Origin of the sequence: Pectobacterium jejuense (assembly GCF_026800125.1) — a bacterium.
Classification (GTDB): Bacteria; Pseudomonadota; Gammaproteobacteria; order Enterobacterales; family Enterobacteriaceae; genus Pectobacterium; species Pectobacterium jejuense.
This window is the reverse complement of sequence record NZ_JAPQKX010000017.1, coordinates 1-57,671: the sequence shown is the minus strand read 5'-3', so window position 1 is coordinate 57,671 and position 57,671 is coordinate 1. Positions and strand designations below refer to the sequence as shown.

General features: G+C 53.6%; 51 protein-coding genes, 7 tRNA genes and 1 other RNA gene (1 of these 59 running past the window's edge). 25 read left to right on the top strand and 34 right to left on the bottom strand.

Annotated elements, in window-relative coordinates:
- Positions 1–714 carry the 3' portion of a DNA polymerase III subunit epsilon gene (dnaQ, locus tag NXT09_RS21405; RefSeq protein ID WP_205549397.1) on the top strand. Its footprint begins 24 nt before the window's first position, so only the last 714 of its 738 coding nucleotides appear in the window; its start codon lies off the left edge, out of view; its stop codon occupies positions 712–714.
- 172 nt (positions 715–886) lie between these two features.
- A tRNA-Asp gene (locus NXT09_RS21400) sits at positions 887–963 on the top strand.
- Positions 964–1,083: 120 nt separating this feature from the next.
- Here the strand turns inward: NXT09_RS21400 and nrdF are convergent.
- From nrdF to NXT09_RS21365, 7 genes are all read right to left on the bottom strand, one after another.
- Positions 1,084–2,046, bottom strand: coding sequence for a class 1b ribonucleoside-diphosphate reductase subunit beta (nrdF, locus tag NXT09_RS21395; protein WP_039281728.1), 963 nt, complete (start codon positions 2,044–2,046; stop codon positions 1,084–1,086).
- A gap of 24 nt (positions 2,047–2,070) precedes the next feature.
- Complete coding sequence (nrdE, locus tag NXT09_RS21390; RefSeq protein WP_268581109.1) at positions 2,071–4,233, bottom strand: class 1b ribonucleoside-diphosphate reductase subunit alpha; 2,163 nt, start codon at positions 4,231–4,233, stop codon at positions 2,071–2,073.
- Positions 4,230–4,637 carry a class Ib ribonucleoside-diphosphate reductase assembly flavoprotein NrdI gene (gene nrdI, locus NXT09_RS21385; RefSeq protein WP_268581102.1) on the bottom strand — a complete coding sequence of 136 codons (408 nt, stop codon included), beginning with the start codon at positions 4,635–4,637 and terminating at the stop codon, positions 4,230–4,232. The genes nrdE and nrdI overlap by 4 nt, the downstream gene beginning before the upstream one ends.
- Before the next feature lie 10 nt (positions 4,638–4,647).
- A complete protein-coding gene (nrdH, locus tag NXT09_RS21380) occupies positions 4,648–4,887 on the bottom strand; it encodes a glutaredoxin-like protein NrdH (RefSeq protein WP_014916295.1) in 240 nt (79 codons plus the stop codon).
- A gap of 691 nt (positions 4,888–5,578) precedes the next feature.
- Positions 5,579–6,373 carry an adenosylmethionine decarboxylase gene (gene speD / locus NXT09_RS21375; RefSeq protein ID WP_219681489.1) on the bottom strand — a complete coding sequence of 265 codons (795 nt, stop codon included), beginning with the start codon at positions 6,371–6,373 and terminating at the stop codon, positions 5,579–5,581.
- Between the two features lie 45 nt (positions 6,374–6,418).
- Entirely contained in the window at positions 6,419–7,282 is an 864-nt protein-coding gene (gene speE / locus NXT09_RS21370) for a polyamine aminopropyltransferase (protein WP_268581101.1), read from the bottom strand.
- Positions 7,283–7,390: 108 nt separating this feature from the next.
- Positions 7,391–7,738, bottom strand: coding sequence for a YacC family pilotin-like protein (locus NXT09_RS21365; RefSeq protein WP_010280797.1), 348 nt, complete (start codon positions 7,736–7,738; stop codon positions 7,391–7,393).
- A gap of 418 nt (positions 7,739–8,156) precedes the next feature.
- On the opposite strand from NXT09_RS21365, the gene NXT09_RS21360 reads away from it, so the two are divergent.
- Together NXT09_RS21360 and NXT09_RS21355 are read left to right on the top strand one after the other, a co-directional pair.
- A complete protein-coding gene (locus tag NXT09_RS21360; RefSeq protein WP_268581100.1) occupies positions 8,157–9,779 on the top strand; it encodes an ABC transporter permease in 1,623 nt (540 codons plus the stop codon).
- Positions 9,780–9,783: 4 nt separating this feature from the next.
- A complete protein-coding gene (locus NXT09_RS21355; RefSeq protein WP_268581099.1) occupies positions 9,784–10,869 on the top strand; it encodes an ABC transporter ATP-binding protein in 1,086 nt (361 codons plus the stop codon).
- Here NXT09_RS21355 and NXT09_RS21350 read toward each other — a convergent pair whose 3' ends face one another.
- On the bottom strand, positions 10,870–11,301 hold the full coding sequence (locus NXT09_RS21350) for a GNAT family N-acetyltransferase (protein WP_268581098.1): 432 nt from the start codon (positions 11,299–11,301) through the stop codon (positions 10,870–10,872).
- A gap of 152 nt (positions 11,302–11,453) precedes the next feature.
- Here NXT09_RS21350 and hpt point away from each other — a divergent pair, with 152 nt between their 5' ends.
- Positions 11,454–11,987, top strand: a complete 534-nt coding sequence (hpt, locus tag NXT09_RS21345; protein WP_172644812.1) for a hypoxanthine phosphoribosyltransferase — start codon at positions 11,454–11,456, stop codon at positions 11,985–11,987.
- Positions 11,988–12,046: 59 nt separating this feature from the next.
- Here hpt and can read toward each other — a convergent pair whose 3' ends face one another.
- On the bottom strand, positions 12,047–12,688 hold the full coding sequence (gene can / locus NXT09_RS21340; protein WP_010280785.1) for a carbonate dehydratase: 642 nt from the start codon (positions 12,686–12,688) through the stop codon (positions 12,047–12,049).
- A 137-nt stretch (positions 12,689–12,825) separates the two neighbouring features.
- Here can and NXT09_RS21335 point away from each other — a divergent pair, with 137 nt between their 5' ends.
- Both NXT09_RS21335 and NXT09_RS21330 read left to right on the top strand, forming a co-directional pair.
- Positions 12,826–13,764, top strand: coding sequence for an ABC transporter ATP-binding protein (locus NXT09_RS21335; RefSeq protein WP_010280781.1), 939 nt, complete (start codon positions 12,826–12,828; stop codon positions 13,762–13,764).
- Positions 13,761–14,531, top strand: coding sequence for an ABC transporter permease (locus tag NXT09_RS21330; RefSeq protein ID WP_182814045.1), 771 nt, complete (start codon positions 13,761–13,763; stop codon positions 14,529–14,531). The genes NXT09_RS21335 and NXT09_RS21330 overlap by 4 nt, the downstream gene beginning before the upstream one ends.
- Positions 14,532–14,728: 197 nt before the next feature.
- Here the strand turns inward: NXT09_RS21330 and panD are convergent, their stop codons facing one another.
- The 9 genes from panD to thpR form a co-directional block, all read right to left on the bottom strand.
- Entirely contained in the window at positions 14,729–15,109 is a 381-nt protein-coding gene (gene panD, locus NXT09_RS21325) for an aspartate 1-decarboxylase (protein WP_039551485.1), read from the bottom strand.
- 17 nt (positions 15,110–15,126) lie between these two features.
- Positions 15,127–15,981: a pantoate--beta-alanine ligase gene (gene panC / locus NXT09_RS21320; protein WP_268581097.1), complete on the bottom strand. Its 855-nt coding sequence runs from the start codon at positions 15,979–15,981 to the stop codon at positions 15,127–15,129.
- Positions 15,982–16,151: 170 nt separating this feature from the next.
- Positions 16,152–16,949, bottom strand: a complete 798-nt coding sequence (panB, locus tag NXT09_RS21315) for a 3-methyl-2-oxobutanoate hydroxymethyltransferase (RefSeq protein WP_268581096.1) — start codon at positions 16,947–16,949, stop codon at positions 16,152–16,154.
- Positions 16,950–17,057: 108 nt separating this feature from the next.
- Positions 17,058–17,588, bottom strand: coding sequence for a 2-amino-4-hydroxy-6-hydroxymethyldihydropteridine diphosphokinase (folK, locus tag NXT09_RS21310; protein ID WP_268581095.1), 531 nt, complete (start codon positions 17,586–17,588; stop codon positions 17,058–17,060).
- Entirely contained in the window at positions 17,585–18,997 is a 1,413-nt protein-coding gene (gene pcnB, locus NXT09_RS21305) for a polynucleotide adenylyltransferase PcnB (RefSeq protein ID WP_268581108.1), read from the bottom strand. The genes folK and pcnB overlap by 4 nt, the downstream gene beginning before the upstream one ends.
- Positions 18,998–19,136: 139 nt before the next feature.
- Positions 19,137–20,069: a tRNA glutamyl-Q(34) synthetase GluQRS gene (gluQRS, locus tag NXT09_RS21300; RefSeq protein WP_268581094.1), complete on the bottom strand. Its 933-nt coding sequence runs from the start codon at positions 20,067–20,069 to the stop codon at positions 19,137–19,139.
- Between the two features lie 128 nt (positions 20,070–20,197).
- Positions 20,198–20,653, bottom strand: a complete 456-nt coding sequence (dksA, locus tag NXT09_RS21295; protein WP_005969032.1) for an RNA polymerase-binding protein DksA — start codon at positions 20,651–20,653, stop codon at positions 20,198–20,200.
- A 268-nt stretch (positions 20,654–20,921) separates the two neighbouring features.
- Positions 20,922–21,626, bottom strand: coding sequence for a DNA/RNA nuclease SfsA (gene sfsA, locus NXT09_RS21290; protein WP_268581093.1), 705 nt, complete (start codon positions 21,624–21,626; stop codon positions 20,922–20,924).
- 35 nt (positions 21,627–21,661) lie between these two features.
- Positions 21,662–22,192, bottom strand: a complete 531-nt coding sequence (gene thpR, locus NXT09_RS21285) for an RNA 2',3'-cyclic phosphodiesterase (RefSeq protein ID WP_268581092.1) — start codon at positions 22,190–22,192, stop codon at positions 21,662–21,664.
- 92 nt (positions 22,193–22,284) lie between these two features.
- Here thpR and hrpB point away from each other — a divergent pair, with 92 nt between their 5' ends.
- From hrpB to fhuB, 5 genes are all read left to right on the top strand, one after another.
- On the top strand, positions 22,285–24,765 hold the full coding sequence (gene hrpB / locus NXT09_RS21280) for an ATP-dependent helicase HrpB (protein WP_268581091.1): 2,481 nt from the start codon (positions 22,285–22,287) through the stop codon (positions 24,763–24,765).
- Between the two features lie 102 nt (positions 24,766–24,867).
- The gene (mrcB, locus tag NXT09_RS21275; RefSeq protein ID WP_268581090.1) at positions 24,868–27,348 is read left to right on the top strand and encodes a bifunctional glycosyl transferase/transpeptidase; all 2,481 of its coding nucleotides are present in this window, start codon (positions 24,868–24,870) and stop codon (positions 27,346–27,348) included.
- A gap of 595 nt (positions 27,349–27,943) precedes the next feature.
- Complete coding sequence (gene fhuC / locus NXT09_RS21270) at positions 27,944–28,741, top strand: Fe3+-hydroxamate ABC transporter ATP-binding protein FhuC (protein ID WP_039486665.1); 798 nt, start codon at positions 27,944–27,946, stop codon at positions 28,739–28,741.
- Positions 28,742–28,757: 16 nt separating this feature from the next.
- Positions 28,758–29,684: a Fe(3+)-hydroxamate ABC transporter substrate-binding protein FhuD gene (gene fhuD / locus NXT09_RS21265; protein ID WP_268581089.1), complete on the top strand. Its 927-nt coding sequence runs from the start codon at positions 28,758–28,760 to the stop codon at positions 29,682–29,684.
- Complete coding sequence (fhuB, locus tag NXT09_RS21260) at positions 29,677–31,707, top strand: Fe(3+)-hydroxamate ABC transporter permease FhuB (RefSeq protein ID WP_268581088.1); 2,031 nt, start codon at positions 29,677–29,679, stop codon at positions 31,705–31,707. The genes fhuD and fhuB overlap by 8 nt, the downstream gene beginning before the upstream one ends.
- Before the next feature lie 42 nt (positions 31,708–31,749).
- Here the strand turns inward: fhuB and NXT09_RS21255 are convergent, their stop codons facing one another.
- Positions 31,750–32,340, bottom strand: coding sequence for a LysE family translocator (locus NXT09_RS21255; protein ID WP_240583565.1), 591 nt, complete (start codon positions 32,338–32,340; stop codon positions 31,750–31,752).
- Positions 32,341–32,475: 135 nt separating this feature from the next.
- On the opposite strand from NXT09_RS21255, the gene NXT09_RS21250 reads away from it, so the two are divergent.
- Positions 32,476–33,936 carry an aminotransferase-like domain-containing protein gene (locus NXT09_RS21250; RefSeq protein WP_268581087.1) on the top strand — a complete coding sequence of 487 codons (1,461 nt, stop codon included), beginning with the start codon at positions 32,476–32,478 and terminating at the stop codon, positions 33,934–33,936.
- Between the two features lie 27 nt (positions 33,937–33,963).
- Here NXT09_RS21250 and NXT09_RS21245 read toward each other — a convergent pair whose 3' ends face one another.
- Both NXT09_RS21245 and hemL read right to left on the bottom strand, forming a co-directional pair.
- On the bottom strand, positions 33,964–34,587 hold the full coding sequence (locus NXT09_RS21245) for a glutathione S-transferase family protein (protein ID WP_268581086.1): 624 nt from the start codon (positions 34,585–34,587) through the stop codon (positions 33,964–33,966).
- Positions 34,588–34,746: 159 nt separating this feature from the next.
- The gene (hemL, locus tag NXT09_RS21240) at positions 34,747–36,027 is read right to left on the bottom strand and encodes a glutamate-1-semialdehyde 2,1-aminomutase (RefSeq protein WP_193397716.1); all 1,281 of its coding nucleotides are present in this window, start codon (positions 36,025–36,027) and stop codon (positions 34,747–34,749) included.
- A gap of 267 nt (positions 36,028–36,294) precedes the next feature.
- Between hemL and erpA the strand changes: the two genes are divergently transcribed.
- A complete protein-coding gene (gene erpA / locus NXT09_RS21235; RefSeq protein WP_005969047.1) occupies positions 36,295–36,642 on the top strand; it encodes an iron-sulfur cluster insertion protein ErpA in 348 nt (115 codons plus the stop codon).
- 331 nt (positions 36,643–36,973) lie between these two features.
- Here erpA and NXT09_RS21230 read toward each other — a convergent pair whose 3' ends face one another.
- The 3 genes from NXT09_RS21230 to mtnN form a co-directional block, all read right to left on the bottom strand.
- Positions 36,974–37,252, bottom strand: coding sequence for a hypothetical protein (locus NXT09_RS21230; RefSeq protein WP_205549354.1), 279 nt, complete (start codon positions 37,250–37,252; stop codon positions 36,974–36,976).
- A 238-nt stretch (positions 37,253–37,490) separates the two neighbouring features.
- Entirely contained in the window at positions 37,491–38,321 is an 831-nt protein-coding gene (btuF, locus tag NXT09_RS21225; RefSeq protein WP_268581085.1) for a vitamin B12 ABC transporter substrate-binding protein BtuF, read from the bottom strand.
- 2 nt (positions 38,322–38,323) lie between these two features.
- Complete coding sequence (gene mtnN / locus NXT09_RS21220) at positions 38,324–39,022, bottom strand: 5'-methylthioadenosine/S-adenosylhomocysteine nucleosidase (protein WP_048257761.1); 699 nt, start codon at positions 39,020–39,022, stop codon at positions 38,324–38,326.
- A 121-nt stretch (positions 39,023–39,143) separates the two neighbouring features.
- Here mtnN and dgt point away from each other — a divergent pair, with 121 nt between their 5' ends.
- The 7 genes from dgt (at position 39,144) to NXT09_RS21185 (ending at position 47,929) form a co-directional block, all read left to right on the top strand.
- Entirely contained in the window at positions 39,144–40,655 is a 1,512-nt protein-coding gene (gene dgt / locus NXT09_RS21215) for a dGTPase (protein ID WP_268581084.1), read from the top strand.
- A 189-nt stretch (positions 40,656–40,844) separates the two neighbouring features.
- Positions 40,845–42,293 (top strand): serine endoprotease DegP, encoded by a 1,449-nt coding sequence (degP, locus tag NXT09_RS21210; RefSeq protein ID WP_268581083.1) that lies wholly within the window; start codon positions 40,845–40,847, stop codon positions 42,291–42,293.
- Between the two features lie 232 nt (positions 42,294–42,525).
- Positions 42,526–43,683, top strand: coding sequence for a CdaR family transcriptional regulator (locus NXT09_RS21205; protein ID WP_039360836.1), 1,158 nt, complete (start codon positions 42,526–42,528; stop codon positions 43,681–43,683).
- Positions 43,684–44,079: 396 nt separating this feature from the next.
- On the top strand, positions 44,080–45,084 hold the full coding sequence (locus NXT09_RS21200; RefSeq protein ID WP_370690984.1) for a sulfate ABC transporter substrate-binding protein: 1,005 nt from the start codon (positions 44,080–44,082) through the stop codon (positions 45,082–45,084).
- A gap of 156 nt (positions 45,085–45,240) precedes the next feature.
- Positions 45,241–46,053 carry a sulfate ABC transporter permease subunit CysT gene (gene cysT, locus NXT09_RS21195; RefSeq protein WP_010280704.1) on the top strand — a complete coding sequence of 271 codons (813 nt, stop codon included), beginning with the start codon at positions 45,241–45,243 and terminating at the stop codon, positions 46,051–46,053.
- 12 nt (positions 46,054–46,065) lie between these two features.
- Complete coding sequence (cysW, locus tag NXT09_RS21190; protein WP_010280501.1) at positions 46,066–46,947, top strand: sulfate ABC transporter permease subunit CysW; 882 nt, start codon at positions 46,066–46,068, stop codon at positions 46,945–46,947.
- A complete protein-coding gene (locus NXT09_RS21185; protein WP_010280499.1) occupies positions 46,937–47,929 on the top strand; it encodes a sulfate/molybdate ABC transporter ATP-binding protein in 993 nt (330 codons plus the stop codon). Before cysW ends, NXT09_RS21185 begins: the two co-directional genes overlap by 11 nt.
- Positions 47,930–48,009: 80 nt before the next feature.
- Here NXT09_RS21185 and NXT09_RS21180 read toward each other — a convergent pair whose 3' ends face one another.
- The 4 genes from NXT09_RS21180 to NXT09_RS21165 form a co-directional block, all read right to left on the bottom strand.
- The gene (locus NXT09_RS21180; protein WP_174876733.1) at positions 48,010–48,444 is read right to left on the bottom strand and encodes a DoxX family protein; all 435 of its coding nucleotides are present in this window, start codon (positions 48,442–48,444) and stop codon (positions 48,010–48,012) included.
- Positions 48,445–48,731: 287 nt separating this feature from the next.
- Complete coding sequence (locus NXT09_RS21175) at positions 48,732–51,005, bottom strand: TonB-dependent receptor (RefSeq protein ID WP_268581082.1); 2,274 nt, start codon at positions 51,003–51,005, stop codon at positions 48,732–48,734.
- A gap of 30 nt (positions 51,006–51,035) precedes the next feature.
- Positions 51,036–52,262 carry an MFS transporter gene (locus NXT09_RS21170; protein WP_268581081.1) on the bottom strand — a complete coding sequence of 409 codons (1,227 nt, stop codon included), beginning with the start codon at positions 52,260–52,262 and terminating at the stop codon, positions 51,036–51,038.
- Positions 52,259–52,642: a hypothetical protein gene (locus NXT09_RS21165; protein WP_268581080.1), complete on the bottom strand. Its 384-nt coding sequence runs from the start codon at positions 52,640–52,642 to the stop codon at positions 52,259–52,261. Before NXT09_RS21165 ends, NXT09_RS21170 begins: the two co-directional genes overlap by 4 nt.
- A gap of 149 nt (positions 52,643–52,791) precedes the next feature.
- Between NXT09_RS21165 and NXT09_RS21160 the strand changes: the two genes are divergently transcribed.
- Positions 52,792–53,745 carry a helix-turn-helix transcriptional regulator gene (locus tag NXT09_RS21160; protein ID WP_268581079.1) on the top strand — a complete coding sequence of 318 codons (954 nt, stop codon included), beginning with the start codon at positions 52,792–52,794 and terminating at the stop codon, positions 53,743–53,745.
- Positions 53,746–53,961: 216 nt separating this feature from the next.
- Here NXT09_RS21160 and NXT09_RS21155 read toward each other — a convergent pair.
- The 5 genes from NXT09_RS21155 to NXT09_RS21135 form a co-directional block, all read right to left on the bottom strand.
- Positions 53,962–54,089: non-coding RNA, RtT sRNA (locus NXT09_RS21155), on the bottom strand.
- A gap of 47 nt (positions 54,090–54,136) precedes the next feature.
- Positions 54,137–54,212, bottom strand: a tRNA-Lys gene (locus tag NXT09_RS21150).
- Between the two features lie 7 nt (positions 54,213–54,219).
- Positions 54,220–54,295, bottom strand: a tRNA-Val gene (locus NXT09_RS21145).
- A gap of 55 nt (positions 54,296–54,350) precedes the next feature.
- Positions 54,351–54,426 (bottom strand) — tRNA-Val (locus NXT09_RS21140).
- Between the two features lie 59 nt (positions 54,427–54,485).
- Positions 54,486–54,561, bottom strand: a tRNA-Val gene (locus NXT09_RS21135).
- A 291-nt stretch (positions 54,562–54,852) separates the two neighbouring features.
- On the opposite strand from NXT09_RS21135, the gene gltX reads away from it, so the two are divergent.
- Positions 54,853–56,268 (top strand): glutamate--tRNA ligase, encoded by a 1,416-nt coding sequence (gene gltX / locus NXT09_RS21130; protein WP_268581078.1) that lies wholly within the window; start codon positions 54,853–54,855, stop codon positions 56,266–56,268.
- A gap of 68 nt (positions 56,269–56,336) precedes the next feature.
- Here gltX and NXT09_RS21125 read toward each other — a convergent pair whose 3' ends face one another.
- On the bottom strand, positions 56,337–57,206 hold the full coding sequence (locus tag NXT09_RS21125; protein WP_268581077.1) for an alpha/beta hydrolase: 870 nt from the start codon (positions 57,204–57,206) through the stop codon (positions 56,337–56,339).
- 265 nt (positions 57,207–57,471) lie between these two features.
- Here NXT09_RS21125 and NXT09_RS21120 point away from each other — a divergent pair.
- Both NXT09_RS21120 and NXT09_RS21115 read left to right on the top strand, forming a co-directional pair.
- A tRNA-Ala gene (locus NXT09_RS21120) sits at positions 57,472–57,547 on the top strand.
- Between the two features lie 47 nt (positions 57,548–57,594).
- Positions 57,595–57,670 (top strand) — tRNA-Ala (locus tag NXT09_RS21115).
- Position 57,671 lies beyond the last annotated feature (1 nt).

The following is a 57,671-nucleotide window of genomic DNA, read 5'->3' as shown; positions in this document are numbered from 1 at the left end:
ATTGTCCTGGATACAGAAACCACCGGTATGAATAAGCTGGGGGTTCACTATGAAGGGCATAAAATTATCGAGATCGGTGCGGTCGAAGTGATTAACCGCCGCCTGACTGGCCGTCATTTTCACGTCTATATCAAACCCGATCGTTTAGTCGATCCCGAAGCGTATAACGTACACGGTATTAGCGATGAGTTTCTGGCTGACAAACCGACGTATGCGGACATCGTGGATGATTTTCTCGATTTTATCCGTGGCGCGGAGCTGGTCATTCATAACGCGACGTTTGATATCGGCTTTATGGATTACGAATTTCGGTTACTGAACCGGGATATTCCGAAGACGGAGACGTTCTGTAAGATCACTGATAGCCTGTTTATGGCACGGAAGATCTTTCCCGGTAAGCGTAACAGTTTGGATGCGCTCTGCGATCGCTACCAGATAGATAACAGCAAGCGTACGCTGCACGGCGCATTGCTCGATGCCGAGATTTTGGCAGAAGTTTATCTGGCGATGACCGGCGGTCAAACGTCTCTGACTTTTTCGATGGAAGGTGAAACGCAGCAGAAGAGCGAGAATACTGAAACGATCCAGAGAATCGTCCGCCCTCAGTCGGCGTTAAAGGTACTTTACGCTGATGAGGCAGAGCTATTGGCGCATGAACAGCGTCTGGATCTGATTGCTAAAAAAGGCGGTAGTTGCCTGTGGCGTGCAGAATAGCACCGCTGCGATATTTGCCCTTTGCGCAGTAAAAAAGATCGGTTTACCGCACCTTGGGTGAGGGAATAGCCAGTAAGATGAAATTATAAGCAAACAGAAACGGTTAGTTATAAAAAGCATTGACGTAATAGTGTCGTCATCTTAGTATTCATCCCGCTCAGTGAGCACGAGTGGAGCGGTAGTTCAGTTGGTTAGAATACCTGCCTGTCACGCAGGGGGTCGCGGGTTCGAGCCCCGTCCGTTCCGCCACTTATATGAAGGCCCTGAATCAGCAATGATTCAGGGTTTTTTCATTTCTGGGTTATAAAAAAGTACGATGTAAAAGGGCTGTAGAAAAAGGCGGCCACCCAGAGAGCGATGGCCGTTTTTTTAGAAGTCCCAGTCTTCGTCTTCAGTGTTGACGGCTTTACCGATCACATAAGATGAACCGGAGCCAGAGAAGAAGTCGTGGTTCTCATCCGCGTTTGGCGATAGTGCCGAGAGAATCGCGGGATTCACATCCGTCATGCTGGCAGGGAACAGCGCTTCATAACCCAGATTCATCAGCGCTTTGTTCGCGTTGTAGTGGAGGAATTTCTTCACATCTTCCGTCCAGCCGACACCGTCATAGAGTTCCTGCGTATACAACACCTCATTGTCATACAAATCCTGTAGCAAATCGTAGGCGAAATTTTTCACCTGCTGCTGACGAGCAGGATCGGCCTTCGCTAACCCGCGCTGGAATTTGTAGCCAATATAGTAGCCGTGTACCGCTTCGTCGCGGATGATAAGCCGGATCAAATCCGCCGTGTTGGTCAGTTTGGCGCGGCTTGACCAGTACATCGGCAGATAGAATCCCGAATAGAACAGGAATGACTCCAGAAAAACGCTGGCGACTTTCTTCATTAGCGGATCGTCACTGCGGTAGTGCGACAGAATAATGTCGGACTTCTTCTGTAGCGCCGTATTCTCTTCGCTCCAGCGATACGCATCATCGACTTCGCTGGTTAGACACAGCGTCGAGAAAATAGAGCTGTACGAACGAGCGTGCACCGCTTCCATAAAGCTGATGTTAGACAACACGGCTTCTTCATGTGGCGTCACTGCATCAGGCATGAGCGTCGGCGCACCTAGTGTATTTTGGATGGTGTCCAGCAGCGTCAGACCGGTGAACACACGGATCGTCAACTGACGCTCGCGGGCATTCAACGTACTCCACGACGGAATATCGTTAGAGAGCGGCACCTTTTCCGGCAGCCAGAAGTTAGACGTCAGCCGGTTCCAGACTTCCAAATCTTTGTCGTCTTCAATTTTGTTCCAGTTAATCGCCTGGACGCGAGTGAGTGCGGTCATGCTTCGATTTCCTTCCGCGATGGCTTAGAGCGCACAGGACACACAGCCCTGAACTTCGGTGCCTTCCAGCGCCATCTGCCGTATGCGAATGTAATAAATAGTTTTAATGCCTTTGGTCCAGGCGTAGATCTGCGCTTTATTGATGTCGCGCGTGGTGGCGGTATCGCGGAAAAACAGCGTCAGCGACAGCCCCTGATCGACGTGCTGCGTGGCGGCGGCATAGGTGTCGATGATCTTCTGCGGCCCGATTTCGTAGGCATCCTGGTAATACTCGAGGTTGTCATTGTTCATGTAAGGGGCAGGGTAGTAGACGCGACCGATCTTGCCCTCTTTACGAATTTCGATACGCGATACAATCGGGTGGATGCTGGACGTCGAGTGGTTGATATATGAAATAGAGCCGGTCGGTGGAACGGCCTGCAAGTTCTGGTTATAAATGCCGTGCGCAATCACGGATTCGCGCAGTGCTGCCCAGTCCTGCTGAGTAGGAATGTGGATGCCAGCCTGTTCAAACAGCTCACGTGCGCGTGTTGTTGTGGGTTCCCAGATTTGCTCGATGTACTTATCAAAATACTCACCCGTAGCGTATTTTGAGAGTTCGAAGCCTGAGAAGCGCTGGTTCCGCTCTATCGCTAACGCATTCGATGCCCGAATTGCATGGAAAGCGACGGTGTAGAAATAGATATTGGTGAAATCGACGGCTTCTTCCGTACCGTAGAAAATACGCTCTTTCGCCAGATAGCCGTGCAGGTTCATCTGACCTAAACCAATCGCATGTGATTGGTCGTTGCCTTTTTCGATGGATGGCACGGAACTGATGTGGCTCATATCGGAAACGGCGGTCAGCGCGCGGATCGCCATTTCAACCGTCTGGCCGAAATCGGGCGAGGCCATTGCGTTGGCGATATTCATCGATCCGAGGTTACAGGAGATGTCCTTGCCAACGTGGCTGTAGCCAAGATCGTCGTCGTACAGGCTGGCCTCGTTGACCTGCAAAATCTCAGAGCACAGGTTACTCATATTGATACGGCCGTGAATCGGGTTCGCGCGATTCACCGTATCCTCAAACATCATGTAGGGATAACCGGACTCGAACTGGATTTCAGCGAGGATCTGGAAGAATTCGCGCGCCTTAATTTGGGATTTACGGATGCGCTTGTCGTTTACCATCTCATGGTATTTTTCGGTGACGCTAATTTCTGACAGCGGCACGCCATAAACCTGCTCGACATCATAGGGCGAGAACAGGTACATCACCTGATTGTTTTTCGCCAATTGGAACGTGATATCGGGGATGACCACGCCTAAAGACAGCGTCTTGATGCGGATTTTCTCATCGGCATTTTCCCGCTTGGTATCCAGAAAACGCAAAATATCTGGGTGGTGTGCATTGAGGTACACCGCCCCCGCGCCCTGACGCGCGCCAAGCTGGTTGGCATAGGAGAACGCATCTTCCAGCATTTTCATGATAGGGATAATGCCGGACGACTGGTTTTCGATACGTTTGATCGGCGCACCGGTTTCGCGGATGTTGCTGAGCATGAAAGCCACGCCGCCGCCGCGTTTTGAGAGCTGAAGCGCGGAGTTAATCGCGCGGCCAATCGACTCCATATTGTCTTCAATGCGCAGCAGGAAGCAGGAGACCAGTTCGCCACGCTGCTTTTTACCGCAGTTGAGGAACGTGGGGGTGGCGGGCTGGAAGCGTCCGCTGATGATCTCATCGACCAGCGCGCTAGCAAGTGTGGTATCCCCTTTGGCGAGGGTCAGCGCCACAAGGCAGACGCGATCTTCGTAGCGCTCCAGATAGCGTTTGCCGTCAAAGGTTTTCAGCGTATAGCCGGTGTAGTATTTGAACGCACCCAGAAAGGTTTGAAAGCGGAACTTGTGAGCGTAGGCCTGCTGGAAAAGGCTTTTGATGAAATCGAATTGATATTGATCCAGCACGTCTGCTTCGTAGTAGCCTTCTTCCACCAGATAACGCAGCTTTTCTTCCAGATTGTGGAAGAACACGGTGTTCTGGTTTACATGCTGTAGGAAATAACGGCGTGCCGCGAGCTTATCCATGTCGAACTGAATATTTCCCTCTGCGTCGTAGAGGTTAAGCATCGCGTTCAGCGCATGGTAGTCGAGTGTATGGTAATCGAGCGAGTGGGCATCCGCGTCGGCCTTGGTTGCCTTTGCACTCACGTGGTCTGTTGTTGCCAAAATTCAGTTACTCCCTTACGCACGTTTGCAACGTCTTCTGCCGTGCCGAGCAATTCAAAGCGGTACAGGTAAGGCACCTGACATTTCTGCGCAATGATGTCGCCAGCGATGCAGTACGCTGCACCGAAATTGGTATTGCCTGCGGCAATCACGCCGCGCAGATAAGCGCGATTATGCGGATCGTTGAGAAAGATGATGACCTGACGCGGCACAGCCCCTTTCGTGCTGCCTCCGCCGTAGCTGGGGACAACCAGAATATAGGGGCTATCAACTTTCAATGCAGGCTGTTCTGTCGCTATCGGGATTCTCAGGGCTGGCAAGCCAACCCTGGAAATGAAGCGATGCGTGTTTTCCGACTGGCTGGAGAAATAGACCAGCGGGTTCATATCGCCCCCCTTACTGCAATTGCAGGGCGGCGTTCAGAGTACTGATCTTATCCGGGCGGAAGCCGCTCCAATGATCGTCGGCCGTCATCACGACGGGTACCTGTTGATAGCCCAACGCTCTTACCTGCTGCAACGCCTGTTCATCTTCAGTTAAGTCCACCAGTTGATAGTTAATTCCTTGCTTGTCCAGCGCACGGCATGTGGCGTTGCATTGAACACAATCTGGCTTAGTGAAAATAGTAATACGCATGATTCGTATTTACCCTTTGGCGTGAAAGAAGTATGTCGGAGCGGCTATCTTCAGGGCATGTGCACCCGAACCGATCCACTGGGTAGCAACCCGTTACGCGAGTGCCACACAAGGAATACTAGATGTGGGTGTTTTAAATTTCAACCACACAAGATATATGATTTTTAGTTGACCTTATACCAATTGACGCAAACCCAGATGCAGCAAGGCTGGGAGAGAATGCAAGTAAAAAATGCAGAAAGAAATAAATGTGACGCGCATCATTTTTGACGAAATAGTGTGCGACGAAATGAAGGATATATGAACTCGCTACACCTCAACCCTCTTCAGGCGCTGTACCTTAATACATTAATACAGGGAGTCATCATGGGCCTTGTCCTTATCCGGCATAAAAATTATGCAGCGGTGGGCATGAACACCGAGTGAGCGGCATGGATGCCGCGAAAGCCAGTGCCGCGTAGGGAACGCGTCACTGGCGGCTCGAAGGGTGATCATGAACGCCGATGGCACCGCGTAGCGGCATGATTTAGCCGGAAGCCTGGGTTCGCAGGGCGGCGGCGACTGAGCGCCCCTGCGTCGGGCGCGTGCTACGGGGGAGCATGAAAATGGTGACATCATCGCGCCCGAAACCGTCTCTTAGCCTGCATAAAAATGTAACTAAGAGACCGCCTTGTAAAGGGATATGTATTGATTACAGGACGGGTAGGTTTCTGCCGTAATAGATTTCCTGCATTTCGTGATATAGCAGATCGGTGATTCTTTTCCGTTCGGTAGCGCTGAGCTCTTCAGGGCTGACGTTGAACAGATAGTGTTTCAGGTCGAAGTCTTTCAATAGCATCTTGGTATGGAAGATATTTTCCTGATACACGTTCACGTCCATCATGTGATAGAGCGCTTTCATATCCTCGGACATGAAGTTCTGAACCGAATTGATCTGGTGATCGATGAAATGCTTTATGCCGTTGACATCACGGGTAAATCCTCGCACGCGATAGTCGATGGTCACAATATCGGATTCAAGCTGGTGGATGAGGTAATTCAGTGCTTTCAGCGGCGAAATTACGCCACAGGTAGACACTTCGATATCTGCGCGGAAGGTACAAAGCCCACCTTCTGGGTGGCTTTCTGGGTAGGTATGAACACAGATATGGCTTTTATCCAGATGCGCAACAACGGAATGAGGCAACGGCCCCGGATGTTCCGAGGTATCCACGTCGCGTGGATCGATGGGTTCTTCGCTGACCAGAATGGTCACGCTGGCACCTTGTGGATCGTAATCCTGACGCGCGATGTTAAGAACGTTGGCACCGATAATTGAGCAGGTTTCAGTGAGGATTTCTGTTAAACGGTTAGCGTTATATTGTTCGTCGATATAGGCGATATAACCATCGCGATCGTCGGCCGTTTTGGTGTAACAGATATCGTAGATACAAAAACTCAGGCTTTTCGTCAGGTTGTTAAAGCCGTGTAGTTTCAGCTTGTGCAATTTAAGTCACCCCCTTGTGGTTATGTGATTACCCTAAGTGATGGATTATTGCGCATTCTGTAGCGCGTTCAGCAGATACTGCGGCAGGGCAAAGCTGCCGATGTGAACATCAGGCGTGTAATAGCGACAGGCGATAGCGGATTGCGCAAAACGCTGGCGCAGCGTGGTGGCGTCTATCTGGCGCAGCGCAGGGTTATTGCTGGCCCAGGCGAACGTCATAATGCCGCCGTAATAAGTCGGGATCGCCGCCTGATAAAAGCTGACATCCTTGAAATAGTGGCTGAGCTTTTTATGGCTGCCGACGGCTTCATCCTGTTGCAGGAAACACACGCCATTCTGCGCGACGAAAATCCCACCTTCGTTCAGGCAACGGGCGCAGCCCTGATAAAAATCGGAGGTGAACAGGCTTTCACCGGGGCCGATGGGGTCGGTGCAATCGGAAATAATGACATCAAATTTTTCGCTGCACTGTCTGACGAAGTTAACGCCGTCATCAATCACCAGATTAAAACGCGGGTCGTCATAGCTACCGGCGCTGTGATTGGGCAAGTACTGGCGACAAAATTCCACCACGCCTGCATCGATTTCTACCATCGTGATATGTTCGACGCCGCGGTGTCGGCTGACTTCCCGTAGCATACCGCCATCACCGCCACCGATAATCAGTACGCGTTTGGCGCTGCCGTGTGACAGAAGGGGAACGTGGGTGAGCATTTCGTGATAGATGAATTCATCGCGCTCGGTGGTTTGCACCACGCCGTCAAGCGCCATCACGCGACCTAATGCGTCGTTTTCAAAGATGATGAGATCTTGATGATCGGTCTTCTCGTGGTACAGCACGCGATCAACCGAAAAGTACTGGCCAAAGTTGGCATGCAGGGTTTCATACCAAATTTCTTTCTGGGACATGTTAGGGCTTCCTCCGCGATAACAGCCATGAAAATTGGCGCGCCATCATAGCCGACTCTTTTGCCGCTTGCACGGTCAAATTTCAGTCAGCGCGGAGGAGGGAGGAAACTACTGTGCGTAGGAGAGCAGACCGAGTGAGTTACGCGCCAGAGACTGGCATTTCTTCGGTGTCGGGATAGCGATTTTACTCAGATCGCGATAGCTGTCTTCGCCCATCGCCGTCATGTCGTAAGCGCTGTAATTGCTGAGATCCCAGCGGTTTTGCTGAGCAAAGGCGACCAGCGTCCGACGAATCTGTTCATTCGGTAGATCTTGATAGCCACAGTGGTTTTTCAGATAAACAAAGATTGCGGTCAGATCGGCAAGATCTTCCGCTTCAAATTCATTCAGCGCCTTGCTGGCGGAAGAGAAGCTCATCAGGCTTAGCAGGAGCAGAGCCAGCGCAGAGTTTTTCATGGTTGAACCTGTTCCAAATGTTGTCAGATGACGTTATCACAGATATCCCATGCGGTTCCAAGTTTTCTTACGGGAAACATCTGATATCCCCGTCATTCTTCAAGCTGCATGTGCGTTGGCTTTCCTCGCTCCCCCCAGTCACTTACTTATGTAAGCTCCTGGGGATTCGCTGTGTCGCCGCCTGCCTGCAACTCGAATTATTTAGGGGCTGTGATAAAAAACGAATGGCGAAAAGGTGGAAAACCAATAATCTCAATCTATTGAAATGGTTGGTTTTTATTTTATTGACGGTCGGCGATGGAAATCGCCTCGGGTTAATCGCAGGATTAAAGCCCATTTATCGCTGTTTGATACGATGACGCCACCGTCAGCCTCTGTTATTAATAACAGCGATCTCACCTAATACAGTTTTTATTCTATGATCTCCGGTGTCTGGCGCGTCAGTAGTTGGTTGTTGGCGGGACTGTTGCTGCTTCCTTTAGCAACGGTTTTTTATCAGGCTTTTTTTGCCGATGGGATGGGGTTTAGCCAACTGTGGCAAATCGGGTTACCTACCTACCTGATACATTCAGCAGTCATCGTGATTGGCACGCTTTTCTTCAGTTTACTGTTTGGGTTGCCTTCCGCCTGGTTTATCGCCATGTACCGCTTTCCCGGTCATCGTGTGTTGCAATGGGCGCTTTGCCTGCCGTTCGCGATGCCCGCATTTCTGCTCGCCTACCTTTATACCGATGTGTTACGGCACCTATCCCGGCTGTTGCAGGAAGGCGGGCTGCAGATAGCCTCGTCGTGGGGGGAATTCCATGTTGCTGGGCTACCCGTTTCGCTGGGCTGCATAAGTCTGGTGCTGGCACTGGTGCTCTATCCCTATATTTACCTGTTAGTGCGTGAAGCGCTGGTGAAACAGCCCGCCAGCTTGATTCATTCGGCACGTTTACTGAATCAGACACGCGCTCAGGTATTCCGCCGTTTATGTTTGCCTATTGCACTGCCTGCGATTGCCTGCGGTGGTGCGCTGGTGGTGGTTGAGACGCTGGGCGATTACGGCGCGGCGTCTTATCTTGATACCCCAACCATGACAACACAGGTGCTGGATATCTGGCAGAAGCAGGGCGATCTCGGCGCGGCAGCACGCGTTGGTGTGTTGATTTTGCCCGCGATCTTCCTCTTGATGTTTCTGGTTAATTTCTGGCGTCGCAAGCAGAAAATTTATCAGGCTCAAGCGAATGCTTCTCAGGTGGTTCCGCCTGTGTTGAGCGGGTGGCGCAGCAAGGCGGTTCGCACTTACTGTTGGGGAATTGTTTGTCTGTCGTTTCTGTTCCCGGTGCTATATCTACTCTTTCTGGCGCTCCGACACATGATGTCGGTGTGGGATATGGCGTTCCTCCATGCGGTAACGAATAGCCTGTTAGCATCTGCCATCGCGACCATCATCATTACGCTAATGGCGTTGTCGTTTATCTTTTACACGCGCACGGCGGGGATATTTGCCAACCAGACGCCGGTTCGGCTAGTCAGCCTGAGTTTTGCCTTGCCCGGCGCGGTACTGGCTGTCGGACTGTTTACCTTGCTGTCGCTGGTGGACAGCGGAATTAATCTATTTGCCAACGCGGCGGGGTTACCTCCCGCGGAGGCTTTGTTGGCGGGATCGCTGTTTATTCTCATCCTCGCCTATAGCGTTAAATTTGGGCGCCTGATGCTGGATAGCCTTGAGCGCAGCATGGAAGGCATTCCGCGATCGCTGGACAGTGCGAGTCTTGTTCTGGGCGCTTCTCCCCTCAGCCGCTGGTCGCGCGTGCATATCCCGCTGTTACGCCGCAGCCTGTTCATCGGGGCGCTGCTGATTTTTACGGAAAGTATGAAAGAGCTGAATGTCTCGCTACTGCTACGCCCTTTCGGGATAGATACGTTGGCAACGTATGTTTTCCGCTTTACGGCGGATGAGCAGATTGCGTCATTTGCCTTTCCTGCGCTGGTGCTGGTAGCGGTAGGGCTAATCCCTGTTTTCTGGCTGAATCGCGCACTGAATATAAAAGGATAATGACATGGCCGCGCCGATAGATATTCTGAGCGTTCAGGCGGTAAGTTGTACGTTGCAGCAGTCTCCCGTGCTGGAGAACATCTCATTTGCCGTGCGTGATGATGAGACAATTTGCCTGTTGGGGCGAAACGGCTGTGGTAAAACGGCGCTATTACAGGTGATTGCTGGCCTGCTGCCGATTACTCAGGGCAAGATCTTTCTGGAAGGTGAACCTGTCAGCTCGCCGCAAGAGTACGTTCTGCCCGAACTGCGTCAGGTTGGCCTGATTTTTCAGGACTACGCGCTCTTTCCGCATCTGACGGTGGAAGGCAACATTGCGTTTGGTTTATATGGCCGCCCGGAAAGTGAGGTGAAGCCAATCTGTGCGGAGATGCTGACGCTCTTGCAACTGGATGATGTCGCTGCGCGGTATCCACACGAGCTATCCAATGAACAGCAGCAGCGTTTGGCGATTGCCCGTGCGCTGGCCTGTGAGCCAAAACTGCTGTTGCTGGATGAGCCTTTCCCTGGTCTGGATAGCCAGACCCGTTATCGCCTGATCACCGAATTACGGCAGGTTCTCAAACAGCGTCATGTCGCGGCAGTTTTCGCTACGCACAGCCGAGAGGAAGCCTTTGCCTGCGCCGACCACCTGATTCTGTTGGATGAAGGGAAAATTATGCAACAGGGCTACCCATCCGAGCTGTATCATCGCCCGAATAGCCGCTTTGTCGCTGATTTTATGGGGAATACGAACTATTTGCCCGTGAAAATTATGAGCGACCATCAATGGCAAAGCCCATTGGGCGATCATCAGGCGACGCATCCACTCAATCAGCCGATGGATTCACAATGCGACTGGATGGTGCGCCCGGCAGACGTAGCATTGGCACTCGATCCCGATGGCCCGGCGTCGATCGAAGATCGGCTGTTTATGGGCACATCAAATTTGTATCGGGTGAAGATGGGAGAACTGCTGCTGCTGGTGCAGACCGGCAACTGGTTTGAACCGGGACAGCAGGTGCGTTTAAGCATTAAGACGGATCCGCCGGTCCTGTATCCTGCTTTACCCGCCGTCAGCAGTCCGGCTGACGGCCCTGAAAAGCAATGATTACGCCTCGTGCAGGTCTGCTGCTGGCATGAGCCACGTGCTATTGTGCTTTTCAAACCCTAATTTCGGGTAGTAATCCACCGCCAGCGGCGCGGCCAGCAAAATAATTTTGCAGCCTTTTTCAAGCTGCTGAGCGGTTTGTTGAATCAGCTTCTTACCTATTCCTGCATGCTGACAGTCCTCTGACACCGCCAGATCGGACAGATAACAGCAAAAATGAAAATCCGTCACGCTGCGTGCGATCCCAACCAGCGTCTCCCCTTGCCAGGCGGAAACCAGCAGGTTGGCGTGCTTAAGCATACCTGCAATCGCCACCTCATTATCCAGCGGGCGGCGCGGCCCCAATGAGGTTTTCGCCAACAGTTCAACGAACTGCTGGCTGGAAAGCGGGGCGTTCACTTTGTAGCAAACATCCACTGGTGGTGTGCTCATGGTGTCTCCTTCATGGTGTGGTTTCTGATATACTTCGCGCGCTTGGGCATCGCCCAGACTGATTTACACATCAGCATTGGCGCATCATCGATAATGAGTCTGTCATTCTGCCGATGGTGCTGAATACCTTACTTCAAAGAGTTATCAGTATGATGAAACATACCGTGGAAGTCATGATTTCTGAGCAGGAAGTGATGGCGCGGGTTACCGAACTGGGGCAACAGATCAGCGAACACTACCGTGATAGCGGCAGCGATATGGTGCTGGTGGGGCTATTGCGCGGATCGTTTATCTTTATGGCCGATTTATGTCGGGCGATTGATGTCCCTCACGAAGTGGATTTCATGACGGCATCCAGCTATGGCAGCGGTATGAACAGTACGCGCGACGTTAAAATCCTGAAAGATCTGGATGAAGACATTCGCGGCAAAGACGTGTTGATCGTTGAAGATATTATCGACTCGGGCAACACGCTGAGCAAAGTGCGGGAAATTCTGCAACTGCGTGAGCCAAAATCGCTGGCTATCTGTACGCTGCTGGACAAACCAGAGCGCCGTGAAGTAGCGGTGAAAGTCGAGTGGGTTGGGTTCTCGATCCCTGATGAGTTCGTTGTGGGTTACGGCATCGACTATGCCCAGCACTATCGCCATTTACCTTACGTCGGCAAGGTTGTTCCACAGGAATAGCGTATCAGATAAGGCCGATGCCGTGAGCGACGCCCAGCGAGTGGGCGTCAGACAGCGTATCAAGGCAGAGAGGAAATCGCGCGGCGATAACGCTGTTCCAGCGTCTCCCGGTTGGTTGCGGTCACTTCCAGATCGCGCAGACGGCCATCCTGAATACCGTAAACCCAACCGTGGATAGTGACTTTCTGCCCACGCTTCCAGGCGGACTGCATGATGGTGGAGTGGCCGAGGTTATAAACCTGCTCAACAACGTTGATTTCACAGAGCGTATTCAGCCGCTGTTCGGGAGGCAATTCCCCCAGCAGCGAACTATGCTTGTACCACAAATCACGGATATGCAGCAGCCAGTTGTTAATCAAACCCAACTCTGGGTTTTCCACCGCAGCCTGAACACCGCCGCAGCCGTAGTGGCCGCAGATAATGATATGTTCGACTTCGAGAACTTCGACGGCATATTGCACGACAGACAGGCAATTGAGGTCGGTGTGAATAACCAGATTGGCAACGTTGCGGTGAACAAACAGTTCACCAGGCTCAAGGCTGGTCAGACTTTCCGCAGGTACGCGACTGTCCGAGCATCCAATCCATAGAAAACGGGGACGTTGTGCCTGCGCCAGACGTTCAAAATAGCCAGGATCCTCTTCCACCATCGTTTTAGACCAAAGCTGGTTATTGGCGATGAGCGTTTCAATTTCTTTCATGAAAGTAAATGACCTGTAACAAACAAGGGGCAGTGAGGAGTAATATAAGGCAACATGCGTCGTTTGAAAAACGATAGTTTATCTCCGTCATACTTCAAATCTGTAGAATTCACTGATAATAAGGCAATCCATTTCTTATGACATATGCACTGGAACTGGCGCAACTAACCAAAACCTATTCGGGAGGCGTCCAAGCGCTACGGGGGATCGACCTGAACGTGGAAGCGGGGGATTTTTATGCGCTTCTGGGGCCAAATGGCGCGGGAAAATCGACCACGATTGGGATTATCAGTTCGCTGGTGAATAAAACGGCCGGTAAAGTCCGCGTCTTTGGCTATGACCTTGAGCTGGACAAAGTGAATGCGAAACGCCAACTGGGGTTGGTCCCGCAGGAATTTAACTTCAATCCTTTCGAAACGGTATTACAGATTGTGGTGAATCAGGCCGGCTATTATGGCGTGAAACGTCAGGATGCATTGCAGCGTGCCGAAAAATACCTGAAACAGCTCGATCTATGGGAGAAACGCAACGAAAAAGCGATGATGTTGTCCGGCGGGATGAAGCGTCGCCTGATGATTGCGCGTGCGTTAATGCATGAGCCTAAGCTGCTGATTCTTGATGAACCGACCGCAGGTGTGGATATCGAATTACGTCGTTCCATGTGGGGCTTTTTGAAGGAGCTGAACGCGCAGGGCACCACAATTATCCTGACGACTCACTATCTGGAAGAAGCGGAAATGCTGTGCCGCAACATCGGGATCATCCAGCGGGGAGAGCTGGTGGAGAACACCTCGATGAAGCAGCTGCTTGCTCAGTTGAAGTCCGAAACGTTTATTTTCGATCTGGCGGCGAAAAGCCCGCTGCCACAGCTTGAAGGTTATGCGTTCCGCCTGATGGATACGTCAACGCTGGAAGTGGATGTGATGCGTGAGCAAGGCCTGAATGCGTTATTCAGCCAGCTAAGCGCGCAGGGGATAACGATATTAAGTATGCGTAATAAAGCGAACCGGTTGGAGGAGCTGTTTGTCACCTTGGTTAATGGGGATGGGGCGAACGGTAAGGGAGAAAAGGCATGATGCATTTGTATTGGGTAGCGCTACAGAGTATCTGGGTGAAAGAAGTCACTCGATTTGGGCGTATCTGGATTCAGACGCTGGTGCCGCCAGTGATCACCATGACGCTGTATTTCATTATTTTCGGCAACCTGATCGGCTCACGTATTGGTGATATGCACGGTTTCACCTACATGCAATTTATCGTGCCGGGCTTGATCATGATGGCGGTGATTACCAACGCCTATGCCAACGTTGCTTCTTCCTTTTTCAGCGCCAAGTTTCAACGCAATATTGAAGAACTGCTGGTCGCGCCTGTGCCGACTCACGTGATCATTGCGGGCTATGTTGGTGGGGGGATTGCGCGTGGTCTGTGCGTAGGCGTTCTGGTGACGGCCGTATCACTGTTCTTCGTCCCGCTGCATGTTCATGCCTGGTGGATCATTGTTCTGACGCTCTTGCTGACAGCGACGCTGTTCTCGCTGGCGGGCTTATTGAATGCGGTCTTTGCAAAAACCTTTGATGATATCAGCCTGATTCCGACGTTTGTGTTAACGCCGCTGACCTATCTGGGTGGGGTGTTTTACTCGCTGACGCTGCTGCCCCCGTTCTGGCAGGCCGTTTCCAAGCTGAACCCGGTGGTGTACATGATTAGCGGCTTCCGCTACGGCTTCCTCGGGATTCAGGATGTACCGCTGCTGTTCACGATGTCGGTGCTGATTGCCTTTATTGTGGCGTTTTATCTGCTGGTCTGGTGGCTGATTGAACGTGGTCGCGGGCTGCGGACGTAGTGTGTGAATGAGAAGGCGGTGGTAACACCATGTTAGCCTTTTTGCAGACTGATCTAAGAAGTGAAAACGGTAGTAATGGAATAGAAGAGTAAAGCGTCCGCGCCAGGGATGGCGCGGCTCGAGCTTACAAGGACGTACTTGCAGCGTCTTTACGATCTATCCATTACTACCGCTCGATTCCGTCAGAAACTTGGCGATCAAGCAACCTGAACCGGAATCGCTTTTGCCTGACGTTGCAGCTCGTTATCGCCAGAGAAATAGGCAACCTTCGGGCTGTGGCTTCTGGCCTGTTCGTCGGACATCTGTACATAGGAGCAGATAATCAGTTTGTCGCCCACGCTAGCACGGCGAGCGGCAGCGCCGTTCACAGAGATAATGCGTGAGCCTCTTTCGCCCGCAATGGCGTAGGTAGAGAAACGCTGACCGTTATCAACGTTGTAGATATCAATCGCTTCGTATTCCAGAATGCCTGCGGCATCCATAAAATCCTGATCGATGGCGCAAGAGCCCTCATAATGCAAGTCAGCCTGAGTTACTTTGACCCGGTGCAGCTTGCCTTGCAGCATGGTACGTATCATCGCTTTGTTACCTCGGTTCATACAGTCAAATCGACCTGGTGGTTATCAATCAATCTGGCCTTGCCTAACCAGGCAGCCATCAAAATCACTGCACACGTGCTGGCCGCGCTCAGCGGTTGCAGCGTATCTGCATCGCGGATAAACAGTTCATCAGGCGTAAAACCCGCTTCACGCAGCTTGTCTGCCGCCTGTTCCAGTAAGGTGTCTATCTGGCGATCGCCGTTGTTCAACTGTGTCGCCATGTCCATCATCACCTGATGAACATACGGTGCCTGCTGGCGTTCTTCCGCACTGAGATAGCCATTGCGTGAACTCAATGCCAAACCGTCTTTGGCACGCACGGTAGGGACACCAATAATATCAATGTCATAGCCCATATCGCGGACAAGTTGCCGAATCAGCGCTAACTGCTGGTAATCTTTCTCACCGAAGCAGGCGACATCCGGCTGTACCATATTGAACAACTTACTGACGATGGTCGCAACGCCCCGAAAATGGCCGGGACGGCTGGCACCTTCCAACATGGAAGACAGACCGGGCACATCGACAAACGTTTGCGACGCCAGTCCATTGGGGTATATCACATCCGGGCTCGGTGCGAAAACCAGATCGGCACCGCGGCGATTTAATTTCTCGCAGTCTTCCTGCAACGTCCGGGGGTAGCGCGCTAAATCATCTGGCCGCTCAAACTGCATAGGATTGACAAAAACGCTGACAATAACGATATCGGCACGCGCTCTGGCTTCATCGACCAGAGTCATGTGCCCGTCATGCAAATTACCCATGGTGGGAACTAAAGCAATGCGTTTCCCTTCCTGACGCCAGCGACGAACCTCGCGGCGCAGCAGCAGAGGGGTTTCGATAATTAACACGCTCGTACTCCTAAAAAATATCCCCGTCATACTTCAAGCTGCATGTGCGTTGGCTACGTTCACTCACCCGAATCACTTACTCAAGTAAGCTCATCGGGATTCTTTCTCTTGCCGCCTTCCTGCAACTCGAATTATTTAGGGCATAGCCCGACTAACGGAATGCTCGTTTTTTAATGAAATGAATGTTCTTCGGCCGGGTAAATACCCTGTTCGACTTCTTGTGCATACAAACGCACTGCCGCGCGGATATCACCACCGCTTGGCGCCAGAAAATTCTTGGCAAACTTAGGCGTGTTGTTACCAGTAATGCCGAAAGCATCATGCATGACCAGAATCTGCCCGTCGGTCACGTTGCCTGCGCCAATACCGATTACCGGAATCGACAGGGCGTCTGTTACGCGCTTGGCCAGCGCAACAGGCACGCATTCCAGCACGAGCAGCTGCGCACCCGCTTCTTCAAGCGCGAGGGCATCGGCCAACAGCTGATTGGCATCGCTTTCGCTCCGGCCCTGAATTTTATAGCCGCCGAAGATATTAACGGACTGCGGCGTCAGACCCAGATGACCACAAACCGGCACGGCGCGTTCGGTCAGCATTTTTACCGTCGGAGCAAGCCAACTTCCGCCTTCCAGCTTCACCATATTTGCGCCTGCGCGCATCAGTTCTGCTGCCTGGCTGAACGTTTGTTCCGGCGTGGCATAGGTCATAAAAGGCATATCGGAGAGAACCAGCGCCAGCGGTGCGCCACGGCGGACACACTGCGTGTGGTAAACGATATCGTGTGTGGTCACGGGCAATGTGGAATCGTGACCCTGCACGGTCATTCCCAGTGAGTCACCCACCAGCATCACGCGGATGCCTTGCTCGAAAAATAAGCGAGAGAAACTGGCGTCGTAAGCGGTAATCGTAGCGAATTTTCGCTGATCTTGTTTCCATTGGCGCAAGTGGGAGATAGTCGTCGGTTTCATGACGGTCTTCCTATGTCAATAGGGCGAAGAATTGAGGGGGACATTCTAATGTAAGCCGACGTGTAGCGATATACCCGTCGCGCTTCAAGTTACAGATGGGGGGGATTATTAGTGACCGAATGTTCCGGTCGGCTTCTCGTCATCCCACTGCGTATTATCCCATAGGGCCAGACCGTTGCGGTCGACGTGGGTTAACCGCTGGGCGAGAGTTTCGCCGTCGGGGAATGTCAGTTCAGGAGCGATTTCCGCGAGTGGGTAGAGCATGAATTCACGATTCTTCATGTCGTAATGCGGCACGGTCAGACGTTCAGTCTGGATAATTACATCGCCAAACAGCAGAATGTCCAGATCCAGCGTGCGCGGGCCCCAGCGATGCTCCTTGCGCTCGCGACCTTGTTCCAGTTCGATAGCCTGTGTGTGATCCAGCAGCGATTCGGCCGCTAATGCGGTTTCCAATTCAACGACGGCGTTGAGGTAGTCTGGCTGATCCTGCGGGCCAAGCGGGCGGCTACGATAAAATGAGGAGCAGCAAACGACGCGAGTGTGTGGAATCGCGTCCAGCGCAGACAAGGCCGCGCGCACCTGTTGCAAAGGCTGGGCAAGATTGCTGCCCAGCGCCAGATACACACGGATCGTCATGCTTGATCTCTGCGTGCCGTTGTCGGTTTACGCGGTCGACGAGGGCGGGAACGGCGGTGTGGTGTCGGGCCGTCATCAAGCGATTTCAGCATGTTTTGCTGACGCGGCGGTGCGGCAACCTGGAATTCTCCCCACCACTGAGCCAGACGCAGCAGCTCCTGATGATTTTCGATTTCGGCACGCAGGCAAAGCAGGTCATACGCGGCGCGGAATTTAGGGTGTTCCATCAGTTTATAAGCGCGTTTACCCTGACGACGAGACAGACGCGTTTGCAACTGCCAAATATCACGAACTAAAGACGTAATGCGCTTAGGAATTGCCAGAGAACGGCACTGTTCATCCAGTACATCGTTCATCGCCAGCGAGAAGGCATCGAAGTAAGCCAGACCGCTTTCCTGAGCCAGCTTTTGTGCATGCTCAACCAGCGGATACCAAAGCATGGCGGAAAACAAAAATGCCGGATTGACCCGCATGTCATTTTGCAGACGCTGATCGGTATTTTTCAGCACCTGTGCAACCATGCGCTCCAATGTGGAATCGCCGTTTGGTGTGAAGTAGCGACTCAGCAGCGGGAAAAGCGGCTGGAATAGCTGGTATTCACACAGCATTTTATAGGTTGGGTAGCCATAACCTGACTGAAGCAGCTTCAGTGACTCTTCGAACATACGCGCCGCAGGAATATCGTGCAGCAATGAGGCCAGACGAGGAATCGGCTCAGCGGTTTCCGGGCTTACCGTCATGTTCAACTTGGCGGCGAAACGGACGGCGCGCAGCATACGTACCGGGTCTTCACGGTAGCGTGTTTCGGGATCGCCAATCATACGGATGACGCCCTGACGCAGATCGTTCAGGCCATTGGTATAGTCACGTACGCTGAAATCAGAAATGCTGTAGTAGAGACTGTTGATCGAGAAATCGCGGCGTTGAGCGTCTTCTTCAACGGAACCAAAAATATTGTCGCGTAACAGCATGCCGCTTTGGGCCTGCTGAGAGGAGTTTTTGACTTCTTGCTGTTCCTGATGCTGTTCGTGGTGACCACGGAACGTGGCAACTTCAATCACCTCTGGCCCGAACATGATGTGGGCGAGACGGAAACGACGCCCGACCAAACGACAGTTGCGGAATAACTTGCGCACCTGATCGGGTGTGGCGTTAGTGGTGATATCAAAATCTTTCGGCTTTTTGCCCAGCAGCAGGTCGCGTACGCCGCCGCCAACCAGATAAGCCTCGTAGCCCGCTTTGTTCAGGCGATAAAGTACTTTCAGCGCGTTATCGCTGATATCGCTGCGTGAAATAGTATGTTGGTCACGCGGAATCACCGTCAGATGCTGGCGCGGTTCCTCTGATTCGACCATTTCGTTCTCACGATTCAGTACCTTACGACAAAAATTAGCAACTCGGGAAAAGATAATACACCTCGATAGTGATGGATAAATCAACGGCACAGCAAAAAATTTCTGGGAAACGTTTTTGACGTCGACCCAGCGACGGCCTGCAAATGTGACGGCCAAAGAGAGTGCGTCACTAAAAATAGCGGCTAATCATAGCTCACCAATGCCCCTTTGAGAATGCCGATGTGATCGCGGACGGGTTTATTGCCGCCTGTAACGGAACAACATCAAGTGACCAGTGCGCGACAGACCAGGCCAGAAGCGCGGCAAGCGTCATCTCCTGACTGTTCTCCGGCAGCGGTTGGTTCAAGAATTGCAATGCAGCCAGCAGTACGGGGCGCGGATCGCTATTCGGCAGTGCTGGTGCATGATTCTGCTTGGAAAGCTTATTTCCTTCGGTATTCAGCACCAGCGGCAGATGAACATAGGTAGGGATCGCGTAGCCCAACTGCTGATAGAGCGAAATTTGCCGCACTGTCGGCTCGATCAGATCGGCACCGCGCACGATCTCCGTAATCCCCTGATCGTTATCGTCGATCACGACGGCCAGATTATAGGCAAACAGCCCATCGCGGCGGTGGATAATAAAATCTTCCTGCGCGAGTGCCGTGTCGGCATACAGCTCGCCACGCAATTTATCGTGAAAGTGAAATACCGGCGTTGTCTGGCGCAGGCGTAGCGCGGCGTTATCGGAGGGCAGGTTACGCGTCCGGCAAAAACCGTCATAGTGCCCGCCTAGCTGCTGAATACGGCTACGCGTACAGGTGCAGTAGTAGCTCATGCCCTGCTGGTGAAGCTGCTGAAGGGTCTCGCGGTAACGCGCATGCCGCTGTGACTGGTACATCACCTCGCCGTCCCAATACAGACCGTAATGTTCTAATTGTGCAAGGATGCGGGAGGCTGCGCCGGGAATTTCCCGTGGCGGGTCGATGTCTTCAATGCGTACCAGCCAGCGCCCTTGTTGGGAACGGGCTTGCAGATAACTACCGAGTGCGGCGATCAGTGAGCCAAAATGCAGGTCACCAGAAGGAGAGGGGGCAAAACGCCCGACATAACGATGCGTTTCGGTGAAGCCAGTTGTTCCAGACATAAGAGGTTGATGCTATCTCGTCAGCGTTTTATCCAGACAGAAGATAGAGTGATGAACATCATTCATCAGCGATAGCGTTCCTGGAGTCGGCCCCCGCGACGGGCAGGAGCCGATTCTGGACAGGAAAATTAGCCTGCCATTTGCTTTTCGCGTATCTCTGCCAACGTTTTGCAGTCGATACACAGATCGGCGGTCGGGCGTGCTTCCAGACGGCGGATGCCAATCTCTACGCCACAGGATTCACAGAATCCGAAATCCTCATCTTCGATTTTCACCAGCGTTTTGGCGATTTTCTTGATCAGCTTGCGCTCACGGTCACGGTTACGCAGTTCGAGACTGAACTCTTCTTCCTGCGCTGCGCGATCCACGGGATCGGGGAAATTAGCGGCTTCATCGCGCATGTGCGATACCGTACGATCCACTTCATCCATGAGTTGGTTGCGCCATGCTTCAAGAATACGCTTGAAATGAGCCAGCTGAGCGTCGTTCATATACTCTTCGCCCGGCTTCTCCTGGTACGGCTCTACTCCGGCAATTGCGAGAATGCTCAGAGAAGATGTCTTACGGTTTTGCCCTTCTTGCATGTTGCTTCTCCTACATAACACGACACGCATAATACCCTTTTATGCAGTGAAATTGCGGCGTTGTTGGCCGTAACTTCAGCTATCTGGGTATATCGGCCCCCAAAGGGGGGAAAAAACAGGCCGCTATAAATAGCAGATGAAGATGGGGTTGGCAATGCTTCCTGACACCGGCCTGATAAAGTGTGAGGAACAACCTGCTTACATTAAATAATAAACAACGTGTTACGCCTTTAGTAGTACGTTCGGCGTGTTATGCAATGCTTTTACGTCATCCCAACAACGGTAGCTTATGCGTCAATGTAATACCGTCAGGGCATAATGTGGAGCCGTAACATAAAATTTCAACCCCAGCCTGCTGTGCTTCGATAAATAATTCCGCATAGCGTGAATCAATATGCCGGGCGGGAGAAACCTGCTGGATCCCTGAATGGAGCACGGCGAAAAAAAGGACTGCGCGTTTTCCATTGGAAACCATTTGTTGCAGTTCACGCAGATGCTTTTGCCCTCTGAGTGTAACCGCATCGGGAAAGTAACCACATTCATGTTGCAATAATGTGACGGATTTCACCTCAATATAGCAGTCAATCTTGTCCGGCGCCTGTAAAAGCAGGTCGACTCGGCTATTTTCCGTACCGTATTTTACTTCCGTTTTTACGTCCGGGTAGCCTGCCAGCTCTTCTATGCGATTCTCCAATAAGGCTTCGTACAATAATGTGTTGGCACGCAGAGTATTGACACAAATCCAGTGATTTTGTTGTGTTTCAGTCAGTTCCCAGCTCTGGGCATACTTGCGCTTAGGGTTATCCGATGTGGAGTACCAGACGGTATCGCCGGGCGTTGCACAGCCCGTCATCGCACCGGTATTGGCACAGTGCAGCGTAAGCGTTTCGCCTTCCGGGGTCACGACATCGGCCAAAAAGCGTTTGTAACGTTTAATCAACCGGGCAGGTTGTAAACGTGGGGTATAGTTCATGCGTATCCTGTTTTATCGTTCATCCGCTTGGTCATTCATTTAATAAATGACCAGCTTTCTAACTGCTGATAGCGGGTTTTGCCATTGTCGAAAAGTGACTCGTAAAGCGAAAAGTGCGTCATGTCGACCTGCCAGCTAAAGGTGGCGGGGGGAATCGCAACGGGGCGAGTCGCGCCACGCAATAACGTAATGTGTGGGTGAAACGGCAATGCCGTTTGATAGCAGCCGTTGCGCGCGGCCTGAGATCGCAGCAGTTCCGCCAACTGTAACAGCCCGCGTGGCGCACGACGGCAGCCCAACCAGACCACGCCGGGGCGCGGCCAGTGCCCGGCGTCATCCAGCGTAAGGGAAAAAGTGGGCTGACGGATGCGGCCTGCCAATATCTGTAAGGCCTGCGCTTTTTGCTCGCTGACATCGCCTAAAAACGCCAGCGTCAGATGAAAATTGGCCGCCGCGACCGGACGCCCGGCTTCCGGAGGGAAGTGCTCGGCACGCCAGCGGAGAATCTCTTGCTGTGTGGTTTCCGGCAGTGATAAGGCAAAAAACAGGCGGCGTGTGGCTGACATGGCGATCTCTCTGTTCTGATTCCATCAGATGCTACATTCATCCAGATGCTACAATGCTCGCCGCTGAAAGTTAACTTTATACGGAGATGTCTGTGATTTTACCGCCCGTCAGCGCCGTGCTGGATGATGTGATAACGGCGCTACATACCGCGCCTCAGGTGCTGCTTAATGCGCCAACAGGGGCGGGGAAATCGACCTGGCTGCCGTTGCAATTGCTGCAACAGGGCAATGTGAACGGGCGTATCATCATGCTGGAGCCGCGTCGTCTGGCGGCGAAGAGCGTGGCCTGGCGGCTGGCGCAGCAACTCGGTGAGGAACCGGGGCAGACGATAGGTTATCGCATGCGGTCGGAAAGCCGTGTGAGTGATGCAACGAAGCTGGAAGTCGTCACCGAAGGCATGCTGACTCGTCTGCTGCAACAGGATGCGGAACTGCAAGGCGTGGCGCTGATTATCCTTGATGAATTTCACGAGCGCAGCGTGCAGGCTGATTTGGCATTGGCGATGCTGCTTGATGTCCAACAAGGGCTGCGTGATGATTTAAAGCTGCTGATTATGTCCGCGACGCTCGACAATACGCGGCTGGCGGCGCTGCTGCCGGGAGCCGTCTGTGTGGTGTCCGAAGGTCGCAGCTATCCGGTTGAGCGGTGTTATGCGCCGTTGAACAGTCAGGAGCGTTTGGAAGAGGGCGTTGCGCGGCAGGTGCGGCGTTTGCTCAGTGAAGAAGACGGTTCGCTGCTGCTGTTTTTGCCCGGTGTCGCGGAGATTCGCCGCGTGCAGGCGCTGCTGGAAAATAGCGTATCGAGCGAGACGGATCTCTGCCCTTTATATGGTGCGTTGACGCTGGCGGAGCAGCAAAAGGCGATTCTGCCCGCGGAGCCGGGTCGTCGTAAGGTGGTGTTAGCCACCAATATTGCTGAAACCAGCCTGACGATTGAAGGGATCCGGCTGGTGATGGATAGCGGCCTTGAGCGCGTAGCCAGCTTTGATGTGAAAAGCGGCATCACCCGACTGATGACACAGCGAATCAGTCAGGCGTCGATGGTCCAGCGCGCCGGACGTGCCGGACGTTTGAGCCCCGGCATGTGCTGGCATCTGTGCTCGCGTGAACAGGCAGAACGCGCGGCGGCGCAAAGCGAAGCCGAGATATTGAACAGTGATTTAAGTAGCGTCTGGCTGGATTTATTACAGTGGGGCTGTACCGATGTGGCGCAGTTAACCTGGCTGGATACGCCACCCGCTCCTGCACTTTATGCCGCGCGTCAGCTGCTGCGCCAGCTTGGTATTACTGATGAACAGGATCGGTTGACCGCCGAGGGGCGGAAGATCGCCGCGTTAGGCTGCGATGCCCGACTGGCGACGATGCTGTATGCCGCGTCACAGCAATGTTCAGATGCATTGGCGACCGCGGGATGTCTGGCGGCGATCCTCGAAGAGCCGCCGCGTAGCGGGTCGATTAATCTGGCTGATTGGCTGCATCGCCCATTGCCACACTGGCTGCGGCGGGCAAAACAGCTGACACGCCGTTTATCGACGGCTTCGGGGCGCATTGACGGCGGGGAAGCCGACTGGCTGCTGGCACAGGCTTTTCCCGACCGCATCGCCCGGCGGCGCAGTCAGGATGGACGCTACCAGCTTGCTAACGGCAGCGGTGCGATGATGTCGGCTGATGAGGCGTTATCAGGCACTGAGTGGCTGCTGGCTCCCGCACTGCTGCAAAACAATCGATCAGCGCAAAACAATCGATCAGCACAAAACAAGCAGAACGCAGAGGCACGGATCTTGCTGGCGTTGCCGCTGGATATTGAGCGGCTGGAACGGCGGCTACCCGGACTAATAAATGAACATAACGTGGTGCACTGGGACGAAGAAAAGGGTACTCTGCGCGCCAGCCAGCGTGACCAGATAGGTAGTCTGACTCTGCGAACGCGCCCGCTGAACAAGCCTTCCGATGAAGCGCTGCAGCAGGCGCTGTTATCCTGGATTCGGGAACAGGGGATTGATGCATTAAACTGGGATGCTGCGGCGTTGCAGCTACGCGCCCGGCTACAGTGTGCTCATCAGTGGTTGCCTGAGCTTGACTGGCCGCGAGTGGATGAGGAAGCGCTGCTGGCGACGCTGGAAATCTGGCTACAGCCGTCACTTGCCGGCGTGCGTGATTTACGGGCGCTGCACCAGATAAATTTGAGCGATGCGCTGTTGCGGCTGCTGGATTGGTCGCTGCGCCAGCGGCTGGATAGCGCACTGCCTACACACTACACGGCACCCGGCGGCAGTCGCTTGCCTATCGCCTATTATGACGATAAGCCTCCGGTGCTGTCGGTGCGGATGCAGGAAATGTTCGGTGAGCAGCAGAGCCCGCTGCTGGCGGAAGGTCGCGTGGCGCTGGTATTGGAACTTTTATCACCCGCACAGCGTCCACTACAAATTACGCGGGATCTCGCCGCATTCTGGCAAGGCACGTACCGCGAGGTGCAAAAAGAGATGAAGGGGCGTTACCCCAAGCATGTCTGGCCGGACGATCCGGCGAATACGGCTCCGACGAGACGTACCAAGAAATATCAGAATCACTAATTTCAGACGTTTCCGCTTTCCGAAAAAAGGGGCTGGAAACAGAGTAGGCGGCTTGAGCGCAGAGCAGATAGCCGTGAACAACCTGATGGAGAAGTTATTGTAATGTCTCGGGATGACCGCGAACCTATCGGACGCAAAGGGAAAGCGCCAAAACGAAAGCCTGAGCGCAAGCAGGCCATACGACGTCGCAGGGATGACGACTATGATGATGAAGATTATGACGATTATCAGGACGACTATGACGACGATGATGATTACGACGGCGATGACACCATGACGCGTAAATCGCAAAGAAGACGGCGCTGGCTGGGACTGGCGATCAAGCTGTTCCTGATCTTTGCCGTGGCGATGGCGATCTATGGCGTGTACCTCGACAGCCAGATCCGCAGCCGTATTGAAGGCAAAGTCTGGCAGTTGCCGGCCGCTGTCTATGGCCGCATGGTCAACCTTGAGCCGGGCATGGCCTATAGCCAGAAAGAGATGATCAGTCTGCTGGAAGGCATGCAATACCGTCAGGTGAGCCGCATTACCCGTCCGGGTGAATTCAGCGTGCGTGGCAACAGCATTGATATGCTGCGCCGTCCGTTTGATTTTCCCGATGGGAAAGAAGGGCAGATTCAGGCGCGCTTAACGTTTGCCAACGATCGCCTGTCGCAGATCCAGAATCTGGACAACCAGCGTAACTTCGGCTTTTTCCGTCTCGATCCGAAGCTGATCACCATGATGCAGTCGCCGAATGGCGAACAGCGTTTGTTCGTACCGCGTGCTGGTTTCCCCGATCTGCTGGTGGATACGCTGGTCGCGACCGAAGATCGTCACTTTTATGAACACGATGGCATCAGCCTGTACTCCATTGGTCGTGCGTTCTTGGCGAACATCACGGCGGGGCGCGCGGTTCAGGGCGGCAGTACGCTGACGCAGCAGTTGGTTAAGAACCTGTTTCTGACTAACGAGCGTTCGCTGTGGCGTAAAGCTAACGAAGCCTATATGGCGCTGATCATGGATTATCGCTACAGCAAGGATCGTATTCTTGAGCTGTATCTGAACGAAGTGTATCTCGGTCAGAGCGGTAACGATCAGATCCGCGGCTTCCCGCTTGCCAGCCTGTATTACTTTGGCCGTCCGGTGAATGAACTGAGCCTCGATCAGCAGGCGCTGCTGGTCGGGATGGTGAAAGGGGCATCGCTGTATAACCCGTGGCGTAACCCACAGATTACGTTAGAACGACGCAATTTGGTGCTGCGTCTGTTGCAGAATCAGCAGGTTATTGATGCCGATCTGTACAACATGCTGAGTGCGCGTCCGCTGGGCGTACAGCCGAAAGGTGGCGTCATCAGCCCGCAGCCGGCGTTTATGCAACTGGTGCGTCAGGAACTGCAACAGCGGCTTGGCGACAAGGTTAACGATCTCTCGGGCGTGAAGATCTTTACCACGCTCGATCCGGTCTCGCAGGATGCGGCGGAAAAAGCGGTAGAAGTCGGGGTTCCGGCACTGCGCGCAGGCCGTAACGTCAGCGATCTGGAAGCGGCGATGGTGATTGTCGATCGTTTCAGCGGCGAAGTCCGCGCGATGGTTGGCGGCGCTCAAACGCAGTACGCCGGGTTTAACCGAGCGCTACAGGCGCGTCGTCCTGTCGGGTCGCTGGCTAAGCCGCCGACCTACCTGACCGCGCTGAGCCAACCGGACACCTATCGTCTGAATACCCTGCTGGCGGATGAACCGCTGTCAATCAAACAGCCTAACGGGCAACTGTGGCAGCCGAAGAACTACGATCGCCAGTTCCGTGGGCGCGTCATGCTGGTCGATGCGCTGGCGAACTCGCTGAACGTGCCGACCGTCAATCTGGGTATGGCCGTGGGGCTGAATCAGATTACGGAAACGCTGAAGCGTTTAGGGATTCCGGAAAACGTGATTGAGCCTGTACCAGCGATGCTGCTGGGTGCGATCAGTCTGACGCCGATGGAAGTGGCGCAGGAATATCAGACGATCGCCAGCGGTGGCAACCGCGCACCGCTTTCCTCGCTGCGTTCGGTGATTGCGGAAGACGGTACGGTGCTGTATCAGAGCTTCCCGCAGGCGGAACGCGCGGTTCCGGCGCAGGCGGCTTATCTGACGCTGTATGGCATGCAACAGGTTGTCGAACGTGGTACGTCGCGCTCGCTGGCGGTGAAATTCCCGAATTATCATCTGGCCGCGAAAACCGGTACCACCAATGACCTGCGTGACAGCTGGTTTGCCGGAATCGACGGTAAAGAAGTGGCGATTAGCTGGGTAGGGCGCGATAACAACGGCCCGGCCAAGTTGACTGGGGCGAACGGTGCGCTGACGATTTATCGTCGCTATCTGGAAAACCAAACGCCGCTGCCGTTAATGCTGACGCCGCCGGAAGGCATTACGACCATGGCGGTGGATGCCAGCGGTAACTTTATCTGCAACGGCAGCAGCGCCGGACGCGTACTGCCGGTCTGGACGGATAATCCGCAGGCGTTGTGTCAGGCTGGCCAGCCACAGCCTTCAGCACAGCAGGACCAGCAAAACGGAGAAGGCGTCGCTGACTGGATCAAAGAAATGTTTGGTCAATAAGCTCTTCTCACTGCCCCCGGTTAATCTATTGTCTCTTATAGACAAAGACAGGGGTATCACGTGTTTTGTCGTTATCCGGCGTAAAAAATTATGCTGAGGAGATAGCAGGCTTAGGATGAGCCGCATGGACGCGGCGAAAGCTTGCGCCACGTCAGGAACGTGTCGCAAGCGGTCCTCTAAGCCTGATACCGACGAAGGCACCGCTTTAGCGGCATAATTCCCGCCAAAAGCCGGGGTTCATAGGGGGCTGGCGTAGCCCCCTATGTCGGGCGCGTGCTACAAGGTAGCATGAAAATAACGGTATTATCGCGCACGAAACCGCCTTAATAGTGGCGTAAAATGTACCTAATAGGCTGAGTCTGTGGGCATTTTTTTTCTCTACTATTTTGGGCTAAGCACCACATCCTACCTGATACCACTTTTCCGGCCACGCCGCTCTGGTGCTGACGGGTAAAAGTCTTGCGATTGGTATTCCGTTGCGCCTATCATGCTGCCTTTATCGTAATCATTATCGTTCTCTTTTAGATCGACGATTACGGGAATAGTGAATTCTGCTCACCCCTTTCCTTCGGTGACATTACAAACCAAAAACGTTATGCAAAATCAAACTGTACTGCCTGATACCACTTTCAGACTGGACGATGTCAGTTTTTCCGTTGCTGGACGCACGTTGTTACACCCTTTATCTATTACGTTCCCTGTGGGGAAAGTGTGCGGTCTGATTGGACACAACGGCTCGGGCAAATCGACCTTGCTGAAAATTCTTGGCCGTCACCAGCCTGCCAGCGGCGGTACTGCATTGCTGGGCGAACAGGCGACCGGAAGCTGGGATAGCAAATTGTTCGCCCGTCAGGTCGCTTATTTACCGCAGCAGCTTCCCGCTGCCGAAGGGATGACCGTGCGTGAGCTGGTTGCCGTAGGACGCTACCCGTGGCATGGCGCATTAGGCCGCTTCGGCAGCGCCGATCGGGAAAAGGTCGAAGAAGCCATCACGCTGGTGGGGTTGAAACCGTTCGCTAACCGTCTGGTGGATAGCCTGTCCGGCGGTGAACGGCAGCGAGCCTGGCTGGCGATGACGGTGGCGCAAGATAGCCGCTGCCTGTTACTGGATGAACCGACCTCCGCACTGGATATTGCGCATCAGGTTGAGGTGCTGGCGCTGATTCAGCGTATGAGCCGCGAGCGCGGCATCACCGTTATTGCAGTGTTGCATGATATCAACATGGCGGCGCGCTACTGCGATCATCTGGTGGCGTTGCGCGGTGGCAAAATGATTGCACAGGGTGAGCCTGTCGCGCTGATGCAAGGGGACGTGCTGGAAAATATCTACGGCATTCCCATGGGCATTCTGCCTCATCCGGCCGGTGGTGCGCCGGTCAGCTTTGTGTGTTAACTTGGTTTTCCTGCTCATGATGCCTGAACGTTTTTCTTCTCCATATTCTCCCGATCCGCTACGCCGTCGTTTGCTGACGGCGCTGCTGCTGTCACCGCTGGTTTATTCGGCGGCGAGCAAGGGAGCACCTGCTACATTTCCCGATTTAAACCGCATTGTGGCGCTGGAGTGGTTGCCTGTTGAACTGCTTCTGGCGTTGGGCATCACGCCCTTCGCGATTGCAGATAAGCATAACTACAATCTGTGGGTGAAAGAGCCCGCGTTGCCTGAATCGGTGATTGATGTGGGGCTGCGTACCGAGCCTAATCTGGAATTGCTGACGCAGATTCGTCCGTCGCTGATTCTTTACTCTGAAGGCTACGGCCCTTCGGTCGAAAAAATGTCCCGTATTTCTCCGCTGCTGGGCTTTGGCTTCAGCAACGAACAGGGAAAACCGCTGACGTCGGCACAGGCTTCGGTCATGAAGCTGGCCGATGCGCTCAATATGAAAGCGACCGGTGAACGGCATCTGACGGAGTTGGCGCAGTTTCTCCAGCAGGAAAAAATCACACTCCAGCCTTATACCCAGCGGCCTCTGTTGCTCATCACGCTGGTCGACAGCCGCCATGTGCTGGTGATTGGCAAGAACAGCCTTTTTCAGGAAGTGATGGATCATGTTGGGATAGAAAATGCCTGGCGTGGTGAAACCAGCTTCTGGGGCAGTACGATTGTGGGCATTGAAAGTCTGGCAGACGTCGGTGATGCTAACGTGCTTTGCTTCGAGCATGGCGATAGCGCCATCAGCGCACAGCTTGATAAGAACCCGCTCTGGCAGGCCATGCCGTTTGTGCGTAACCAGCGTTTGCAACGTGTGCCTGCCGTTTGGTTATACGGCGGAACGCTCTCGGCGATGCGCTTCTGCCGCGTATTAAATCAGGCTCTGGAGGCGAGAAAACATGCCTAATCCTCTGTCTGTCGGTGCCTCGCACGCGCACAAGCACGTTGCTCATCCGCTGGTGCTTCCAGTGGTACTGATTGGTTTTCTGCTGATCGTGATTCTGGGGATGGGCAGCTACAATTTGCAGCAGCAATTACCGGTATCACAGTGGCTTGAAGGGCTGACTCAGCCTGCCTTGAATAATATGCAGCAGTTGCTGTTTCACTACAGCCTGTTGCCTCGCATGGTGCTGGCGCTGCTGATTGGCGCGGGGCTGGGGCTGTGCGGCGTACTGTTCCAGCAGGTCTTGCGTAACCCGCTGGCCGAGCCGTCAACGCTGGGGATCGCCACGGGCGCACAACTCGGGATCACCGTGGTCACGCTGTGGGCGCTGCCCGGTGGCGCATGGCTCCAGCAGATCGCGGCTATGGCTGGGGCGCTTGTGGTTGGCGCGTTGGTCTTTGGCGTCGCCTGGGGCAAACGTTTATCACCCGTGACGCTGATACTGGCGGGGCTGGTGCTGAGTTTCTACTGTAGCGCGGTCAACCAATTGCTGGCGCTCTTCCATCATGAGCAGCTACAGGGCCTGTTCCTGTGGAGCAGCGGCGTATTGAACCAGCAGGACTGGAGCAATGTGCAGTTTGTTCTCCCGCGTCTTCTGGTGTGTTTCTGTCTGGCGCTGCTGTTGATTCGTCCGCTAACGCTGTTGGGGCTGGATGATGGCGTCGCGCGTAACCTGGGGCTTGGGCTATCGCTGGCACGCCTGAGCGCGCTTGGGCTGGGGATTTTCCTGTGTGCTCAACTGGTGAATGCGGCGGGAATTATCGGTTTCATCGGCCTGTTTGCACCGCTGCTGGCGAAAATGCTGGGCGCACGGCGGTTACTTCACCGCCTTTTATTAGCACCGCTGCTGGGGGCGCTGCTGCTTGGCGTTACCGATCAGGGCGTTATCTGGCTGAGCCACGTATGGCTTGACGTCCCAACGGGCGCCGCGACGGCGCTGATTGGCGCGCCGCTGCTACTGTGGCTGCTGCCGCGCCTGCGTAATAGCGGTCAACCTGCGATGGTCGACAGCAGCAGTACGCCGACGGCTGAACGTCGCCTGTGGGGAACGTGGCTGGTACTCGGCATCATGCTGCTGGGAATGGTGGTGATGACTGCGCTGATGTTAGGGAAAGATGCCGACGGCTGGCAGTGGGGCGGCGGCGATGTGTTAACGCAGTTGCTTTCATGGCGCTGGCCTCGGGTGCTGGCGGCGCTAACCGCTGGGGTGATGCTGGCGGTGGCGGGGACGCTAATACAGAAACTGACGGGTAACCCGATGGGGAGCCCGGAAGTGCTGGGGATTAGCTCCGGCGCATCGTTTGGCGTCATTATTTTGCTGTTTTTCATTCCCGGCAATGCGTTCGTGTGGCTGCTTCCGGCTGGTAGTGCGGGCGCGGCATTGACGCTGCTGGTCATGGTGATTATCGCTGGTCGCGGTGGGTTCTCCACGCAGCGTATGCTGCTGGCGGGGATCGCACTGAGTATGGCGTTCACCACCGTCATTGCGCTGCTGCTGGCCAGTGGCGATCCGCGTATGGGTACCGTGTTGACCTGGCTGTCGGGATCAACCTATGCGGTCGAACCGACTGACGCGATACGTACGGCGGTGATTGCCGTTCTGCTGCTGTTGATTGTCCCGCTATGCCAGCGCTGGCTGCGTATTCTGCCGCTTGGCACCACTACGGCCAGAGCGCTTGGCGTGGCCGTTACGCCGGTTCGCCTGCTGGTTTTGCTGCTGGCATCAGTACTGACCGCGATGGCAACCCTGATGGTCGGCCCGATGAGCTTTGTGGGGTTAATGGCACCCCACATGGCGCGGATGCTGGGCTTTAGCCGCGTGTTGCCGCAAATCGCCTGTTCGGCATTGATTGGCGGCGCGCTGATGGTCATTGCGGACTGGTTTGGCCGGATGATTCTCTTTCCAGCGCAGATTCCGGCAGGGCTGCTCGCGACGTTTATCGGTGCGCCTTACTTTGTTTATCTATTGCGTAAACAGGTGAAATAGCGCGAGCCTCGGCGGGGAGGGAAGCCCGCCGAGATCGTGTGATTAGCTAGGGACGTTAATAGCTTCGACCAGCATCCAGAACGTGGTGAGCACCAGAGAAAGCGCCATGATGCCGTTGAAGGCTTTCAGTTTCCACGGTTCCTGAAGATGTTTGCCGATGCGATCGCCGAGCACGGCCCAAACTAAAATGCAGGGCAGATTGAGTGCCATGAAAGCGATCATTGTGGTGAAAATACCATTGCTGGCGGTATAAAGCAGCGCGATGTTGCTGGACATCAGCCAGGCCTTCGGGTTCACCGCCTGAAATAACGTCCCTTGCAGTACGGTCATCGGCTGTACTCGCCCGTGTAATTCTGGTGCCGATGAGCGCACGATTTTCCACGATAGCCACAGCAGATAGACACACCCCAGCACGGTAAGGGGAAGGCGGATCGCGCTCAGCCAGCTCAGCAAAAGCTCCAATGCCACCCCCATCAGCGCCGTTTGTAGCGCACAGCCAATTAAAATACCCATCAGCATCGGTAACGTTCGGCGCAGGCCAAAATTGACACCTGACGTTGCCAGCAGCAGATTATTGGGCCCCGGCGTGATAGACATGACGGTGACGTAGCTGAAAAAAGAAGGGTCGAGCATGGTGTGATCCTGATGATGGGGGAGAACACTATGGTAGGCAGAAAAAAGAAATGGTTACAGATACACAAAATGATTATTGTTATGGGTACAAAATGCATTAATCGTTAACTGTACTCATCGGCTGGCGGGGGAACTGTGTCCATTATCGACTCACAAGAAAGTACGCTCTATCAACAGCTCGCGGAAACCTTCGCCACGGCGATTCATCAAGGGACGCTAGCGCCGGGAAGTCGCCTGCCTTCTATTCGTCGCGTCGCGGGATCGCATCAGGTCAGTGTGAATACGGTGCTGAATGCCTGGCGTATTCTCGAAGATCGTGGGTTGATCGAAGCACGGCCGCAATCTGGCTACTTTGTGCGAGGACGTCTGCCGTCGCTGACGGAGAGCAAGCCCCACCGTGCGCAGGTGATTGTGCCGGGCAGTGAGCAACTGGATCTGATCGATACCGTATTCGCTGCCCAGACGCATCCGGATTACACCAACATTTCTCTGGCGTGCCCGCAGCATGCCGATTTCTATCCGACCGAAAAAATCAGCCGTATTGCCGCTTCCTTGCTGCGGCGACAGCCCGACCTGATTGGCCGCTATGCACTGCCGCCGGGCAGTGAACGGCTGCGGCGCGAAGTGGCGCGGCGGGCGATGGATTTGGGTATGACATTGACCCGTGAAGACATCACGATCACCCACGGCTGTATGGAGGCGCTACAGCTGGCGCTACGCACGGTCACGCAGCCGGGCGACTGTGTGGGGCTGGAAACGCCAACCTATTTTTATCTCTTTCCTCTGCTTGCCAGTCTGGGATTGAAAACGGTGGAAATTCCCACCGATCCGCAACGCGGCCTTGCGCTGGATGCGTTGGAACTGCTGCTGTCAGAGGGGCGGCTACAGGCGATTATTGCCATGCCGAACGCCCAGAATCCGCTGGGATGCAGTATGACGCTAGCGGATAAAAAACGGCTGGCAAAGCTGGTGAACGATTATCAGGTTCCGCTGATCGAGGATGGGTTATACAGCGAACTTCAGTTTACCTGGCCGCTGTCGCCGACGGTGAAAGCTTTCGACCGCGACGGCTGGGTGATTTACTGCTCCAGCTTCACGAAAACGCTGGCACCTGATTTCCGCATCGGCTGGATGGCGTCGGGCCGTTTCCGTGCCAAAGTGGCGCGGCTGAAAGCGGTATCGTCAATGGCGGAATCGGCGCTGCTATCGGAAACGCTGGCGCAGTTTCTGGAGTCCGGCGGTTACGATCACCATCTACGCACGCTGCGCCGCCGCTATGCCGCGCAGATGGATGAGGCGCGTGGGCTGATTGCCCGGCATTTTCCGCAGGGGACACGCGCGACGCAGCCGCAGGGCGGTTTTGTCTTCTGGCTGGAGTTACCGGGCGGCGTGGATGGCGTTGAGCTATTTCATCGTCTGCTGCAAGAGAAAATTTGCGTCACGCCCGGAGAGCTCTACACGCTGAGCGGCCGCTGTAAGCACGCGCTTCGGCTATCGTGCTGCTACCCGTTTGATGAACGCTACACGTATGCGCTTAAGCGTGCGGGGGCGCTGGCGTGTGAGATGAGCGGTATCGATCCGGGTAGCGCAGAGTAGTTTTATGAGTCGCTATTATGAATAGTTTTATGGCGTGCCGTTGCGTCCCCAGGTCAGGTAACCTACGCGTTCGCTTAAGCGCCCATAGTAGGCGCGGACGGCGGGATAGTCAGTGTGTTCCAGCGGCGTTTCATACCAGCGGTTCACCGATAGCCCGATGGGAATATCTGCCAGCGTAAACGCCAGTCCTGTAACGTAGTGACCGGTTCTCTCTAATTGCTGATTCAAAATGCCCATCGTGCGCGACCAAAGATTGCAGGATGCTGTCAGGAGCTGGGGATCTTGATGCGCGGGAGACTGGCGCACCAGCGACATAAAGGCGTAACGCCATGAGGGATTGAGCTCGTTGGCTTGCCAGTCGATCCATTGATCGATAGAGGCTCGGCTACGCGGCTCTTGCGGGTAGAGCCAGGCTCCGTCCTTCGCGTTGGCGAGGTAACGTATAATGGCGTTCGATTCCCACATGACAAAATCGTCGTCCTGAATAACCGGTATCATGGCATTGGGATTGAGCGCCAGAAACGCCGGTGATTGCGGTGACTGATAACCTTCGCCCCAGTCTTCGCGGTCGAAGGGAATCGCCAACTCATCACACAGCCATAGCACTTTCCGAACGTTGATCGACGACGTGCGTCCCAGAATCTTTAACATGACCTCTCCGCTATTTTCAGGAAAATAGACTTACTCATAACCAATTTAAGAGGGCTTGTCATTCTCGAATGATAGTCGCCGTGAAAAAAGTAGGGAGCGGGGGAGAAGGGGGAATGCGACGGCGTCAGTGTCAGGGAATGACGCCGTCGAGATACGCTTTTACAGACGTGAGAAGCAGAGCTGTGCGGCTTCGATGGTGCGATCGATGTCCTGTGGCGTATGCGCCAGCGACATAAAGCCCGCTTCAAACGCGGACGGCGCGAGGTAAATTCCTTCTTCCAGCATCATGTGGAAGAACAGCTTAAAGCGCTCGACGTCGCACTTCATCACATCCTGATAGCAGGTGACGCTCTCGGCATCCGTGAAGAACAGGCCGAACATGCCGCCCGCCTGATTCACCACCAGCGGAATGTTTTCGGCTTTCGCGGCAGCCAGCAGGCCATCAGCCAGCTGATTGGTCAACGCGGTGAGTTTTTCATGTACGCCGGGTTTCGCCACTTCGGTTAAACAGGCAAAGCCTGCGGCCATGGCGATCGGGTTACCGGACAGCGTTCCCGCCTGATAAACCGGACCGGTTGGTGCCAGCGCCTGCATGACTTCACGCTTGCCGCCGAATGCGCCGACTGGCATGCCGCCGCCGATGATTTTCCCCAGACAGGTCAGATCCGGCACCACGCCGTAGTGCGACTGTGCACCCGCCAGTGCGACACGGAAGCCGGTCATCACTTCATCGATAATGAACAGGGCACCAAACTCGTCACACAGGGCACGCAGGCCGGGAAGGAAATCCGGCAGCGGTGGAACGCAGTTCATGTTGCCCGCAACCGGTTCGACAATAATCGCAGCGATCTCGTCAGGATATTGTTCAAATGCGGCGCGAACGGATGACAGATCGTTATAGACGCAGGTCAGCGTGTGGCGAGCAAAGTCGGCGGGAACGCCGGGGGAATTAGGCTGGCCCAGCGTCAGCGCGCCGGAACCGGCTTTCACCAGCAGGCAGTCGGCGTGTCCGTGGTAGCAGCCTTCAAATTTGATGATTTTATCGCGGCCGGTGTAACCACGCGCCAGACGGATCGCGCTCATGGTGGCCTCCGTACCGGAGTTGACCATCCGCACCATATCCATACTCGGCACCAGCGAGGTGACCAGACGTGCCATCTGCACTTCCATTTCTGTCGGTGCGCCAAAGCTCAGGCCGCGTTCTGCTGCCGCGATTACCGCATCACGGATAGCCGGATGATTGTGACCCAGCACCATCGGGCCCCACGATCCCACGTAATCAATATACGCTTGTTCGTCAGCGTCATAGAGATAAGCGCCATCAGCCCGTTCGATGAACAGCGGAGTACCGCCAACGCCGTTAAAAGCACGAACGGGTGAGTTCACACCGCCGGGAATAAGTTGCTGTGCCGCAGCATACAGGCTTTCAGATTTGTTCATTACGCGGTCCTGACTGGTCTTGATCGTAAAATGTAGGGGTATTCTAATGAACTGACCGCCGTTATGAAATCGCTGTGCGGGTTTTCACTTGAAAACACACCGCACCATACCCACAGAGAGTACTGGCTGTGTGGTGGATGAGGCGGCATAATGCGGCGATTATTTCAACAACAGCTGTCAAATCTTGAACGTTTTCGCATACTGCCGGATAATAAGCGTATGAATATGGGTCTATCACCTGATAAGCCCTGAGTTGGGAGTAAAAATATGAGCGATGATATAGCAGCACTGCCTCTGCAATTTACCGATGCGGCGGCAAGCAAGGTGAAAAACCTGATTGCTGATGAAGAAAACCCAGAGCTGAAACTGCGTGTGTACATCACGGGCGGCGGCTGTAGCGGTTTCCAGTATGGTTTTACCTTTGATGATCAAATCAACGACGGCGATATGACCATTGAGAAACAAGGTGTGGCGCTTGTGGTTGATCCGATGAGCCTGCAATATCTGGTTGGCGGTGCGGTGGATTATACCGAAGGTCTGGAAGGTTCTCGCTTTATCGTGACGAATCCGAATGCGAAATCCACCTGCGGCTGTGGTTCCTCTTTCAGCGTCTGATCCTGCATTGCGGTTATTCACCGACTGAAAAATAAAAACCGTGTCTTGTTGCCGAGACACGGTTTTTTTATATGCCCGTCATACTTCAAGCTGCTTGTGCGTTGGCTGCTCTTACTCACCCCAGTCACTTACCTGAGTAAGCTCCTGGGGATTCGCTCGGTTGCCGCTTTACGAGGCGCATAAATGAGCCTCGCCCTGAAGGGCCAACGCTTTGCGTTGTTCAAAACGCTAACGTTTTGTCATGCAACTCGAATTATTTAGGGCATAGTAAACAAGCAACCTGTCACAAGAAGCGTTAATTAAAAGAATACGCTTCGTGTTTTTACTGTGATTACCATTCGACCGTAATCAAACGCATTTCCGTACCCTGTGCGGTTTTTGCCGCAGAAGTCGAAAATTTTGCCTGATCGACCTGAATGCGTGACTCAGTAATTTTAGGTTGTGGTACAGAGGCTACGTTACAATTCATTTGATATTGACCGGATTGAGGCGTTACGCCGCACGCCGGTTGTATAGTCAGTTGAGCGTTAATTTGCCCGCCCTGACTCCCTGCATATGCCGTGCTACAGGCCGCCATAAGTAAGCCCGCGTAAAGCAACGCATTTTTCATAGTTAAAGCTACCTGGTGTCAAAGGAACCGATATCGGTTCAAAGTTTTCTCATTTCGTCTTGCTTTGGCTTTATCGCCATCGCCGGGCGGTAATCAACACCTTTTATTGATGTCTATGATTCCACCGTTACGTTCAGATTATCGGCAACTATTGGCGAAATAAAAGTCTGTTAGTGTTACAACTTGTATACTAATGAATCTATTGTTATCGGAATGATTTCACAGTGTTAATTAACAATCACTTCGCTGACGAAAGCGTGGGTCTTAACTCTGCTAATTGAGAACAAATTTGCCGGGCCGCCAATAATAAACGTGGGCCGCTGCGGCTAAACCAGTCCTCATTGACGGTAATCACCGGAACCGCTAATTGCGGCTGCCAAAACGTTTGTACGCTGGAAGCCCTATCTGGCGTACCGACGACAATAATGGCCTGCGGCTGGCGTCTTAACACCTGTTCACGACTGACCTGCGGCCAAGGCACCGGGCTGTTGCTAAAGACATTTTCAGCACCGCACAGTGAAACGATCTGGCTTTGCAGCGTCGCTTTCGACGAGGTAAACAGCGGCTGAGTGCCAAATTGAAGGAATACCCGCAATGGCGCGGCGTTCGGTTTCTCGCCAGCGTGCTGGAGTTCACCTATTCCCTGCTGAAAATCTTTTGCTGCGCGTTCAGCTTGCTCAGGATGGCGGCTATAGGTCGCCAACTGTCGTAGTGACGCCGGGATATCGTCTAACGTCTTCGCATCCAGATAAACGATAGGAATCGAGAAATTGGCGAGCTGTTCCAGCGGACGCTGCGGATTACCCTCGCGCCACGCCAGAATCAGATCGGGCTTGAGGGCGAGGATCCGCTCCAGGTTGATTCCCTGCCAGGAAGCCACCTGTTCCAGCTTTTTCGCTTCTGGCGGGTAATCTGACCAGGCGCTGACCGCAATCAGCTGTTCGCCCATGCCAGCCGCATAGGCCATTTCCGTCGCGTGCGGTGCGAGACTGATCACGCGTTGCGGAATGGCATAAGCGGCGGTGCAGAGCAGTAGCCCGGTCAGCCAGCAGAGGAACCTGAAAGTCACTATTAGCGTGCGGCCAGCTTGGCCAGAATCGCTTCTACCATCCGCGTTGACTGCTGTGCCGCAACGCTCAGGAACTCATCGAAACTCAGGTGTGAGGCTTTATCGGCCACATCAGAAATCGCGCGCACCACTACAAACGGGACGGCGAACTGGTGGCAGACATGGGCGATCGCTGTCGCTTCCATTTCTACGGCAATTGCTTTCGGGAAGGTGGTGCGGATACGGGCTAACGGCTCTGCGCCGTTAATGAAGGCATCACCGCTGACAACCAGACCGCGCACAGCGTTCAGCTGTAACTCGGCAATGACTTCCTGCGCCAGTGTGATGAGTTTTTCATCGGCAAGGAAAGCGGCAGGGCAGCCAGCCATCTGGCCGGGCTCATAGCCAAAAGCCGTGACGTCGGCATCGTGGTAGCGCACTTCATCGGAAACGACGATATCACCGACGTTCAATGTAGGTGCGAGTCCGCCAGCGGAACCGGTGTTAATGACCACGTCTGGCTTGCTGTGCTCCAGCAGCAGCGTGGTGCCCAACGCGGCGGAGACTTTGCCGATACCGGATTTCAGCAGGGCGACATCCACGCCGTTGATTTGTCCTGTGTAGATTTCGCAACCTGCACGCTGGAAGGTCTGACGGTTTTCAATCCGATCGCGCAGCAGAGTTACTTCTTGTTCCATCGCGCCGATAATACCGACTTTCATAAGGTTCCCCGCAAATTCTGTTATAAATGGAAGGCGTGTAGCTGGGGTTAGTCTATCATGGCTAGCGGGATGAGATGGAGTGTCCATCATTGTGCTGTAGCGGGATGACATGGAGAACCGTATGTCTGGTATCGATTTCGCCAAAAAAATGAGCTTTCAGCGCCATTTCAGCCGGCCTAAAACGGCTGAGGATGAATATACGATTGTGCGCCAGTTTGAGAGCGATCGGGGTCGTATTATTAACTCCGCTGCCATCCGCCGCTTACAGCAAAAAACCCAGGTCTTTCCGCTAGAACGCAATGCAGCCGTCCGCTCCCGCCTGACCCACTCGATGGAAGTTCAGCAGGTGGGACGCTATATCGCCAAAGAGATTTTGCACCGCCTGAAAGTCGATGGGCGGCTGGCGTCGCTGGGTCTGGACGACAGAGAAACACCGTTTGAAAGTCTGGTCGAAATGGCGTGCCTGATGCATGACATCGGCAATCCGCCGTTTGGACATTTTGGCGAATCTGCAATTAATCAATGGTTCAGAAAATTACTGGATAGCCACTATCTGGACAGTGCATCCACAGAACGCGTCGATGACTGCAAAGTGCCTACACTGCGGATGCAGCAGGATGGGCTGGACGATCTGCGCGGGCAAATCCGGCAGGATCTAAGCCATTTTGAAGGCAACGCACAGGCGATCCGTCTGGTGCATACGTTGCTGAAGCTCAACCTGACCTACGGGCAGGTGGCCTGCATTCTGAAATACACCCGTCCCGCGTATTGGCACGGCGAGCTTCCGGCGGATTACCATTATTTGATGAAGAAACCGGGCTACTATCTGTCAGAGGAAGCGTTTGTCGCCACACTGCGTGAAGAGCTGGATATGGGCGAATTTCATCGTCATCCGCTGAGCTACATTATGGAAGCGGCCGATGATGTGTCCTACTGCATCGCGGATCTTGAGGATGCCGTCGAGAAAGATATTCTCACGATCGACGAACTTTACGATCGTCTGCGCGAAAATTGGGGCGCAGGAGCAGAAAAAGACATCTTCGCTAAAACGATTGAACGTGCATACAAAGATCGCGAACGCTTTCAATGGCGTAGCCACGACGATCAGTTCTTCATGAATCTCCGTGTGCATACCGTGGGGCAGATGGTGCCGCATGCCGCGCAGCGTTTTATCGACAACCTGCCGGAAGTGTATGCCGGGTCGTTCAATCAGGCGTTGCTTGAGGACGACAGCCCGCAGAATCGGCTGTTAGGCATTTTCAAACGCGTCGCCTTAAAGCACGTTTTTAACCATCATGAAGTTGAACAGTTGGAGCTACAGGGGGATCGCGTGATTCGCGGCCTGCTGGATATTTATAGCCCGCTGCTCGAGATGCCCTATCAGGATTTCAGGCAGCTTGTGAGCGACGATACGCACAAGCGCTATCCGATTGAAACGCGGCTTTATCACAAGCTATCCAGCAAGCACTGTCTGGCCTATTGTGAAGCGGTTGCTGAGTTGGAAGGGTTACCTGAAACTGAGCGTGCAATCCGTGAATATTATTATCGGGCGCGCCTGATTCAGGATTACATCAGCGGTATGACCGATCTGTACGCCTACGACGAATACCGCAAGCTGATGGCCGCGGATTAGCGATGAACAGGCCGCAACGGAAATCGCGACTTTTGTAAAGCCGTTCAATATTTCCTTACGCTTCACGATCTTCCCCTTGGGAACCTTGTTGGTCCATATTTATCTCATACAGCACGACCACTGAGTGTACCCGGTGTCGGGTACACGGGCCGTAAGACTTGCGTGTTGATTACTATGAGATAACCTCCTATGAAAAGAAAATCACTGGTTCTGAGTGCGCTGGCGTTAAGTCTGGCGATGGCGATGGGCTCCACCACGGCGACTGCCGCTGAGTCAGCGGCGTCTGCCGCGTCATCGGGTCAATTACCCAGCCTGGCCCCTATGCTGGAAAACGTCATGCCTTCCGTGGTGAGCATCTATGTGGAAGGGCATACCACCCATGCGGGCAATGCGGGAAAAGAAGATATCCCGCCGCAACTTCAGCCGTTTTTTGGTGAAAACTCGCCTTTCTGTCAGGAGGGATCACCGTTCCAGTCATCGCCAATGTGTCAGGGAGAAGGTGACGACGACGGTCAGCCGCCACAGCAGGAAAATTTCCAGGCGCTGGGCGCGGGCGTCGTGATTAATGCAGAAAAAGGCTATGTGGTGACCAACAGCCATGTGGTGGATAACGCCGATAAGATTCAGGTTCGACTCAGCGATGGCCGCAAGTATGACGGCAAAGTGTTAGGCAAAGACCCGCGTTCAGATATCGCGCTGGTGCAGTTGAAAGATTTTAAAAATCTGACGGCGATTAAGGTCGCGGATTCCGACCAACTGCGGGTCGGTGATTACACGGTAGCGATTGGTAACCCGTATGGTCTGGGTGAAACGGCGACATCGGGCATTGTGTCTGCGCTGGGGCGTAGCGGGTTGAATATTGAAAACTACGAGAACTTTATTCAGACCGATGCGGCGATCAACCGGGGGAATTCCGGTGGTGCGCTGGTTAATCTGAATGGGGAGCTGGTTGGGCTGAATACCGCGATTCTTGCTCCAGATGGCGGCAATATCGGGATCGGTTTCGCTATCCCCAGCAATATGGTGAAAAGCGTCGTGGCACAGATTGTCGAATTTGGCGAAGTGAAGCGCGGCGAGCTGGGTATCACCGGGACGGAGCTGAACTCCGAACTGGCGCAGGCGATGAAAGTTGATGCACAGCGCGGTGCGTTTGTGAGTCAAGTGCGACCTAAATCAGCAGCAGATGAGGCGGGCATCAAGGCGGGCGATGTGATCGTCACGCTGAATGGTAAGGCGGTCAGCAGCTTCTCTGCGCTGCGTGCGCAGGTTGGATCGCTGCCGGTGGGCAGCAAAGTGGCGCTGGGACTGCTGCGTGAGGGTAAACCGCTAACGGTTGAGGTGACGTTGCAACAGAGCAATCAGGCTCAGGTGGCTTCCGGTAATCTCTACTCTGGCATTGAAGGTGCCGAGCTGAGCAATACTCAGGTGGACGATAAAAAAGGCGTCAAGGTGGATAACGTTAAACCCGGTTCCGCGGCGGCTAAAATTGGCCTGAAGAAAGACGACATTATTCTGGGCGTTAATCAACAGACGATACAGAATATTGGCGAGTTGCGTAAAATTCTGGACAGCAAACCGGCCGTTCTGGCGTTGAACGTTCGTCGTGGCGAGAACACGATTTATCTGCTGGCTCCGTAATCGAACCTTTCAGCGTCTACGTTAATAATTACCTTTTAAGACAATTTGTTACGTTACTTATCTGGCCGGGTACTCTGGTACTCGGCCACTTCTCGCTTCTCTATGAAAGTGCTTTTGTGAGTTCTTCCACAGATTTAATCTAATTCCCGTTTCTTTGTTAATTTGCACAATGTGTGGCGCACCGTGTGGCGGTATGCTGGTGCAATTGTCAATGTTCCTCTCAGAGGTAAAAATGGCGTCGTATCATCTCAATGCCAAGATGGCACAGGATATTGTCGCGCGGACCATGCAGATCATTGATAGCAATATCAACGTGATGGATGCTCGCGGTAAGATTATCGGCAGTGGCGATCAGGAACGATTGGGGGAACTGCACGAAGGAGCGCTGCTGGCGCTTTCGCAGGGGCGAGTCGTCGATATTGATGATGCCGTGGCGCGTCACCTGCACGGCGTGCGTCCGGGCATCAATTTACCCCTGCGCATCGACGGTGAAATCGTTGGCGTCATCGGCCTGACGGGGAATCCCAGCCAGCTACGGCAATACGGTGAGCTTGTCTGCATGACGGCGGAAATGATGCTGGAGCAGGCGAGGCTGCTGCATATGCTGGCGCAGGATAGCCGCCTGCGTGAAGAGCTGGTGCTGAACCTGATTCGCACCGACGACCTGTCTCCCGCCCTCATGGAATGGGCGCAGCGTTTAGGCATCGATCTGAATAAGCCCCGCGTCGCCGCGGTGATCGAAGTGGACAGCGGGCAGCTCGGTGTTGACTCCGCCATGGCAGAGCTACAGCAGTTGCAGACGCTGTTGACCACGCCGGAACGCGACAACCTGATCGCTATCGTTTCTCTGACGGAAATGGTGGTGCTAAAACCGGCGCTGAACAGCCACGGACGCTGGGATGCAGAGGAACACCGGCGTCGCGTAGATACGCTGATGTCGCGTATGGCGGAAAGTAGTCGGCTGCGAGTGCGGCTGGCGCTGGGGAACTATTTTGCTGGCCCCGGCAGTATCGCGCGCTCCTACCGAACGGCACGAACGACCATGAGCGTAGGCAAACAGCGTATGCCCGCCCAGCGCTGTTATTACTATCAGGATTTGATGTTGCCCGTGCTGCTGGATAGCCTGCGTGGTGGCTGGCAGGCAAATGAGCTGGTGCGCCCGCTTTCGAAGCTTAAAGCAATGGATGGCAATGGTCTGCTGCGTCGGACGTTGGGGGCCTGGTTCCGTAACAATGTCCAGCCCGGCGCGACGGCGAAAGCGCTCTTTATCCACCGCAATACGTTGGAATATCGCCTTAACCGCATCTCTGAACTGACGGGGTTAGATCTGGGGAATTTCGACGACCGTCTGCTGCTGTACGTGGCTTTGCAACTGGATGAAGAAGAGTAGGGCAGAAAGACACGTCGTTTTACGCCCCTGTGATTCAAGCTTAGCTTGCACCGTATTGACCTGATGCCGCACGGCATCAGGGTTACCTCATATTCCCGTCGTAAAATATTACTGCTGCAACAAAATTGCTTAGACTGAAAACTATTACATAATCATTAACAATATAACGCGATAGCATAAATTATCGCGAAACAATATTTTTGCCCCTTCCCTATATCCACTATTGTCACTTCCATGTTGTCAGCCTGATATACCCGTCCTATTTCAAGCGGCATGTACGCGGTTCAAAACGATAACGTTTTTTCCTGCAAGTCGAATTATTTAAGTTATTAATCAGTCACATCCGTCATGATTTTATCTGATACTTTCGAGCATTAGGGAGTGATAAGAATGTCAATACGTCGTCTGGGGTTATCTGTTGCTACGGCAGCACTGTTGTTTTCTGGTGTGGCCTCGGCGGCTACCGAATTATTAAACGTGTCTTACGATCCGACGCGTGAGTTATATCAGCAATACAATGCGGCGTTTATTAAGCATTGGAAAGCGACCACGGGTGAAGATATCTCCATCAAAAACTCTCACGGTGGTTCTGGCAAGCAGGCTCGCTCGGTGATTGACGGCTTGCAGGCTGACGTGGTGACGCTGGCGCTGGCTGGTGACATTGATGCCTTAAACCTGAATCAACAGCTGATCGACCCTAAATGGCAGGCACGTTTGCCTGACAACAGCACACCTTACACCTCCACCATCGTTTTTCTGGTACGCAAAGGTAATCCGAAGCAAATCAAAGACTGGAACGATCTGGTGAAACCGGGCGTTGAAGTGATCACGCCAAACCCGAAAACCTCTGGCGGTGCGCGTTGGAACTTCCTGGCAGCGTGGGCTTATGCCAAAGCGCAACCGGGCGGCAATGATGAAACCGCACTGAAATTTGTCACTGAGCTGTATCGCCATGCGCCAGTACTGGATACCGGTGCGCGTGGGGCAACCATCAGCTTTGTGCAACGTCAGCTAGGCGATGTGCTGCTGGCGTGGGAAAACGAAGCCTACCTGTCTCTGCAAGAGCAGGGCGGCGATCAGCTTGAGATCGTGACACCGTCTCTGTCGATTCTGGCTGAACCGCCGGTTGCCGTTGTCGACAAAGTCGTTGAGCGTAAGGGAACACAGAAACAGGCTGAAGCCTATCTGCAATACCTCTACAGCGATGAAGCGCAGCGCATCATCGGTAAAAATTTCTACCGTCCACGTAATGCCAAGATCGCTGAAGAGTTTAAAGATCAGTTTGCACCGGTGAATCTGGTGACGATTGATAAGGATTTCGGCGGCTGGAAAGCGGCACAGGACAAATTCTTTAACGACGGCGGTGTGTTCGACGCCATCTTTAAAGAGATTAATAAGTAAGTTTTTAATGTCTGACGAATTAAGGCCGCTATCACCCTAGCGGCTTTTTTCAGGTTAAGAAGGCAGAGGACCTGCCGCCTTAACCTTTCTGTCAGGTAGCGCGCGTCGGCAAGCAGTTGTTGGCTGGGTAGTGAGTATGAAAATTAAAGGCACGGTATGTCACAACGTTCTTCCTCAGTGATTCCCGGTTTCGGGCTAACGTTAGGGTTTAGCCTGAGCTATTTAGGATTAATTGTCCTCATTCCGTTGGCGGGGATGTTTTTGTATGCCAGCCAACTAACGTTTGGTCAGTTTTGGGATCTGATCACCAGCCGTCAGGTGCTTTTCTCCCTGCGGCTTTCGTTTGGTACGGCGCTGGCTGCGGCGTTTATTAACGGCATTCTCGGGACGCTGCTGGCCTGGGTACTTGTGCGGTATACCTTTCCCGGCCGCAAAGTGATCGATGCCATGATCGATATGCCTTTTGCGCTGCCAACCGCCGTGGCGGGGATTGCGCTGACGGCGTTGTATGCGCCGAATGGCCTGATTGGCTCGCTGTTTCCGTTCAAAATTGCCTACACCGGTATTGGCATCACGCTGGCGCTCATTTTCGTCACGCTGCCTTTCGTGGTCAGAACGCTGCAACCGGTGCTCGCTGATATTCCCAAAGAAGTGGAAGAAGCCGCCGCCTGCCTTGGCGCGCGCCCGCTTCAGGTTTTCCGCCATGTCTTGCTGCCTGCATTGTTACCGGCGTGGCTGACGGGCTTTGCACTGGCCTTTGCCCGTGGCGTTGGAGAATACGGTTCCGTGGTGTTTATCGCGGGGAATATTCCGTTTAAAACCGAAATCCTGCCTCTGCTGATCGTCTCCAAGCTGGATCAGTATGACTACAAGGGAGCAACCGGGATCGGCGTATTCATGCTGCTGGTTTCTTTCATTATGCTGCTGCTGATTAACGTGTTGCAGCGCCGCATTCAACCGAAACTGTAAGGGCCGGTCTTCATGGAACAGGTTATTTCCACTCAGGCCAACGCGGCTAAAAGAAAAAAACAGCCCGCCGCCTATTACATTCTGGTTTCACTCGCGTGGGTCGTCTTTTTCCTGATTCTGGTGCTGCCGCTGATGATGGTTGTCACTCAGGGGCTGGATAAAGGTGTCGGCGCATTTTGGGACGCGATCACCGAGCCGGATGCGATTTCTGCGCTCAAGCTGACGCTGCTTGCGACTGTCATTTCTGTACCGCTAAACGTGGTATTCGGGCTGGCGACGGCGTGGTGCGTGACGAAATTTGAATTTCGTGGCAAGAGCTTTCTGCTGGCGCTGATCGACTTGCCATTTTCCGTTTCCCCTGTGGTTGCGGGGCTGGTGTATGTGCTGCTGTTTGGGGCGCAAAGCAAGATCTATCCCTTCCTGCTTGAACACGATCTGCAAATTGTTTACGCGGTGCCGGGCATCGTGCTGGCTACAATTTTCGTCACGCTGCCTTATGTTGCCCGTGAGCTGATTCCGCTGATGGAAGAGCAGGGCTCGCAGGAAGAAGAAGCGGCGCGGCTACTGGGGGCGAATGGCTGGCAAATGTTCTGGCACATCACGCTGCCGAATGTGAAGTGGGCGCTGATCTACGGCGTGGTGCTGTGTACTGCGCGTGCGATGGGGGAATTTGGTGCCGTTTCCGTCATTTCCGGCCATATCCGCGGCCTGACGAACACGCTGCCGTTGCACATCGAAATTCTTTATAACGAGTACAACATCGTTGCGGCTTTCAGCGTGGCGATCCTGCTGCTAATTATGTCACTGGTCGTGCTGCTGCTGCGCCAGTGGAGTGAAAGCCGATTGACGAAGCAAATAGAGAAACAACAGGAGTTGGCCAAAAATGAGCATTGAGATTCGCAATATTAATAAACAATTTGGCCAGTTCCGGGCGCTGAACGAGATTAATTTGTCGATCCACAGCGGTGAGCTGGTGGCGCTGCTGGGGCCATCGGGCTGTGGTAAGACGACGCTGCTGCGTATTATCGCCGGGCTGGAACAGCCGGATAGCGGTAGCATTATTTTCCACGGCCAGGATGTGTCCGTTCACGATGTGCGTAAACGCAACGTAGGGTTTGTATTCCAGCACTACGCGCTGTTCCGCCACATGACGGTGTTCGATAACGTGGCGTTTGGGTTGCGAATGAAGCCGAAAAATATCCGCCCGTCGAAGAGTGACATTGAAAAGAAAGTACATGAATTACTGAATCTGGTGCAGTTGGACTGGCTGGGAGATCGCTATCCTGAACAGCTTTCCGGCGGCCAGCGCCAGCGTATTGCTTTGGCACGTGCGCTGATTGTCGAGCCAAGCATTCTGTTGCTAGATGAGCCCTTTGGCGCGCTGGATGCCAAGGTTCGTAAAGAGCTGCGCCGCTGGCTGTCTCAGTTGCATGAAGATATCGATCTGACATCGGTGTTTGTGACGCACGATCAGGAAGAAGCGATGGAAGTCGCCGATCGCATCGTGCTGATGAATAAAGGTGTGATTGAGCAAATCGGCACTCCAGCTGAGGTTTATAACAACCCAGCTAGCGAGTTTGTTTACCATTTCCTTGGCGACAGTAACCGGTTGAAAGTGGCACAGACGGAAGAGACGATTCTATTCCGTCCTCATGAAGTGTCGTTATCCGTTCAGGCGCAGGAAGGCTATCAGGCAGTGACAGTGCGAGATATTCGCCCACTCGGTGCCTTGACGCGCCTGTCGTTGAAGCTGGGTGAGCAGTCGGAGCTGATTGAAGCGGAAGTCGCAAAGGATGATGTAAGTCTGCACGGGCTACAGAAAGGCGATGTGATTCAGTTCAAACCTAAACGTTATAGCCACGATTGGGAAATCTGATCGGCAGAGCATCGAAATAAAAAACCCGCGAATCCGCGGGTTTTTTGCTTTTGTCGTTAATACTAGCCGGGTGGCAAGGATTAGCGATAAGCGGGGTTAGAGGCAACAGAATAGCGACCGCTACCGACCAGCATGATGATAATGCCCGCGAAGAAATAGAGTGCTTCTAATTCCAGCGCCCAGGCACCCACGTTAGTCAGCGTGAAGAATTTACCTGTGCCAACCATCAGCGTAGCCACAACCAGCGTCAGCGCGGCAATCAGGCCGGAAACGCGGGTAAATACGCCCAGAATAATCAGAATCGGGGCAACAACTTCGCCGATATAAACGCCATAAGCGATAAAACCTGGCAGGCCTGCGCCTTGCAGCATCTGTACGATCCAACCTACACCGTGCTCAATTTTTGCTACGCCATGAAACAGCAGCAGGATACCCACGGTTAAACGCAGTAAAAGTTTACCTGCATCAGGATGATCGGTTAAACGCGTGAACCACTGATTCAACTGAGCAATCATAATAGACAACCTCATAAGTGAGCAAAAAATGCTTATTGGTAATGTTTGTTGGCAATGCTTTGTATAGGGCGGCAGTGTCGTCGATTTAGGGGTTGAATAGAAAACCAATAAATTTGATATTTTCTGTCAAAAAATTACGTGAACATCGTAAACGCAGATAAGCATAGCACCGCAATTGCGGCGGTCTAATGATGGATGGGCGTTTTAACCCCCATCATGTCGTTGATGTTTGAGAGGAGGGAATGGCAGCGCAGAACATCACGCTGCCGTATCGGCTACCTTGTGCTTCAGTAGTCAATCGAATAAGTCAGAGCAAACGAGCGGCCTTGCGCTGGCAGACTGGAGAGCTTGCCATAGGTGGCTTCGGCCTGTTGGCTGTAGACGGTTTTATAGTCACGATTAGCTAGATTGTAGATGCCAAAGCCGACTTGGCCGCCCAGCAACGGAGCGTGAGCGATGAGGTCGAACACGGTATAGCCTGAAATCTTTGCTGCTGGTGTGGAGCGAATGCTTGAGCTGACAGTAGCGTATTTAGCATCATTATAAGCGCGGTCGGTTCCGCCGACGGTCAGGGATTGCAGACGTACTCCGTATCCATTGGCGAATGTCCAGTCGCTGTATAATGTGGCTTTCAGCGGTGAGACACGGAACGCATTCAGTTCGCGCCATTCGCCAGCGGCGTCTTTATATTCGCCTCGTGTATAGGCAAGCGTGCCGCCAATGTTCCAGCTTTCGGACAGCGGGTATTGCAGGTTGCCTTCCATGCCCCAAATACGTTCGTCGGTATCGGCTACTGACACGCTATAGTCACGGTTGAACTGCACCACCTTATCGGACGTGTTGTAGAACGCGGTAACGCCAGCATTCAGGCCGCGGTTATCCCTCATGCGCCAACCAAGTTCATAGTTGTTGACCTTGATGGAGTCGATACTGTCGCCGTTAATGGTGAAGGTCGCCGGTACGTCGCGCAACATGCGCTGTGTGTCGGGCAGGCTGAAGCCTTGGGAAAAGTTGGTGAATAACTGATGGGTATCGGTCAACTGGAACACCAGCCCCAGGTTATACAACGTTTCCCCATGCTTCACTTGACCACCTTCGAGCTGCCTGGCCTGATAGCCGGCTACCCTGTCCGCAGTGATGGCCTCGCTGTAGGGCGTTGAGGTGGAAATCTTGTTGCGGATGGTCTCGTGGCGCAGACCTGCCTGCAGGTTAAGGCGTTTAGTCAGCGCATAGTCCGATTGCAGGAATAGACCGGTTTTGTCCACCTTAACATCTGGCCCCATGGCGTAACGGTTTTCGGCTTGATAACGCAAGCCGTTACTGGCGATGAAGGTGTTGAGACCGTAGGATTGCCCACTCTGGCTGTCTTTTTCCTGTTCGTAGTCAAGACCATAGGTTAACTGTAGATCGCGTCCTGCCAGGCTCATGTTTTTTTGCAATGCGGTACGCACTCCCCAGACATCAATATCCGTATTGGATTGCATTGCCACATATGTGCTGCCGCCAGGCAGCGCTGAGTGCGTTACTGCGGAGACAGAAGGGAACCAGCGTGATTGTTCTTTGCGATAATAGGCTTCAGCCGTCAACTGCTGGCCGCCCAGTATGTCTCGATTCTGGTATTGGGTATTGAAGCCGTAATGCCGGGTGCGGGGCTGGTCGTCAAGCTGTAACCCTTGGATGCCCTTGAGGCTGGGCTGAAAAGTCGCCGGAGTGAACAGCGCGGCCAGTCCGGGGCCATAATCGGGGCCGTAGTCGCTGTCTTGCTCATCATTGTAATACCTGAATGCGCCGCTCAACTGCTGGTTGTCATCCAGATTCCAGGTCAGCCGGCTATTAAAATCGAGACTGGTTGTGTCCTGGCGATCGGTTTGGGCGATTTCCGGCCCGATCCGATTCCCGTGGGCATCGCGCATGTCCCCTTGCGCGGTATAGTTCAGCCCGGCAAAGCCGCTGATGTTATCGTTATGGAAAGAGGCGGTTTGCGTACCGCTGTAGGCCATACCTGATTTAGACGGCTTATCTGCGCTTTTCAAGCCAAATTGGCTGCTGAAAGCATAAGGTTCATCATCGGCATTACGGGTGATGATATTGATAATACCGCCCGTAGCGCCTGCACCGTAGAGGCTTGTGGCGCCAGATACGACTTCGACACGTTCGATCATTGTCGGTGAGATGCTGTTGAGCTGCCGCGAACCGTCACGCGAGCCAGTCAGTGGTACGCCGTCGATCATGACCTGTACCGTGCGCCCGCGCATGGTCATACCGTAGTTACTGGTGGTGCCGGAGGCGGTAGCCAGGCCAGGCACCAACTGACCGAGAATATCAGCGGTAGACCTGCCTGCTGAGGATTGTCTGGCGATATCTTCGCGTTCGATGCTGTAAACCGTTCCGGCGATGTCGGCAATGTTTTTCACCGAGCGGGCCGCCGTTACCGTCATGATATCGGTGTCCTGCGTCTGGCTGCGAGTTTGCTGCACGGGGGGCTCGGTCTGTGCATACACCTGAGCGCTGATGGCCAGACTCAAGAAGGTTACCCGCGCGGGGGGCGCAAGATATCGCATAATGTCTCCTGAATAACTGAATGATAAGGGTTAAATGGTTTTGGTCAGATGTTGTCTGATGAGCGGTTGGCACAGCAGAACGCTAAGCAGCGACAGCACGCCGAGCAGCAGATAATAAGCGCCATAGCCGAGCCCTGCGGCGAGAAAGCCGGAAAGTGAACCGCCAAGGAAAAACACCAGAAGTTCAAAGCACACCAGTACAGTGAAGTCGGTGCCTGCCTGTCGACGGGAGCACAGGCGCATGAACAGCGCATAAAGACTGGTCATCGCCATGTAGCGGATCGCTAGCATGACGATGACTAGCGTGCCGAGCCAAAATCCTGAAGTCATGGCTGAGCCGCTGTAGATCAGCACGGCGAGCAGCAGGTAGACGCCACTGCGCAACCAGCCAGCACGAACCAGCAGTATGTCGGACGAGTAACGTTTGAGCGCCCACGCGGTGATGATGGCGCTCAGCAACCCGACCCCCGCCCCAGCCACTGACATCAAAAGGCCGATTTCCACCAGTGTCCATTGCTGATCGACCAGCAGCGGATTAAGCATTGCCATGGCGGGGGCTTCAACCAGTCGGTAAAGCAGAATGAGCAGTAAAGCCCAACGTATTTCACGACGCTTGAACGTATTAGCGAAACTCGGGCGTTCGGATGCTGGGGATACTTGAGGACGTTCATTAATCCAGGTGACGGCGATCATGGTCAGCGCCGTCAATACCGCCAGAGACAGCAAGGCGCTGCGCCAGCTGTACCACTGATACAGCAACAGGATGCCTGCTCCGCCGATCATGCTGCCCAGCGCCACGCCGATGCTTTGCGCCATGCTGCCAAGGCGATGATCTGACTCTGCCAGTGACTCCACCGTATAGCCGTCGATGGCGATATCCTGCGTTGCAGCCCAAGTTGAGATCCATAACCCAATCAGTACGAATGGGAGCAAGCCGTAATCCAATTCGGTGAACGCCAGAACCAATACACCGCCTGCCAGTGCGATTTGCGTCAGCCATAGCCAGGTGCGACGACGCCCCAGCACGGGCAGATAATAACGGTCAATTAACGGTGCCCAGATAAATTTGCAGGCCCAAGGCAGATAAAGCAGTGAAAGCATGCCTATCCAGCGCAGATCCACCCCCTGGCTACGCAGAATGCTCGGCAGAGCGACGTTGTAGAAATACAACGGCAGGGCATGCGCTAAATAGAGAATCACGATCGCCGTTAGTCCTAATCGGCTGATCGGTGCGAACTCACTCGTTCGTTTCATCATTCACCCATGCCCATCATGCGTTCAGCAATCCAGTGATAGCCACTGGACTTCTCAATAGTGACGAAGTACGGCACGCCCCAGGTTCGGTGCAGTGCGGGGGCATCCAGACGAGCTTGTTCGGATGTGTCACGGGCAATGCGCACCAGACCACGGCAGTAGCGCTGAAACGCGGGTTTGTGCTGGCGATACCAGAATGCCTGAATGGATCGGTAATCGGGGGCGAACTCGGTGTGCGCGAGTGTTCTGGCGATGAAGAAAAAGGGTTGTTTCGATTCGAGAAGATGCTCTATGCACGCCAGCCATTCGCGTATTTCCTCAGTGCTGACGTTTTCCTGAAACACCGCGTCGACCAGCGCGGTTTGCGTGACACGTAAAACCATGTGTTGTTACCCTTGAAATGAAAAACGTCACAGACCTTAGACAGTCGATTGCCGTCATGTTACAAATGAGAATACTTCTAATTCAAATCGTTCGCTTAGGCTAAAAAAAGAAAAAGTTAGGCGCGACGATATTTATTCAGGTACGTTTCATGCGTGTATTCACCTGCGATCAATTAAGTCAGGCAGCCAGTGAACAGGGAGGAAAACTGCATTTCGGCCAGGAGTTGCCGAGCGACCAGCCGGTGTTGGCTGGCTGGCAGCGGATTCAGTCCTTGGGTAATGGTCTGGTGCTGTATCTGAGTCAGAGTGAAGACCTGATCGACGCTTTTAGTCAGAATTTGCTGTCACCGGGTATTACTGCCGCGTTTCTGCTTCAGGGACAAGCGGATGTGAGTCTGGCAGGTCAGCGTCTGCGTTTCGACGCCCATTCCGCCCGCCAGCGCGCAATGCTGGTTAATCTGACGGATAGCGATCAGTTTCAGCGTCATTGGCAGGCAGGCCGACGGGAAACCAAGATCTGCCTGAGTTTCAGCCCAATTTGGTTCGAACGGTTTGCCAACGATAGTGGTCTGTGCAGCAGTAGCTTGCTGCAGTTCAGGCGTGCGCACTGGCAAAGCCTGTCCTGGCAACCCGCTCCGGATGTCCTGCAACGTGCTTGCCGATTGGCTTTCGACGATCGGTCTCCGGTTTCGCTTATCCAGCGTTTGCAATGCGAGAGTTTCGCACTGGATCTAGCGACGGACATTTTACGAAGTATTGATGCATCGCCCCAGCAAAAGCGTTTTGGTGCTCATCTTGAATGCTGTTTGGTACGCTTGAAGGACTGGTTGGATAGCGGCGAAGCCGATCGCCTGAGTATCGGCCAGATGGCTAAGGCGTTGGGGACTAATCCGGTTGATTTGCAGAATGGTTTTCGCACCCGTAACGGTATCACTATTGCTGCCTACCTGCGTAAGCATCGGCTGGAACGCGCCTATCAGGCGCTCCACCGACATGCCGTGTCTGTGGATGAAGCTGCTGTGTTGGCGTGCTATGAACATGTCAGTAGTTTCAGCGCCGCGTTTAAGAAGCAGTATGGATTCCCGCCTTCACAGGTCAGATAGGGTAGGGGGCAACCATCATCAGGTTGGGCAGCTCTCTATCTTCAATTTTTTTCATTTTTATTTCGATAATAAATAAAAACAGGCGAGTCTTGCAGACTGACGTTACGTGCGTCTTGCATATTCGGGTTAGCGCAGACGATATAGTCTCGTTTGCAAAACAGATGCAACAGATAATATTGGGTTGATTTACTTCAGAGAGAATTCACTTTGCGGAAGTGGTGGGTCGTGCAGGATGACTCGGCCTTTGGCCTCGCCCCTTCGGGGTCAACGCTGGCGCGTTGCTGTCTCGCTTCGCTCGGCTCGAGCCTGAACGCAGGTTCTCACCTACACGACACGTGCAACATATAGCATTTTTGGGATTTACTTCAGATGGGGAATCACTTTGCGGAAGTGGTGGGTCGTGCAGGATTCGAACCTGCGACCAATTGATTAAAAGTCAACTGCTCTACCGACTGAGCTAACGACCCGCAGAAGTGGTGGGTGATGACGGGATCGAACCGCCGACCCCCTCCTTGTAAGGGAGGTGCTCTCCCAGCTGAGCTAATCACCCACTTCTGAACTACATTTACTTCAACTTCTAATAAGAAGACCAGCTGGTATGAGATTGGTGGGTGATGACGGGATCGAACCGCCGACCCCCTCCTTGTAAGGGAGGTGCTCTCCCAGCTGAGCTAATCACCCAATCTCAAATCTTCTTACTCTACACAGCGAGACACTTTTCACTAAAACGTCGTAAAGAGTGGTGGGTGATGACGGGATCGAACCGCCGACCCCCTCCTTGTAAGGGAGGTGCTCTCCCAGCTGAGCTAATCACCCCCGCTGTGTGGAGTCGCATTATAGGGATCCTTGAATGTGAGTCAACGCTTTTTAAAACTAAAATGATTGTTCGTTGCAAAATTAGTCAAGACGTCGTATTTATCGCCGTTGGTGCTGCATCCTTGCGCAATTCAGCCTGTTATCTTGCTATCGCTAGCAGAATAAAAGCATGTGCGGCATGTTACGGCGTTGAGGAATCGAAGCAGAGTGATAGAATGTTGCCCACTTTTGTTCTCTGAGCTTATGTCGGTCTATGCCGACAGCCGTTGCGTAATAAGGCTGTAATCCCAAATGAAAATCAAAACCCGTTTCGCCCCTAGTCCTACTGGCTATCTCCACGTCGGCGGCGCTCGTACCGCACTGTATTCTTGGCTGTTCGCCCGTCATCATGACGGCGAGTTCGTGCTGCGTATTGAAGATACCGATCTGGAGCGTTCAACTCAGGACGCGATTGATGCCATTATGGATGGTATGAACTGGCTGAGCCTGAACTGGGATGAAGGCCCGTACTACCAGACTAAACGTTTTGACCGTTACAACGCAGTAATCGATCAGATGCTGGAAAACGGTACGGCCTATAAGTGCTACTGTTCAAAAGAGCGTCTGGAAGCGCTGCGTGAGCAGCAGATGGAAAATGGTGATAAGCCACGTTACGACGGCTGTTGCCGTGGCTCTCACGAACATCATGCTGATAATGAGCCACATGTCGTGCGTTTCCTCAACCCGCAGGAAGGCTCAGTCATCTTCAATGACCGCATTCGCGGGCCGATCGAATTCAGCAATCAGGAACTCGATGACCTGATTATCCGTCGTACTGACGGTTCACCGACCTACAATTTCTGTGTCGTTATCGATGACTGGGATATGGAAATCACGCACGTTATCCGTGGTGAAGACCATATCAACAACACGCCGCGCCAGATCAACATCCTGAAAGCGCTGGGCGCACCGGTGCCGGAATATGCGCATGTGTCGATGATTCTGGGCGACGACGGTAAGAAATTGTCCAAGCGTCACGGCGCTGTGGGTGTAATGCAATACCGCGATGACGGCTATCTGCCGGAAGCTCTGCTGAACTATCTGGTGCGTTTAGGCTGGTCGTCTGGCGATCAGGAAATCTTCTCTATAGATGAGATGAAATCGCTGTTCTCGCTGGATGCCGTCAACAAATCGGCGAGCGCTTTCAATACTGAGAAGCTGCAATGGTTGAACCATCACTATATTAACCATTTACCCGCAGAATACGTGGCGACGCATCTGTCATGGCATATCGAGCAGGCTGGAATTGATACCCGCACCGGACCGCAGCTGAGCGAACTGGTTGGCTTGCTGGGCGAGCGTTGTAAGACGCTGAAAGAAATGGCGGACTCTTGCCGTTATTTCTATGAAGATTTTGCTGAGTTTGACGTTGATGCAGCGAAGAAACACCTGCGTCCGGTTGCTCGTCAGCCGCTTGAGCTGGTACGTGAGAAGCTGGCAGCGATTACCGATTGGACGCCGGAGAATATCCATCACGCCATTCAGGGCACGGCGGACGAGTTGGGTCAAGGCATGGGTAAAGTCGGTATGCCGCTGCGCGTTGCGGTAACCGGCGCGGGTCAGTCTCCGGGCGTTGACGTGACTGTGCATGCGATTGGTCAACAGCGTTCGCTGGCGCGTATTGATAAAGCGTTGGCGTTCATTGCTGAGCGTGAAGCGCAGCAGTAATCCTTATTGCATGAATACACAAGAAGCCCCGGCCAAATGCTGGGGCTTTTTATTTATGACTTAGGGGATTATTGACCGGCGATAGCAACCGCTTTACCGATGGCATCGGGGATCACGTCGCCGTGCCCTTTACCGGGGAATAGAATAAAGTCGGCTTTTATGCCTTGTTCGTTGAGCTGTGCGACCAGCGCTGTTGCTCTTTCCACCATTTTTCTTTGGCTGAGACGCTCTGCCCGCTTTTCATCAACAGGTTTACCCGGCTGCGTTTTGGCTGGCTCATCCTCATTTGCTCCTGCCGTGACCGTAATTGATGGCGGCGGAGTCGCGAGCAGCGGCGTTCTTGCCGGAATCACAACGCCATTTCCCCACCAGATAGACGGGCTTGCAGCAACATAGCGCTGGAAAGATTCGGTGTGGTTAAAAAGCGTATAGAGCGTAAACAGACCGCCGAAAGAGTGCCCGGCCAGCGTTTGATTTTGCTTATTCACGGCGTAGTTCGCTTCAACCCAGGGTTTTACCTTGGACTGTAGGAATTGGTAAAACGCCTCAGCTTCGCCGCCTGCAGCAAAATCTGGGTCGGTGAGCGTTGTCGGCGGCGTGTAGTCACGTGTTCTGGCGGGAACGTCGTAAGGCTTATCGATCGGATAACCGACGGCAACAATCAGCGGCGCCGCACCATTTTTTGCGTTATAGCGGTTTACGGCAACGGGAAACTGAGCGTTGCCATCCAGCATGTACAGAACCGGATAGCCACCTTCAGGCGCGGGTTGGCGGGGAAGCGCGATGAAAAGCCGATAGGCATGCTGTGCATCGCTTTTCATCTCAACTTGTCTGATCTCAAATTGAGCTTTTGCTTGTTCGGTCATATCAGGAATAGTGGGTTGTGCTCGAACAGGCAACAGGCCAGAAGCAGATACCATCAGAGAAAATACAATCATAGGAACATAGCGCATGTGATGGGGCTTATATAGGAGGCAGAAGTGTAACGTGAAGTGATGATAATAAATCGCGTTATCGTTAGCAGCTTTTTATTGTGCTTATGATGAGATGACATCGAAATTGCCGCCTGTTTTTTCTTACCTTTGGCGTCTTTTTCAGCGGTTGATCGGATAACCGGATTTAGCCGTTGACACTGCGAATCGGGTTTCATATTATGCGACGCGTTCGCACAGTACTTGCCTTTACGGTGATGCTGTAAGATACGGGGCTATAGCTCAGCTGGGAGAGCGCTTGCATGGCATGCAAGAGGTCAGCGGTTCGATCCCGCTTAGCTCCACCAAACACTCCCTCTGTTTGGTTGATTATCACGAACATTCCACACGTTGTGGGGCTATAGCTCAGCTGGGAGAGCGCTTGCATGGCATGCAAGAGGTCAGCGGTTCGATCCCGCTTAGCTCCACCAA

Coding starts and splice junctions, on each gene's coding strand:
- degP (WP_268581083.1), top strand. CDS start 40,845: ATGAAAAGAAAATCACTGGTTCTGAGTGCGCTGGCGTTAAGTCTGGCG.
- NXT09_RS21205 (WP_039360836.1), top strand. CDS start 42,526: ATGGCGTCGTATCATCTCAATGCCAAGATGGCACAGGATATTGTCGCG.
- hpt (WP_172644812.1), top strand. CDS start 11,454: ATGAAACATACCGTGGAAGTCATGATTTCTGAGCAGGAAGTGATGGCG.
- fhuC (WP_039486665.1), top strand. CDS start 27,944: ATGCAAAATCAAACTGTACTGCCTGATACCACTTTCAGACTGGACGAT.
- mrcB (WP_268581090.1), top strand. CDS start 24,868: ATGTCTCGGGATGACCGCGAACCTATCGGACGCAAAGGGAAAGCGCCA.
- thpR (WP_268581092.1), bottom strand. CDS start 22,192: ATGTCAGCCACACGCCGCCTGTTTTTTGCCTTATCACTGCCGGAAACC.
- folK (WP_268581095.1), bottom strand. CDS start 17,588: ATGACGATCCGTGTGTATCTGGCGCTGGGCAGCAATCTTGCCCAGCCT.
- gltX (WP_268581078.1), top strand. CDS start 54,853: ATGAAAATCAAAACCCGTTTCGCCCCTAGTCCTACTGGCTATCTCCAC.
- gluQRS (WP_268581094.1), bottom strand. CDS start 20,069: ATGTCTGGAACAACTGGCTTCACCGAAACGCATCGTTATGTCGGGCGT.
- NXT09_RS21175 (WP_268581082.1), bottom strand. CDS start 51,005: ATGCGATATCTTGCGCCCCCCGCGCGGGTAACCTTCTTGAGTCTGGCC.
- NXT09_RS21230 (WP_205549354.1), bottom strand. CDS start 37,252: ATGAAAAATGCGTTGCTTTACGCGGGCTTACTTATGGCGGCCTGTAGC.
- panD (WP_039551485.1), bottom strand. CDS start 15,109: ATGATACGTACCATGCTGCAAGGCAAGCTGCACCGGGTCAAAGTAACT.
- NXT09_RS21335 (WP_010280781.1), top strand. CDS start 12,826: ATGACATATGCACTGGAACTGGCGCAACTAACCAAAACCTATTCGGGA.
- nrdF (WP_039281728.1), bottom strand. CDS start 2,046: ATGACCGCACTCACTCGCGTCCAGGCGATTAACTGGAACAAAATTGAA.
- speE (WP_268581101.1), bottom strand. CDS start 7,282: ATGTCCCAGAAAGAAATTTGGTATGAAACCCTGCATGCCAACTTTGGC.
- NXT09_RS21170 (WP_268581081.1), bottom strand. CDS start 52,262: ATGATGAAACGAACGAGTGAGTTCGCACCGATCAGCCGATTAGGACTA.
- erpA (WP_005969047.1), top strand. CDS start 36,295: ATGAGCGATGATATAGCAGCACTGCCTCTGCAATTTACCGATGCGGCG.
- NXT09_RS21365 (WP_010280797.1), bottom strand. CDS start 7,738: ATGAAAAACTCTGCGCTGGCTCTGCTCCTGCTAAGCCTGATGAGCTTC.
- cysW (WP_010280501.1), top strand. CDS start 46,066: ATGGAACAGGTTATTTCCACTCAGGCCAACGCGGCTAAAAGAAAAAAA.
- NXT09_RS21125 (WP_268581077.1), bottom strand. CDS start 57,206: ATGATTGTATTTTCTCTGATGGTATCTGCTTCTGGCCTGTTGCCTGTT.
- NXT09_RS21180 (WP_174876733.1), bottom strand. CDS start 48,444: ATGATTGCTCAGTTGAATCAGTGGTTCACGCGTTTAACCGATCATCCT.
- nrdH (WP_014916295.1), bottom strand. CDS start 4,887: ATGCGTATTACTATTTTCACTAAGCCAGATTGTGTTCAATGCAACGCC.
- can (WP_010280785.1), bottom strand. CDS start 12,688: ATGAAAGAAATTGAAACGCTCATCGCCAATAACCAGCTTTGGTCTAAA.
- fhuD (WP_268581089.1), top strand. CDS start 28,758: ATGATGCCTGAACGTTTTTCTTCTCCATATTCTCCCGATCCGCTACGC.
- NXT09_RS21330 (WP_182814045.1), top strand. CDS start 13,761: ATGATGCATTTGTATTGGGTAGCGCTACAGAGTATCTGGGTGAAAGAA.
- dksA (WP_005969032.1), bottom strand. CDS start 20,653: ATGCAAGAAGGGCAAAACCGTAAGACATCTTCTCTGAGCATTCTCGCA.
- hemL (WP_193397716.1), bottom strand. CDS start 36,027: ATGAACAAATCTGAAAGCCTGTATGCTGCGGCACAGCAACTTATTCCC.
- NXT09_RS21360 (WP_268581100.1), top strand. CDS start 8,157: ATGATCTCCGGTGTCTGGCGCGTCAGTAGTTGGTTGTTGGCGGGACTG.
- cysT (WP_010280704.1), top strand. CDS start 45,241: ATGTCACAACGTTCTTCCTCAGTGATTCCCGGTTTCGGGCTAACGTTA.
- panB (WP_268581096.1), bottom strand. CDS start 16,949: ATGAAACCGACGACTATCTCCCACTTGCGCCAATGGAAACAAGATCAG.
- NXT09_RS21165 (WP_268581080.1), bottom strand. CDS start 52,642: ATGGTTTTACGTGTCACGCAAACCGCGCTGGTCGACGCGGTGTTTCAG.
- dgt (WP_268581084.1), top strand. CDS start 39,144: ATGTCTGGTATCGATTTCGCCAAAAAAATGAGCTTTCAGCGCCATTTC.
- NXT09_RS21350 (WP_268581098.1), bottom strand. CDS start 11,301: ATGAGCACACCACCAGTGGATGTTTGCTACAAAGTGAACGCCCCGCTT.
- nrdI (WP_268581102.1), bottom strand. CDS start 4,637: ATGAACCCGCTGGTCTATTTCTCCAGCCAGTCGGAAAACACGCATCGC.
- NXT09_RS21245 (WP_268581086.1), bottom strand. CDS start 34,587: ATGTTAAAGATTCTGGGACGCACGTCGTCGATCAACGTTCGGAAAGTG.
- mtnN (WP_048257761.1), bottom strand. CDS start 39,022: ATGAAAGTCGGTATTATCGGCGCGATGGAACAAGAAGTAACTCTGCTG.
- NXT09_RS21355 (WP_268581099.1), top strand. CDS start 9,784: ATGGCCGCGCCGATAGATATTCTGAGCGTTCAGGCGGTAAGTTGTACG.
- sfsA (WP_268581093.1), bottom strand. CDS start 21,626: ATGAACTATACCCCACGTTTACAACCTGCCCGGTTGATTAAACGTTAC.
- NXT09_RS21185 (WP_010280499.1), top strand. CDS start 46,937: ATGAGCATTGAGATTCGCAATATTAATAAACAATTTGGCCAGTTCCGG.
- NXT09_RS21255 (WP_240583565.1), bottom strand. CDS start 32,340: ATGCTCGACCCTTCTTTTTTCAGCTACGTCACCGTCATGTCTATCACG.
- fhuB (WP_268581088.1), top strand. CDS start 29,677: ATGCCTAATCCTCTGTCTGTCGGTGCCTCGCACGCGCACAAGCACGTT.
- NXT09_RS21160 (WP_268581079.1), top strand. CDS start 52,792: ATGCGTGTATTCACCTGCGATCAATTAAGTCAGGCAGCCAGTGAACAG.